This is a genomic window from Anaerovibrio lipolyticus LB2005 (assembly GCF_000621545.1).
In the GTDB taxonomy this organism is placed as follows: domain Bacteria; phylum Bacillota; class Negativicutes; order Selenomonadales; family Selenomonadaceae; genus Anaerovibrio; species Anaerovibrio lipolyticus_A.
In genome coordinates, this window is record NZ_JHYA01000004.1 from 57,672 (window position 1) to 115,342 (window position 57,671).

Sequence of the window (57,671 nt, forward strand, 5' to 3'; positions counted from 1 at the left end):
CTTGTGGATATTGGCGGTGGCAGTACGGAGCTGGTTTATTATGAAAATAACCAGATTACTCATAAAATAAGTCTGCATATTGGCTCCTTGGGATTGAAAAAGGAATGCTGTGCTTCCTTTATGCCAAATAGTGACGAAGTTGAAAAAATGTATACCAGATCCCAGGAAATAATAGACAGCGCCAGTGATTTTAAGGATATTAAATCAAAGGTAATCTGTGGCATTGGGGGGACATTTAAGGGAACCAGAGCACTTTACAATGCCCTTTATAGTACTGACAGGAGAAATAAGGAGATAGATACGGCCAAATTGTCTGACATGATAAGACGTTTTGTATCCACGGGAAAGCTGACGCAGGCCGAGTCCGTTATTCTCATGAAAAATATTCCTGACAGAATACATACCATTATTTCTGGTATGGTTATCGCAGATGTGATTGCCAAAAGGTTTGCCGCTGAAAAGGTTATTTACAGCGATTCAGGGGTTCGGGAGGGCTTTATCTATTCGGAAATCATAAAATGATAACTTGTTCAGAAATAATGACAAAACGAGGCTCCTTATTAGCCATAAATGCCTATTTATCAAAGGATTACAGGGATTTAATCTTTATATATTGGGCAAAATATGGTATAATAAGGAGCTAATTGATTTTGTATTAAACTTTTTGAGGTGAGATAGTGGAATTCGGCGAAGGTAAGATTTTACCGGTAAATCTGGAACAGGAGATGCGTAATTCTTATATTGATTACGCCATGAGTGTTATTGTTTCCAGAGCAATACCAGATGTTCGTGACGGTCTGAAGCCTGTACACAGACGTATTCTTTACGCTATGCAGGAAGCCGGCATGACTCCTGGAAAACCATATAAAAAATCCGCACGTATTGTAGGCGAAGTATTGGGTAAATATCACCCACATGGTGATAGCTCCGTATATGATGCTATTGTTCGTATGGCTCAGGACTTTTCCATGCGCTATATGCTGGCAGATGGTCATGGTAACTTTGGTTCCGTGGATGGCGACCCTGCTGCAGCAATGCGTTATACTGAGGTTCGTATGTCAAGAATTTCTGAGCTTATGCTTCAGGATATTGACAAGGAAACCGTTGATTTTACGCCTAACTATGATGAATCCTTAAAGGAACCAACTGTACTGCCATCAAAGTTCCCTGAGCTTTTGGTAAACGGTACATCCGGTATAGCTGTAGGTATGGCCACCAACATTCCTCCTCATAACATGAATGAGGTTATTGATGGTGTGCTGATGCTTATTGATAATCCTGATGCTACTGCTGAGGAGCTTATGACCGTTATTAAGGGACCAGATTTCCCTACTGGCGGTCTTATTATGGGTACTGCTGGCATTAAGAGTGCTTATTCCACCGGTCGTGGTCAGATTAAGATGCGTGCCAAGGCAAATATTGAGACCATGTCCAATGGCAAGCCTCGTATTATCGTTACTGAGCTTCCATATCAGGTGAATAAGGCACGTCTTATTGAAAAGATTGCTGAGCTGGTTCGTGAAAAGCAGATAGAAGGTATTACTGACCTTAGAGATGAATCTGACCGCAGCGGTATGCGTATCGTTATGGAGCTTCGCAAGGATATAAATCCTGATATTATGCTTAATCAGCTCTATAAGCATACCCAGATGCAGGAAACCTTCGGCGTTATAATGCTGGCTTTGGTGGAAAATCAGCCAAAGGTGCTGACCCTGAAGCAGGTTCTCCACTACTACATTAAGCATCAGGAAGATGTTATTACCAGACGTACCCGCTACGAGCTGGCTAAGGCCGAGGCAAGAGCCCACATTTTGGAGGGTTTGAATATTGCTCTGGACCACATTGATGCAGTAATTACCACCATTCGTGAGTCCCGTACTGCTGATATTGCCCGCACTGCCCTTATGGAAGGCTTCAGCCTCAGTGAAAAGCAGGCACAGGCTATCCTTGATCTGAGACTTCAGCGCCTCACCGGTCTGGAGCGTGAGAAGATTGAGGAAGAATACCAGGAAATTTTAAAGAGAATTGAATGGTTGAAGTCTGTATTGGCTGATGAGTGGAAAATTATGGAAATCATCAAGGAGGAGCTCACCGAGGTTAAGCGCAAGTTCGGTGATGAGCGTCGTACCAATATTACCCACGATATGAGTGAGATTGATATTGAGGATATGATTGCTGATGATGATGTGGTTATTTCCATTACCCACAGAAATTATATCAAGCGCATTAAGCTGGATACATATAGGAGACAGAATCGTGGCGGTACCGGTGTAAATGGTATGCCTACCAAGGAGGATGATTTCGTTGAAAATCTCCTGATTACCACCAACCATCACACCATCCTGTTCTATACCAACAAGGGCCGCGTATATTATCTCAAGGCTTATCAGATTGCAGAGGCCAGCCGCACCGCCAAGGGTACAGCTCTCATTAATCTGCTGAAGCTGGATAAGGACGAGAAGGTTAGTGCTGTTATTCAGGTAAGGGATTATGATCCTGATAAGTACCTCTTTATGGCCACCAAGATGGGTGTAGTTAAGCGTGTAAGCCTGTCTGACTTCAATACCTCCCGTAAGATTGGCGTTATTGCCATCAGCCTTCAGGAGGATGATGAGCTCATCGGTGTTAAGATTACCAATGGTCAGCAGAAGATTATGCTGGGTACCAAAAATGGTATGGCCATTGCCTTTGAGGAGGACCAGGTTCGCGTTATGGGCCGCGTAGCCAGAGGCGTAAAGGGTATCAGACTTACCCCTGGTGACGAGGTGGTGGCTATGGACAGCCTGAAGGAAGATGCTGACGTGCTTACCGTTACTGAGTGTGGTTTGGGCAAGCGTACTACCATTGACCAGTACACCGTTCAGCACCGCGGCGGTAAGGGCCTGATTAACCTTAAGGTTACTGAAAAGACCGGTAAGGTAATTGGCATGGCTGTGGTTCAGGAGGATCATGAGCTGCTTCTTATTACTGAGGGCGGTGTGGTTCTGAGAACATCCATCAGCGGTATCAGCCAGATTGGCCGCAACACCCAGGGTGTTATCATTATGAAGCCAAGTGAGGGAGATAAGGTTTCCTCCATGGCAACTCTGTTGCAGAAAAATGACTAGCATTTAATTAAATTAGGGGATGTCGCACTGAGAGAAATTAGTGACGATGTCCTCTTTTTTGGTGCAAAAAAATATGGGCGACTGCACTAGGCAATCGTCCATATTTTTTTTAAAGTTTAATTTGCGGTTTTTCCGGCACTAGGTACTGTAGGAGATGGAGTTGGCCCCTTGGTTTTTGGCTTGGTTTCCTGCACCACAGGCTCCTGCTTCATTGATGACTCCTCTTTTTCGTAAGGGTCCTTTCTCAGCTTTTCATCAGTGGACTCCCTCTTGGTAATTTGCTTTGCTCTTTCTATATCCTCAGTGTTCTCATGACGATATATTTCCCTTGCCTCCTCAGCATTGAGCTCCCGGGCATTGTTTGGAATGGATTCCTCATATTCACGGGTATCCTCTGCCAGATCATCTCTGAGATTCTTATCCAGGGTAGTATCAAGGGTATTGGCAACAGTAGTTCTCAGCTTGCCCAGATCAGGAATCCAGTAGCTTACACCATCTATATACATTGGCTTTCCAGGCAGCATTTCTGCCTGCAGCCCTGATTTTTGGGCATCCTTAAGGGAGGTGGCAAATTCAATAAGCTGCTTTACAGAAAGGTCTGTCTGTACCGAGCCCACCACTTCCTTGATAATAGACGGAATACGTGGAATAATAGCCGGGGATGTTACCTTATCCATTACGGCCTGCATGAATTTTTGCTGGCGTCTGATACGGCCAATATCACCCTCCTCATCACGGTAACGTACATAGGTAATGGCAGTATCGCCGTCCATGTGTTGTAATCCTGGCTGAAGGTCGATGAGAAGGCCACCATCATCATCCCATACATCCTCGTAGTACATTCGCTTTTCTACGTTTATATCCACGCCTCCTATGGCATCAATAATTTTCTTGAAGGATTTTATGTTAATCAGGATATGGTGCTCCATGTGAACACCAATTAGATCCTCCACAGTGTCCTGAGTCAGCTCATAGCCTCCATAGGCATAGGCTGCATTAATTTTATCAAAGCCATATCCCTTGATTTTTACACGGGTATCACGAGGAATAGACAGGAGAGCCGCCTTTTTCTTTTTAGGGTCCAATGTGGCTATCATCAGAGTATCTGAACGGCCCACATCACCTTCTCGCTCATCCACACCCATAATCATAACGATAATTTTATCCTTGGCCGTCATAAGATTTGTCTTTTCCGGCTTGGCAGGCTTATCAAAGAGAACGGATGAAGCAAACAGGGCTCCTGCCACTGCCGCAATTGCAAAGGCACATAGGAGCAGGAACATTGGCCAGAAATTGCTTTTCTTTTTCCGGCGTCGCTTAGAGCGGTAGATGGGTGGCTCTTGATTGTATTTATTATTTGGCAATATCTTCGCTTCCTTTTTTTATATGAAAGAATTGTATTTTAAAATTTAAACTGCCCAAATAGTATATTATTTTCAAATAACTTATGCAACTAATTGTGGATAATATTTCCGTTTTTTCAAGTATAATTTTGAAAAATGAAAAGGAGATGTAAAATATCCACAAGTTTTATTGGATATTTTTGAAAAAATGAACCTATATATTGTGTTTTTGATGGAAAAAGCCACTATATATTGAGTTATTCACAAAGTTATCCACTTTATCCACAGAAATAGAACACATATTATGTGTATAAATGATAATATCTGTGGATAATTATTTCAAACGGTCATAATGCTGTCTGGCCTTTTCATTATTAGGGTCAAGCTCTTTGGCTTTGCCAATATCCTGAAGGGCCTGGTTGATATTACCCATTTGTTCATAGGTAAGTCCCCGATAAAGGTAGGCCTCTGCAAAATCACTATCCATGCTGATTGCCTTTTCCAATGCTTCCATTGCTCTTTCGTATTCACCAGTTGCCAGATATATTTCACCTAAAAGACAATAGTCGTATTTCTTCGGTTTATTATTGGACATTTCCTTCTGTACATTGCTTAAGGCATCCTCATATTGCTCCATGGCCAGATAGGTTCTGGCTATATATCTATTTATACCAGGGAATTTAGGATTCAGGCGAAGAACCCTATTGTAGTTTTCCATGGCCTTATCATAATCATGGTATACATCGTTATAAAGCATACCCAGATTGCAATAGCCATAATCGTAGGAAGGGTCTATCTGTACAGAGGTTTCAAAGCATTCACGGGCCTTTTCATAGTTCATCAATACATCTTCATAAATTATTCCCAGATTGTTATATGCCTTGACATACCGAGGATCGTAGCTAAGAGCTTTTTGATAGCATTCAATGGCGTTAGAATAATCCTTGTTATTATCATAATCAAGGCCATCATTATATGCCAGCTTTGCCATTGCTGTATTATATGTAGATGAAGTATGTGGTTCATTTCTCATAAATTTGTCTCGAAGCTGCTTCATACGGAAGCGGATATTCTGCTTTTCTATTTCGCTGTAGGCCCGGGCATATTTATGCTTCAATTCATCCATTTCACGTATCAGACGGTTACGCTCCTCCCTTTGTCGACAGCTTTTCTGGATAGACTCAATAGAAGTGTGCTTAAAGTCGTTGGTGTCTACCACCGCAACAAGATGGCAATAATACATGGTACCATTTCCTCTGGTTGAGCTGGTAAATTGTGGCAATCCCTGAACTTTTATAACGCTGGCAGCATAGCTATGTAATTCAGAAAAGGTCAGCTGGTCAAAATACAATTCAGGTGAAGTGTCAACAAAAATAGCAGCCTGCTCGCTGGCAATTTGCAATGCCTCATACTTGGCACGTTCTTTGGCAAGTGCTTCATCTTCAAGCTCATTGTTTATCAGGAAGTAGGAGCCATCACCTTCTACCTGATGCCTCTCTGCAAATGCTGATGTGGAAAGAAATAATGGCAATAATAGGATTATTCCCATGATTAATATGTTTTTCTTGAGTGTGTTTAGGCTATTCATCTTCAGCACCTCTACTCCCTTATGATTATCTTGTGAAAATATCGTTATGTTATTTATATACATTAAGCTACATAAGTGTTATAAAAAACTCCCAGCTGGTGCCGGGAGTCATTTAAAAGCAAAATATTAAATTATAGCATTTTTCTTGCCAATTTCTTTTACTTGTTCAACGGTGAGCTTAGTGGCACGGGCAATCATTTCTATAGATAATTTTTCTTTGAGCAACTCTATTGCAACCTCAGCTCTACCTTCAGCTCTATTTCTCTCAATTACCTCACACATCTCGCTCACTCCTTCCTCAGTAGTCTTAAATCTACGTTTACGACTTGATGTAGCGGGGAAACGAATATCATCATACGCATTATCCTCTGTAAATATATTCATAAGTAATGCCACATTTGAGCCATCACTTGTTATCAACAATAAAAGTGGAAAGGCCAGCTGCTTCCCATCACTCCTGGTAGTGATGTCGATTAAACAGAGGGTTAAAAAGCCAGGCGCCAAGACTGCTTAGTAGCCCGTTCCGGTTCAGTTGATATGTATATCGTAGCAGATATTTTGGTTGATGGATAATTGATATGTTTAAAAAACAGACATTATAGCAAAATCTGACGTTCATACAGCCTTACCTTTTGTTTTTTCTTCAACGCGTTTGGTAGCCTTACAAATAAATTCTATGCAGGCCTTCAAAATAGTGTCATATTTTACCTCATCATATTTATTTCCGCCTTGCGTCCAGTGGTATAATAATAGCAGATATACATTTCAAGGAGTCAAGCGAATGCATACGAATAATTCCTTTAACGGGCTGGTGGAAAATACTCGCACCATTCATGAAGTCACCTCCGGCTGGGCCAAAAGTGCGGTCAACCAGTCCCTGACTGCCCGGAACTGGGCAATCGGTTTCTATATTGTGGAATATGAACAGAACGGCAATGACCGCGCAGAGTATGGTACCAAGCTATTGGAAAAGCTGGCGGCCCGCCTTTCCATCAAGGGCCTTGACCGCTCTATGCTCAATTTATGTCGCCTGTTTTACCTGCGCTATCCCCAGCTGGGCGAAGCGGTGACCAAGCGACTCATGCAGACCGGCGGGCTACAAACGCCTCTTTTGCCCAAAACAGCCACCCCGCAGATTTGTGAGTCAGTGAATCACAAATTCACCACGACCCCGGAAACGCTGCTCAGCCACCTGTCCTTTACCCATATTCGCGAGATTATGTCCCTTGAAGATGACTTCCAGCGGTTCTTCTACGAAACCGAATGCATCAAATGTGGCTGGAGCGTCCGGGAATTGCGGCGGCAGATTGCCACTAACCTCTATTTGCGTGCGGGAATCAGTCAAAAGCCGGAACTGCTGCTGACAAAAGGAACACAGGACTTAACCGTCAAAGAGCCTTTCGCTTTGGAATTTTTGGGTTTGGAGGCCAAAGAGGCCGTATCGGAATCGGACTTGGAAAATTCGCTGATTGCCCATCTGGAAGAATTCTTGCTGGAACTGGGCAAAGGCTTTTGTTTTGAAGCTCGGCAAAAGCGGATTATCATTGACGATAATTATTATTTCCCGGATTTGGTATTCTATAATCGCCTGCTTCATTGCCATGTCATCATTGAACTTAAAAATGACGAGTTCCGCCATGAATATCTTGGCCAGCTTAATGCTTATGTGGCCTATTACAAGGAAAATGAAATGACGCCGGGAGATAATCCGCCTATCGGCATCCTGCTCTGTACGAAAAAAGGCGCAAAAATGGTGGAATACGCCCTGTCTGGCATGGACAATCAGCTGTTTGTGTCCACCTATATGCTCCAGCTGCCCGATAAGGCCATGTTGGAAAAATTTCTGTTAAAAGAAATAAATACCGATTAATCTCGATGTTAATTTCAGATTGAGTATAAACATAGTTAGCAATCTGATTGTAATCCTTTCTATTATTTACACCAATAAAGAATGTTCCTTGTGAAGAATGTGAACAATGTGGCGAAATTGAAATATCTAACGAGGTCATGCAAAAACTGGATAAAATCATTGATACTGCCAAACAGCTTATGCAGGAAGTAGCTGTTATTGACTATAAAATGACTGCCTAATTCTAAAAGATTAAGGACCAGCTTGTAAGTTGGTCTTTTTTTATACGATTAGCGCAGTTATCCACATTTCTTGTGTTGATAGATGTTAATAACTGTGGATAACCTGTGGAAATTGTGTATAAACAGGGCTTTTGGGCTTTGGAAAAAATGAATTGATAAAATTATCCTTATCGAATAAAATATACCTAAGTAGTATCGGTATTATTACATTTGTAAAATATTAAGCAAAGGAGCCATGAAATATGTTAAATGAAGATATTTGCGACACTATGGTTAAGATGGCCAAGGATGCCCGCCAGAAAGCCTACAGCCCTTATTCTAACATTAAAGTTGGTGCTTGCATTTTAGCATCTGACGGCACTTTGTATGGAGCTTGCAATGTGGAAAACGGTTCCAGCAGCTTGTCTGTATGCGCTGAAAGGGCTGCGGTTTATAAGGCTATTTCCGATGGCAAGCAGGAGTTTGATGCAGTTGCCGTGGTGGCAGATACAGAGAATCCATTTGTGCCATGCGGTGGCTGTCTACAGGTTATGGCGGAATTCGATATTCCGGAGGTTGTTATGGCCAATCTGGATGGTGATATCCGCGTAATGAAGCTGGAGGAGCTGGCACCATTTGTTAAGTACATGGGTATCAACCATGTTAAGGGACGCTATGAATCCCATTTCAGTGTATTTGATGAGCTGGAATAAGCAGCTGAAATTTTAAAATTTGATATTAAAAATAAGGCTATGACCGCTTGGCATCATGTGATGCACCTGGTCACAGCCTTTTTGTTTGCTTTTAATGTATGGATTTTTTCTTGAAGCGGCCGCCTACTATGTCGTGAACGGGGTTTATGGTTATGAAGGCGTTTTCATCCTTGTCGATGGTAATATCCTTCAGCTTGTCCACCTCCAGGCGGGTCACTACGCAATAAATAACCTTTTTGGGATCCCCGGTGTAGGCCCCCATGCCCTTTATAAAGGTAACACCACGACCAAGGCGGTGCATCAGGGCATCGGCTATTTCATCGCTTTCCTCGGAGACAATCATTACAGCGTAGGATTCGTCCAGACCCTTGATTACCACATCAATCATCTTGGAAATAATGAAGTATGCCACCAGTGAATACATGGCCTTGTCCCAGCCAAATACGAAGCCGGCGGCACCAAGAATAAAGATGTTGAAGAACAGCACTACTTCTCCAACGGAGAAGGTAGTACGCTTGTCCATGATAATGGCCACGATTTCTGTACCATCCAGGGAGCCGCTGTTTCGGATTATCAGTCCCACACCAATACCGGCCACAATACCACCGAAGATGGCGGCTAAAAAGAAGTCATCCGTCACCTGGGGTACCGGCTTAAAATATTCAGTCCACAGAGATAACAACAAAATAGAAACTATAGTGGATATGGAAAAGGTTTTGCCGATGTGTTTATATCCCAAATATAGGAAGGGAATATTAATGACTACCAGGTACACACTGAAGCTGATTGGGGTAAGGGACGCAGCCATAATGGATATGCCTACCACACCACCATCAATGATATTGTTGGGAATAAGGAAGGTTTCCAGACCCACGGCATAGAGAAAGGCACCAAAGCACAGTATGAAAAATTTCTTAACATAGCTGCCAAGAGTTTTTCTTTTGCGCACGAATTCCTTTTTAACTTGTAAATCAATTATTGGTGAGTCTTCCTCTTTGATAGGGGCGTTTTCGTTTATTTTATTCTGGGAAGAAATCTCTGATTCAGATGCTTTAGAGGCATCTGCTTTATCTGAAATTTTGTCAATTATTTTCGGTTCTATATCACTGTTTTCTATATGCTCATTTTGGGTTTCATTCATATTTTTTCACCTCTAATATTTATTAAAGCACAAGAATATAGATGGCACAAGTAATCTTTAATATAGTAGCTAATAATAGAAATTCACTTTTTGAAAAAAGTTTCAGTAAATTTTAATTATTACTTGATTTTTACATTTGTAACATAGATAATGAAATTGTGTTTACAATTATGCGAACGATTTTTCTGGCATAATAGAAATTAGGGGGAAATAGGGGTATGACTCGTGACAGGGACAAGCTATCCATTAACGTGGCCAAGCTGTATTACCGCTCGGAATACAGTCAGCAACGGATAGCGGAGGAGCTGGGCATATCGAGGCCGTCGGTGTCGAGGCTGCTGCAATATGCCAAGGATAAGGGCTATGTTAAAATCCAAATTATGGACCCGGTGGAGGATATGTCCAATATGGAGCAGATGCTTGTGGAAAAGTATCATCTCCATGAGGTGCGTATAGCTTCTTCCACCATCAACGATGAAAATGAAATCAAGAAGTACATCGGTATCAAGGCAGCCGAGTATCTTGATTCCATTGTGCAGGATGGGGATATTATAGGCGTTGGTTGGGGGACCACTCTATATGATATGTCCTGTTCATTGTTGCCAAGGGTGCTGAAGGGCTCACAGATTGTGCAGCTGGAGGGTGGTGTGACCCATTCCAAGTGGCGCAACTACGCCAAAGATATTTTGGAGAATTTTTCCAATAATTACAGCACCATTGCCCAATATTTGCCGTTGCCGGTAGTGTTTGGCAGTCGTGAGGTAAAGGAAATGGTGGATCAGGACCGTCATATCAAGAGGGTTCTGGAAATGGGCTCTCATGCCAATATTGCCGTTTTTGGCGTTGGTACGGTTCGTCCAAATGCCTTGTTCTTCCGTCTGGGCTATACTGACCAGGAGGAACAGACAAGAATTCAGCAGATAGCTGTGGGGGATATTTGTTCCCGTTTCTTTGATGCAGATGGGCGTATCTGTAACAAGGAGCTGGATGCCCGTACCGTGGGTATCACCCTTGATGAGCTTAGGAATAAGGAGCACAGCATTATGATTGCCGGTGGTGAGGCAAAGGTGCCTGCCATCAGGGCAGCTTTAAAGGGTCATTATGCCAATGTGTTCATAACGGATCAGTTTACTGCCAAGGAGCTGCTGAAGGATTAATAACTGAATATGTGAGAAGAAAAAAACTCTTCCCGATGTGTCAATGGCGACACAGCTCACGGGGAGAGTTTTTGTTTTAGTTTATGCCCACCAGCTTGAGCAGGAACTGAGCGTTGGTGGTTTTACACGGGCCATCCTTCATAGTGTAATCAAAGAGAAGTTTATCTTCATGGAAATGCTCCTCAAAATGGTAATTGTTTACAGGCACCTGCTCTGATTTAATGTTGCACAGCTCAAAATCATGGGTGGAAACCAGGGTAATGAGATTAGTACGGCTGAGATGCTTCAGTGCAGCCTCTGCCCCTACGATTCTGTCAGCGGAGTTGGTACCCTTAAATATTTCGTCGATAACTGCAAGAACAGGGATACCCTTATTTGCAGTTTCAATCATATTTTTTATACGTATAAGCTCAGCATAGAAGGTGGATATGCCGCTGCTAAGATCATCATTAACCCTTATGGAGGTGAGAATATGTACAGGAGTCAGCTTAAAGCCCTTGCCACATACTGGTGCTCCTGCGTAGGCAAGAACACAGGAGCTGGCCAGAGTCCGCAGCCATGTGGTTTTACCGGACATATTGGAGCCGGTAATAATGTTTAGGGAAGGCTTTAAAGTAAGGGAATTTGGTACAGTCTCTCCATAAGGAATAAGGAGATGGCTAAGCTCATTTGCCTCTATATGGGGGTCGTTAGGGTTATCATTTACAAGCTCCGGCATAATGGCATCTGGTCTGATATGGCCGATAACGGACAGGCTTATGGCAGCTTCTGCCTCATACCAGATGTTCAGCCACGTTTCCAGCTTATGGCCATATTCCTTCTGCCAACTTATAAACATTCTTACCACGTGAAAATCCCATAAAACCAGGGCATTGAGTGCAAACAGCAAAATGAAATTATGGCGCACCTCTGCCATGGCACACAGCTTTCCCAGACTGCGGATAGGCTTTAGGGCCTCATCAATTTCTGCGGGATCAAGTCGTCCCATTTTTTCAGGCAGCATGGATTTCATGGTATATAGCAGCTGACAATAGGTAATTAATTCTTTATTAAGCTTATAAAGGGGTGTTATATGAACAGCATTTTTTCCCAGGGATGCTAAGGCAATACCAAGTTGTATGATAAATATTACTATGGACGCTTCCATGGGAATCAGATTCATCAGGCCAGCTCCAAGAAGTATAATGGCAGCCGCTGGCAGAATAAATATAAATTTATTAGTAAAGGAACCAGGGTCATGCTGTCTGTCCTTAAGGTAGTCCAAAAGGTTTTGGACACTGTGCTTTAAAGGAATCTGACGGCTGATGGCCTGTAGCTTAATGGAGTCCTCCACCCTGCTATTAAAGAAGGCAGTTTCATCCTGACGCAGCTTCAGTTCATTGGTGTTAATAGGATAAGGTACAAGACGGCTGGCCAGAAGGCGGCGGCCCTCAAGGGTACGGGCTGTATTAAGGTACTGGTAAATTGAAGCCTCGCCTAATATATTAAGGTCAATGTCCTGGGTAAGATTCCTATCAAGGAAATCCTCTCCCCTGTCTTCAAATTTTTTCCAGTCACCTGTAAAACGGCTAATATAATCATTAATAACGGCTTCCCGGTTTATCTCGTAATTAAGGTCATCGTGGAGGCGGCTATGGCCCCGTATTAAATAGAAGAAATAGGCAAAAATCAATATTCCAGCCAAAAGGGGCCAGGGTGAATTCATATCATATGCCACTGCCACCGTCACCAACAGTGCCAAAAAGGATAGGGTGCGCTTGGTGGTAAAAAGCTGGCTTTTCCTTTTGTATCCTTCTATAGTTGCCTGGGATTCCCGGCGTAGCTGTTCAAAATAAGACAAATCCATAGTTGGCCCTCCTTGCCAGTATTCACAAAACAAATTATACAATTTATGAGGTGAATTAACAAATTATCTTAAAATTTATCAGACAACCAGTCTTTTTTAGATAGACATATTAAAAAAAGTATGTATGGAGTATACAAAACAAAAAATACTTGCTATAATGAAAATGTGTAAAGCTGAAAATAGTGTGAATTTTCAGCGAATTTATATCATTTATCTCATTATGTTTATTATTAATGGAGGGATGAAAAATGTCAGAAGAAGAAGGTAAGAAATCTATTCTTGACAGTCTGGGCAAGTGGATTATTATTGCCACAATCCTGGGTGCTGTCGTAGGTCTGGTAATGGGGCCACCAGCCCACATGTTTGCTCCAGTGGGTGATTTGTTTATGTCACTCATCAAAATGGTAGTTGTACCTATGGTTTTCTTCTCATTAGTAGGAGGAGCTGCTTCATTGGGAAATTCCAAAGGTGCAGGCAAAATCGGTCTTATAACATTTATTTATTATGGCGTAACCACTGCCGTAGCTGTAGCATTGGGATTGTTCTTCAGTGAGATGTTCAAGCCAGGTGCTGGCATCAATATGGCAGCAATTTCTGAGGCAGCTATCGATATCGATATGTCCCAGAGCGGTCAGATTCCAGGCTTCTGGGAGACTGTAATCGGTTTCGTTCCAACTAATCCATTTGCTGCCCTGGTTCAGGGTAACATCCTCCAGACCATCGTATTTGCACTGTTTGTAGGCTTTGCCTTGGCTATGCTGGATGAGGATAAGAAGAAGTTCATGATGAACATCTTCAATTACTTTACCGAGATTTTCATTAAGATTATGACTGCCATTATGTGTGTGGCTCCTATCGGTGTATTTGCCCTGATGGCTGATGCCACTGGTACCTTTGGCTATGACGTATTGGTTAAGATTATTAATCTGATTGTTCTCTATGTAGTTGTACTGGCCATCGTTACCTATGTAATGATTGGTGGTTCTGTAGCTCTCTTCTCCAAGAAGGTTGGCTATGTTCAGTTCTTCAAGAGCATGTGGAAGTGCCAGGTATTTGCCTTCTCCACTGCTTCTTCCATGGCTACCTTGCCATTGAACATGAAGACCAACGAGGAAGAATTTGGCCTTGATAAAGGTACTGTTTCCTTTGCCCTGCCACTGGGTGCTACCATTAATATGAATGGTAATGCGGCATACTATGCAATGGCAGCCACCTTTATTGCCCAGATGTTTGGTATGGAGCTGAGCTTTGGACAGTATATTGCCATTATTATTACTTCCACCTTGGGTGCTGTTGGTCAGGCCGGTGTGCCTGGTCCTACCCTGTTGGTAGTTGCTGTATTGGTAGCTGCTGGTATTCCTATCGAGGCTTTGCCAATTCTCTTTGGTGTAGATCGTATCTTCGATATGCTTCGTACTGCTGTTAACATCACTGGTGATGCAGCCTGTGCATGTATCGTTGATCGTTTCCGTGAGGAATAAGTTCAATAAGCTAGGAGATATTTTAGAGTGTCGTCTTTTGACGGCACTCTTTTATTTTTTTGTACAACACGTTATAATGTGTTAGATAAAAATAAAAGGTGGTAGAATCCATGGCTCTTAGTCAGGAAGTTAAGGAAAAGCTCCAGAAGCGTATAGACGAATTGAAGAAGCGTATGCAGTATGATGCCAATGATCTGGATTATGAGACTCATCTGCACCAGGTGCGGGAGCTTCAGAAGCTCATTAATAATAGTAAATAGGGCTGGGAATATCCGGAAATAGCTGAGAAAGTATAATGGACGGCTGGGGAAGATATATGCGGACATATTTTACCTTGGTACTTAGTGAATTCAAGCCTATGGCGCCGAATGAGCTTAGTACCATTAGGTAAACTAGAGAGCGCGAGCGTTCCGCATATACTTTCACAGCCAATACATGTATATAGAATTTCATTAATGAGGTGAGAAATATGAAAAACACTACTTTGAATATGATTGATGATTTAGTTAAACGCTATCCTGCATTGGCGGTGTGCCGCAGCTCCATTCAGGAGGCTGTGGAGTCCATTTGTGCGTCTTACAGCAAGGGTGGCAAGGTGATTGCCTGTGGTAACGGTGGCAGTGCCTCTGATGCGGAGCATATTGTGGGTGAGCTGATGAAGGGATTTATTTTGAAGCGCCCAATTGATGATGAGCTATATGGCAAGATGAAGGAAGTATGTCCAAATGAGGCGGATTATTTACGGGATAATCTCCAGGGGGCTTTGCCAGCTATTTCCCTTATGAATGCAGTGGCCCTGAACAGTGCCTTTGCCAACGACCAGGCTCCGGATTTGGCCATGGCCCAGCAGGTGTTGGGACTGGGAACTAAGGAGGATATCCTTATTGGCATCAGTACCTCCGGCAATTCCACCAATGTGATTTACGCGGTGCAAATGGCCAAGGTAAAGGGCATAAAGACCATCGGCCTCCTTGGTGGTCGTGAGTGCAAGCTGAAGGGCCTTTGTGATATTGCCATCTGCGTTCCTGAAATGGAAACCTACAAGATTCAGGAGCTTCATTTGCCTGTTTACCACGCTTTGTGTATGGCAGTGGAAAATGAATTCTTTTTAAATTAATTTACAGCATAAAAAATACGCCCCTATTCATGGAAAATAACCATGAATAGGGGCGTGTTTGCTATATTTTGCTATATCTTAAAACAAGACTCCACTGTATTGGAGGAAAATACGGAAACCATCTGTTTGAAGTGTTGGAACAAAGTCTACAACATTTCTCGCAAAGAATGCCTCGACATTATCGGAATAATCCCTTTCTGTCCAGTCTACAAAACCATCACCAAAATTTCCTTTTTGGCCAGAAATATTCACAAGATGAGCCAGTGGCCGTCCATTAGACGGATCCTTAACAAATATTAAAGAATAGTCATGCTTCTTTGTTTTGTTGTCATATATGTAAAAAGTATTTGTGTCAAAATCAAAGTCGAAGCAAATATAATGATATTTCTCCGTCGGACTTTCAGTAACTATTATGTATGTCCCATAATCGGTCACATTGTTTCTTTGCAGTTGGTTACGTGTATAATCTATGTTTTCTGGCATTTCAAGTTTCCACTCTTTATACGAACAATAATAAATAACATTATTGCTCCAATATGCTGCTGCATCTGCAACAGTTTTAGAATGTTGGAAGCGGTCAGGATGTAATGATTCCCAAAGCTCATCACGGAGATTGTGACGTGATGAAGGATTCTGCGCAATGGCATCACACTCGCTGTTGCAGGCATAGGTAGTTCTACGCACTGGTGCAGCCGCTATCTGAGGCTCATTTACAGCAACAGCAGCTGCTGCGGCAGCCTCTTCAGCCTCTACTTCTGCCTTCAGCTGTTCATACTGCTGCTGGTACACACCATTTTCATAATTATTACGAACTTCCTGAGGAATTACCTCCTGGTAGAACTCCTCACCTTCATCGTATTTGATTTTTTCAGTATCGATGATAATGGCGTTTGCAGAGTCAAATACTGTCCTCTTTGGGAACTGGGATGCATTATTACATACATATACAGCATCGTTGAGCTTCTTTAAAGTGTCTTTGTACTTGTTCAGCTTCTGCTTATGTGCTAACAGATTCTTTGCAACTATCTGACTTTGCTGGTTCGTAAATTCTGTTTTGTCATCAATTATTTCATTATCATATTTCTTGGCTTGTTTATAATCAGCAGTGCTTTTATCTTTATTGCCCAGAGCTTCATAACACTTGCTGCGATAGAAGTAGGCATGGGCAAATTTATCATCGAGCTTTATAGCCGCATTAAAATCAGCAATAGCCTTGTCATATTGGCCTAATTCATAATAAATACTGCCACGGGTATCCAGTATATAAGCATTATTTTTATCCTTAAATACCGCCCATTCAGCATCCTCCAGTGCCTTATCATTTTGTCCTAACAGATAATACCACCATGCCCGCGTATTATAAACATCACCTGAAGGGTTTATCTCAATCAACTTGCCAGCCCATTCAATAGCTGCATCAAAGTCGCCTGATTTCCAGGCAGACTCTGCCAAATTATGAAGCACTCCCTGAGACTGGCAACCCTTATCGTAGGCTTGTTTCAAGGAATTGTACTCTGTTTTCCAATCCTCATCCTTTTGGGCTGCAATGGCCTTGGAAATTTCATTACCGTATTTTGCGCTAGCTAACTGGTTGTCCGTGAGCACTTCCTCACAAAGATTAGGGAAGGAATCTCTTATGGCCTTATAGGCATATTGAGACTCGCCTCCGATGTCCTTTAAATAACTCATGTCATACCAGCCTTTATCCGCATACGGCTGGCTTTCGCCCCAATACAGCATTTTGTCGTTTAGTGGGTCAAACCAGGCATAATATGGTCCACTCTGAGTTACATAGGGAATGCCATAGGGAAGCATCTGCTCAAGATGTCTGGTATATGAGCATTCGATAAAAGAATAACCATAGTACTCAACTTTTTTTACGCTAGGCATATTCAATCTGTAATACCCATGATCTATATAGGCAATAATTGGATTATCTGTATTCTCGGCATAACAGGTGCCAACTAACAGTAGCAGAACTGCCCAAAGTCCCGCCAAAATTTTTCTTAATTTCATTTTCCATCCTCCTTAGACACCGACCAGATAACAGCATCAAACTATCACCTGGTCGTTCATTTTAATACCTCCATGTATTACACTTTTCCATGTTCACAAGTATAGCACCTATGTCCCCATCCAGCAAGACATAGGTACTATGTCAATTCATTTTTAATACAACTCTTAAAGGGGTTTAATATTAATTTTATCAACATTTAATACTATTTTAATTATGAAATCTGATATACTAAGGTTATAGTTGGTAATAGAAAGGAAGTTTTTGATTTTGGCTCAAATTAATGATTTAAAAGAAACATCATCTATAAATGGCAGTAAATGGGCACATCTCTTAGCGGGGATTGCGTGTGGGGTATTATTCTTTGCTGCATTCTTCTATCTTTTAGCTCCAAACTTCTTCAGTACAGGTTTTTCCATCAGAACACTTATAGCTCTTGGTGTAGTTATGGGAGTAGGCGTCATTGCAAATCAGCAACTGAATTTATTTAATAGAAGCTCTATGATAGAGCATAGCTATAAAGTAACAAACAAGGTTTTGTCTGGATTGCCTGACTACTATACTGTTTATAATAATGTATGCATCGGTGAGGCAAAAATGGACCATGTTGTGGTTGGAAATAATGGCGTATTTATTGTATTAGACAGAAGCGTAAAAGGCGTAGTCCATTGTAATGAAGATGAAAAGCGTTGGACAATAGACAAGACAGGCAGACAGGGTGGTAGCTATACTTCATCCATGGGAAATCCATTAAAACAACTAAAATGGCAAATACATACATTGGCTAAGTATCTAAAAGACAATGGTATTAATATTTGGATTGATGGTTGTGTATTCTTCTCTAACGCGGATTCGGATTTAGTTAACAAGCCTTCTGGATGCTTTGACTCTGATAGAGAGGTTGTGTCCTTCATTATGAATTATTCTCCGAAGAAAAACATTAATCCACAGATGATTAATAGAGTAAAAGACCATTTAGCAGTATAAAAAGTACATATGAAAAAGCCCCTGCTTTGAGCGTTCTGTCTTGGCTTTGCCAAGGATTCAGCTCCAGAGCAGGGGCATTTTTTATTTATTTACCAGCTGGCTCCTGTCTGCCAGAAGGATGGCTTCAACATAACCAGGAACAGGAATATTTCCAGACGGCCTACAACCATAAGACCGCAACAGATGTATTTTGTCAAATCATTCAAGGTGCTGAAGTCGTTGGCAGCACCAAAGGCCACGCCTGCATTTCCTATGGCGGAAAAGCCCAGTACAATGGCATCCATAATAGGCAGTCCCTCAATGGTAAATACCAGGGCACCCATAAGGGCCAAAAATACATAGAGGAAGAAGAAGCGTCCCACTCTGTTAACCACAATATCCAGCCGTTCCACCGTATCGTATTTCATGTGAATTATCTGATTTGGGTGGAGCTTCTCCTGAATAATATAATGAATCATCTTAAACAGCAGCAGGAATCTGGCTACCTTCATTCCGCCGGAGGTGGATCCGGCACAGCCTCCTGTAATCATTACTATCAGCAGGCAGTATTTGGAAAAAGCGGGCCATGAGTCAAAGTCACTGTTGGAAAAGCCCGTGGTGCTGATGGTGGCCGCAGTCTGGAAGGAAGCATAACGAAAGGCCTCAAATAGATTCATATCCATGGCAGCGAACAGATTGGTGGTAATAGCCAGGGATAATAAGCCAAAGAGGGCCATATAGGCGATGAATTCCCCGTCCTTTAAAATCTTGTGATAACCCTGCTTCCAGGCAATCAGATAAAGGGAGAAGTTGCCTCCTCCCAGCAGCATGGCAATGGTAAGCACCACCTCTGCCGGCAAATTATCAAAGTAACCGATGCTTTCATTTCTGGTGGAAAAACCACCAGTGGCAATGGCAGACATGGCATTATTTACGGCGTCGGAAAAGCTGAAGCCGCATAACAGCAGCAGCGCAATAATCAAAAAGGTGAGGAATATATACACTATTAGCAGGGCATGGGCGGTATCCTTAAACCTTGGTAGTGGTCTGGTTTCCGTTGGTCCCGTGGTTTCCACCTCAAACATTTTCAGGCTCTTGGTGCCTGTCTGGGGAACGATGGCAATAAAAATAACGATGATTCCCAAGCCTCCCAGCCAGTGGGTAAGACTGCGCCATAGCATAATACTGGTGGGCAGCCCCGGAATATCCCTTACCACAGAGGCACCACTACCGGTAATTCCTGATACACCCTCGAAAAGACAATCCACAAAGGGCATATAGTGTCCCGTCAGAAAAGGCAATGAAGCAATTATGGAGGCAAAGAGCCAGCTAAGGCCAGTAATGGCAATTCCCTCACGGATACTAATGTCATTGGTGGTTATCTTTCCACGGTTACTGAAAAATACCGCCAAGGAGAGACTGCATAATATGGCAGCCAAAAAATCCAGCTCATTATTTTCATTAAGCTGTATTGCCATAAAAAATGGAATCAGCAGGGTGACAGACATGGCAACCATCAGGCGGCTAAGCATATAATATATCACCGGATAATTCATGTTGCACCCCCCTACCAGTGTTTATGCAGCAGCTGCTGGCGGCTGCCAAAAATAAGAATTAAAAAGGCAAAAATATCCAGCTTGCCCAGAACCATCAAAAAGCAGCAAAATAGCTTTACGATAACCGGCAGTGCCAATATTTCACTGTGGCTGGTATGAAACAGCATAATGGGTCCTGTACTTGTGATGCAGGCTATGGCAATATCCATGGATTGCTGCATATCCAGTCCCGCTGCGGAAATTACCAGAATGGAAATGGCAATGGTAATAAATACGATAAAGAAAAAGCCTAAAATTCTGTTTATTACCTTTGAAGGCACGATTTCGCCATCGATTTTCATGGTCATAATAATATCGGGGTGAATGGTTCTGGTCATTTCGTTGGCACAGGATTTAAAGAGAATCATAAGTCTGAGAATCTTGAAGCCTCCTGCCAGGGAACCAATACAGCCACCGATGGAAGCCACCACGATAAGCAGCATTTTGTCGAAGTCTGTCCACGTCAGTACCTCAAAGGGCGGGGCTCCGGTGGTGCCGGCATACAGGGCCACGGAGAAAAAGCCATAAAGCAGACTGTCAGACAGATTGTAGTAATTATTGTGATATAGATGTAAGCCACAAATCAGACCGATTACCAGGATAATCAGCACGAAGATATGAAACTCCGTATTGCGGATAGTTTTTTTCAGCATGGAATACTGGCGGCGTTTAATAGCCTGCCAATATATAATTACATTACCTCCAGCGGCTATAAGGCCTACTATGGCAGCTGAGGCAAACCATACATTATTGTATAAGTAGGCATCAGAAAAATAACAGCCACCAGTGGAAATGGTGACCATGGCAAAATTAATGGCATCGTAGGTGCCAAGCCCCGCAATGCTGAAGAAGAATACGCCAATAATGGTTAATAGGGCGTAGAGAATGGAGAGACGGCGGGTGTTTTTCCGCAGTCTGTTGATGGTTACTACGCCGGTTTTCAGGGCCACCGGCATGGCAAAGCTAATGCCAAACATTCCAGTAATGGCAGGCAGTACAGTGGCAATAAACATGAGAATCATGCCACCACCCATCCATTGGGTCATGCTGCGCCACAGAATAAGGGCAGGATCCTGAAGGGAAAGAATATTGGTATAGCCGGTGGTGGTAAAGCCGGATACGCTTTCCACGAAGGCGTCTATTGGTCCCAAATAATGGCTGAAATAATAGGGAAGACCGCCGAAAAAGCCTATGGTGACCCAAATTGCGCACAAAAAGATAGCACCGCCGTACACAGACAGTGATTCCGGCGGATTAGTGGATTTTTTTATCAGCAATATTGCCATCAGCAGGGTAATACATATAGATTGTCCAAATACTCCCGTCATAAAGTTATGATGGAGATATATGCTGTAGGCAAAGGGAATGGCCATACAGGCTGAGCAAAGGAGCAATGCCCTGCCCATAAGATAAGGAATCAGTTTATCCATCGTTTATCCTTAGTTGTAAAAAAATTTTAAGACCTTGGTGGTTTCCTGTTTTTCAGTAATGATAATGGCTCTGCCACCGGCAGCCAGCACAGTATTACCATTAGGAATCTCCACCACATCGTCCTTTACAAAGGCACATACCAGACAGGACTTTGGCAGCTTGGCATTCATGAGCTTTTTATTGCAGACGCTGCAGCCATCCTGGATGGTTACCTCCGTAACCTCAGCTCTAGCGTCCTGTAATAGGGACACTGCGGAATTGCCCCGGACGAAGGCCAGCACCTCATTGGTGGCCAGCACTCTGGAGGAAAGGGAAATATCCACACCCAGCTCTGCCAAAATTGATTTATAGTCGGTTTTAGCCTGGCGGATAATGGTCTTTTTGACTCCGTGATGCTTGCCCAAAAGGGCCAACAGGAAATTAAGCTTATCATCATCTGTAAGGCAGATAAGGGCGTCAGCCTCGTTGATACCCTCCTCCAGCATTTTGTTGATATCTGCTGCATCAGCCCAGATGGCCTTGCCGTGGTATTTAAACATGGAGGCTACAAGACGGCACCGTTCTTTGTTGGTATCGAAAATTTTTACCTTTACATGCTGCTTGTCCAGCATGGTGGCCACGAAGCGTCCCATACGGCCTGCACCTACGATGGTGACCTTGCTCAGCTTTGAGTTGTTGCGCTCCACCAGATTTTTACTGAAATTATCAATATCCTGGGTCAAACCAATAAAGTAGGCATTATCTCCAGGCTGGAAGGAATCATCGCCATGGGGCAGAATCATGCGCTGACCACGGAAAATCATGGCAGCCATAATGGTGGTTGGCATATCCAAATCCTTCATTTTTATATTGGCCAAAGGTGATTTCTTCTTGATTTTGGTTTCAAAAAGACGGACCTGACCGTCGGCGAAGTCCTCAATGTTAAGGGCTGCCGGTACCATGAGAATACGATTTATTTCCATGGCCATAATCAGCTCAGGGTTCAGCATAAGGTCTATATCAAAGTTGGATTTAAGGTATTCCTTGGCTTCGGAAATGAACTGCATATCCCTTATACGGGCAATGGTGCGCTTAATGCCATGCTTTTTGGCAAGAATACAGGACACCATATTTACCTCATCGGTGGCAGTAACAGCTATAAGGACATCAGCACCACGAATGTCATCATTATTCATGGTAATAGGGCTGGAGCCGTTGGCTTCAATGGCCAGAACATCCAGACTGGCCTGAACATTTTGCAGGCGGGATGCATTGTTATCCACCACAATTACGTCATATTCTTCCTGGGAAAGGCGTTCAGCAATGGAATAGCCCAGCTTTCCCGCGCCAACTACAACGATTCGCACGATGGAACCTCCTATAAAATCTAACAATATTTCAAGCTATATCATACTCTATTTTGACAAAAAAAACCATCATTATGGATTATGATAAAAAGTTATATGTTAATATGAAAATAAATGTTAGCCATAATATGGAAAAGTGCTGTATAATATAAAGTAGACATAATATGATAACTTATTGGTAATGAAAGGGGTGAGGCTATGATAAAGGAACAGCGGGGAGCGGTAATTATTCTTTTTGCGGTGCTGATTCCATTTTTGATGTGCTTCGCCGGCTTGGTGGTGGATTTGGGAAATTTATATGCCCACTATTCCAAACTGCAAAATGCAGCAGATGCTGCGGCTCTGGCTGGAGGAAGTGCCTATGCGGAAAGTGGTGGCGATCTGGATAGAGCAAATGAGTTTGCCCAGAATTATGTGACTCAAAACGATCCAAAGGCATCCTTCAAATCACCGCCTAAAATAGAAGAGAAGAACAGAAAATTCTATTATGTGGTGGTTCTCAAGGAAAGAGTTCCTCTGTATTTTTTGCGTTATTTTCCGCAAATTGGGTCTGATACGGAAATAAGTGCCGCTGCCTGCGCCCAGATTTCTGTACAACGGCAGGCTTCGGGAAATAACAGCGGTGGCTTTGTCCTGTTTGATAATCTGTTTACTGCCAAGCAGGGCTTTGATTCGGTTAATTCCATTCAAAATCCTGATAATCATGATATTGCCCAAAATAAAAATAACTGCTCCACCTATCATGGAAACATTGTTATTGGTGACGAAAGTGCCTTTAATGAGGCTTCAAAGAATGTCTATTTGCAGCCAGAGGCCTTTGGTACCGACGGTAATAGTCAAACTACTGTAAATGAAGCTACAAGACAGGGGTACATCAATATTCCGGAATATAATGGCAGTCTGGAGGTAACAGATTATTATCGTGACACAGTGCAGCAGCTGATGACTGCGGCTTCTACCTATAAGATTACGAACCAAAACAAGAACTATCTAGATAGCAGTTCTTTAGATCAGCTAAGCAGCCAAGGGGTGGATGTGATTTATTCTAATATTCCCAACTTGGATATAGGTCTCACCAAGGCCATAATTGGTGATACAAATAAACCGCTATATATTATTTGCGATAACATTAACAATTTTAATACCTCTGCCGATATGACCGGAGGTAGGCCAATAGTGCTTATATATAATGGGTCAGGGAGTTTTGCAATGAATTGTAATGACGGTACTTTTATGGGGGATATTTACGCCCCCTTTGGATCTGTCTTTATTAATGATAATCATCATCTTTTCTATGGCAGTATCGTGGCGGGTAATAGGATTCAGTTGCAAAGTCAGGGATATTATATTCAAAGGAACTACACTGCTACAGGCAGTGGGGGCAGCGGTTCCGGCTCCGGGGGGGCTGGATCTGGAGCTGGTGTCAGCTACAGAGTAAATCTTGTAAATATAAGTGAAGTGCTCTAAATAAAAGGAAGAAAAAAAGAACCGGATTCTCCGGATACTTAATGTATCACGAGGATTCCGGTTCTATTTTTATGTTGGTAAGTGCCTCAGGGGTAAGACGGCTTAATGTTCCTGCAGGAAGCTCGATGGCTCCCTTGGCCCCCGGAGCAACACATATTCCCGTCCAGGGCTTTAGGTTTGTGGCCACCTTCACCACATTATATTCCTCATCGTAAAAGATTACGTCAATGGGAAAACGCATAAACATCATGTGAATGCTGTTGCATGGGGCCAGCAATAGTCCCGTATTAGGCTCCAGCCTGAATCGCCCCATAAGCCCCAAAAATCTTTTTAAAAAGTTATCTGCCACCGTAAGCCTAAATTTTTCCTCAGGGTCACAGTTCATGGTTAAAATCATCATTTCACAGTCCTCCGGTATTAGAAATGCTTAATCATATTCAGTATAATTGGCACCAATATTACCACGAACAGGGCCGGGAATATAAACATTACTAAAGGAAAGAGTATCTTTATGGGAGCCTTCAGGGCTTCCTCCTTGATGGATTGACGCCGCCGTTCCCTCATATTGTCAGCCTGAATAGTAAGGGTATTGCTGATACTGGTACCAAGGCGCTCTGCCTGTACTATGGAGGATACGAATAAGGATAGCTCTGGCACCTCACAGCGGTTGGCCATACTCTTAAGGGCCATACGTCTGGCTACGCCCATGCTCATATCGTCCAAGGCTTCCCTTAATTCGTCAATGAGAGGACCATGGGTGCGCTGGACTATTTTTTTTACGGCCGCATCAAAGGTGAGACCTGCCTGTACGCTGACACACATCAAATCCAAAACCTCCGGCAGCTGTTTTACTATTTTGGCCTGCCGCTTGGTGATTAGTGAATTAAGTATCATCAATGGCAACGAACCACCCACAATAAAACCCAATCCCAGCCAAAGGGCAGTCTGTATAAGAGGCAGACTGTGATAGCTGGCATATCTGTAGGCAAAGTAGAGGGCAAAGCATACAAAGATGGCCCAAATAATGGAAAAGCCACCTACAGACAGCTTTTGCTTAAGACCGGCCACCGTCAGCTTGTGTTGAATAGTGCCCGTAAGTGAAGATGGGGTCAGCTCAAAGAAATTATGTTCCAGCATGTCCGTCAAGGGTTTAATTACTCTGTTGTAGAAGGAAAGGTCCTCCTTTTCCTGTTCCCTGTTTATGGGCAGAGTGTTCATTAAGCGGCTGGCATCCACTGTGTTCAGTTCATTAATGGAGTTAAGACGCTTTTGATATGTGGATTGTGGCACCACATATTTTTGGATGAACCCAAAGCAAAGGAAAAATATTAATAAAGCCACGGACATGGAAAAAAGAAGGGCTAAAAACATCAATACATTCCCCCCTCATCTCCCATATTCTGGAACATTTCATCAGGTAGCTCAACACCGTTGGCTTGGAATTTATCCAAAAAGCCAGGCAGCAGTCCCGTAGCCACAAAGCGTCCCGTAGCTTTGCCGGTTTCGTCCATACCCGTCATCTGGTAATAGAACAGATCCTGGGTAGTAATGGTATCACCCTCTAAATGCTGAACCTCAGTTATATGGGTAATCTTGCGGCTGCCATCCTTTATGCGGGACTGATGGAGTATCAGGTCAATGGCAGAGGAAATCTGCTCTCTAATGGCCTTTACAGGCAAATCAAAGCCAGACATGAGCACCATGGTTTCCAAACGGCTGAGAGCATCTCTTGGGCTGTTGGCATGGGCGGTGGTAAGGGAACCATCATGGCCCGTATTCATAGCCTGCAGCATATCCAGAGCCTCACCGGAGCGCACCTCTCCCACTACAATGCGGTCAGGACGCATACGCAAGGCGTTTCTTACAAGATCGCGAATGGTAATCTGCCCCTTGCCTTCGATATTGGCAGGGCGGGATTCCAGAATTACCACATGGGGCTGCTGTAACCGTAGCTCTGCCGCATCCTCAATGGTGACGATGCGTTCATTGCTTGGGATAAAGGAAGACAGGGCATTGAGGGTGGTGGTTTTACCAGAGCCGGTACCACCTGTTACCAGTATATTAATTTTGGCCGCCACACAGGCCTGCAGAAATTTGGCCATCCTGCGGTCCAAGGTACCAAAATTAATGAGATTATCAAAGGTCAACGGCTTTTTGGAAAACTTACGGATGGTTACCACCGGTCCCACCAAGGAAAGTGGAGGGATAATAATATTGACGCGGGAACCATCACTAAGACGGGCATCCACCAATGGGGAGGCCTCATCAATGCGGCGTCCCAGTGGGGAAATAATCCGCTCGATTATATTCATCAGGTGTTCATTATCGTGGAAGGTAATATCTGTCAGCATCAGCTTGCCCATACGCTCCACAAATATTTTCCGGGGACCGTTTACCATTACCTCTGTGATGGAATCATCCTTTAAGAGGCCCTCAATAGGCCCCAGTCCCAGCATTTCATCCCTAAGGTCACTGATGACTCTGCTCCGCTCACCCCTAGGAATGGCAAAGGGATTTTCATCCAGTACCTTTTGGACATAGGAATCTATGATGTGCTCGATTTCCAGCACATCCTGATTTTTAGTGGATAAAATCCGCTGCTCCTCCGGAGTCATTTCTTCCACTATGCGATGATGTATTTTTAATTTAATTTCCTGAAAGGAATTGTCCACCTGATCCACGGAAAGGGAGGCAAAGATTCTCACCTGTACATTCCGCTGATTGGGGCGGCCTAATCTTTCCAAAAGTGACAAGGTAACTTCACTCCACTTCAAATCACCACAAAAACTGCCCGTTAATTCCCACTGGAGTTAAGGCCAGGAGGGCAGTACATGGTATATACTATATTGACCCCCTTTTTGCTAGGGGAGATTTTACTAAAGTTTTTCATAATTCTTCCAAAGTAGGAACTGGAGGAATAATCCATATGGGAGGTTACCACAACATCCATTCCTTTTTGGGAGGTATTGTCTATATTCTTATATTCAACCTTTAAATACTTAGTATCATTAGGTTTCCATATAAATATATCACTGATAAATGTTAGGTCTTTGGTTTCTCGTTCAATGAATTGTTGTACTTTTGCCTGATCCTGAACTATGGATGCCTCATGGGCAATGCTTCTGGTGGTATTACTTACGGTAAGATAATCCGCAAAAGCAAAGCCAAAGTAAAATAATCCCACCATAAGCAAAAGAAATAGAGGCAGAACGAATGCAAATTCCACAATGGCTTGTGCTTTTTGGAATCTCATAATTCTGCCTCCTCAGTTTTAATTTTTCTTTTAAAGATTTCCGAATGCAGTCACTTCAACTAGCGTTCCTCCGCTGATGTAGCTTCTAATACATCCAGAGGAATTAGCTAGCTTCATTGACACTGGTGCCACTCTGATCTTTTGTTTTATTAAGCTGCTGTGTAACGGACGAAAAAGTATTTTTGATTGCCTGTCCTAAACCGTTATCACTCTGAAGTGCAACAGCTGCAATACCAACTACAAATGCCAGAATGAGCGCATACTCCACCATACCCTGAGCCTTCTGTTCCAAATAACGCATAACCTTCATAGTAAGCTCCTCCTTTCAAGATAAACCAATGTTGCTACAATTGTCATAAAATAATTAACAAATAATAGCTATGAAATAATAATACACGTTTTCCCTAAAAAAGTCACGGGGGAAATGAATTATTATTTACTTATGTATCGATATTTACGATCCGTTTAATAACTATAAAACCAATAATTTCTAAAAAAATTGCAATTCCTATGGCAATGTGGCCGATTTCCTCCTCAAATAAAGGATTTAAATAGCTGGGATTAACGGCATTTATAAACACCGCCAGGGCAATGGGCAACAGGGCCAGAATAATTCCCGACATTCTTCCTTGGGAGGTAAGGGTTTTTATTTCCCGACGCATTCTTAGCCGGGCATTAATGGTATTACTGATGCTGTCCAGTATCTGGGACAAATTACCTCCCACCTGACGCTGAATCAGCACGGCGGTTATTACCAGATCAAAGTCCTTGCTCTTGACTCGTGAGCTCATATTTTCCAGGGCTGTTTCCAGAGGTACTCTGAGATTAGTTTCCCGCATGAGCTTTTCTACTTCCCGGCTGGCCGGGGCATCCATTTCTCTGGCCACATGCTCCATGGCCTGCATAAAGCTAAAGCCAGCCCGCATGGCATCTGCAATCATCTTCAGCATATCGCTGAGCTGGTTGGTAAAGGCAGCCTGTCGCCTTTGAATGTGTAAATTAAGTACAGTCCATCCCAGCAGGGCACCAAAAATAAAGCCAAAAAACACACTGACTATTTGGTGGGTATAGGCGAGGAACCCTAGGGCACCTAATATGCCCAAGCTAGTCAGAACAAGCTGAAATTCCGGTCCTGTAAGGGGCCAGTCAGCCTGCTGCATCTTCAGCTCAAAAGAATTGCTTCTCTTAAAGGGCTCCAGCATTTCACCTCCACGGTGAAACAGGTCCTTTATAAAATCCCCCAGAGTTTTTTTCCTGCCAGAAGCTGTATGGCCTGCTTGGTAGTCGGCAAAATAAGCGATACGCTTTTTGATATTTTGTTTTTCGCTGTTCTTGCGGCCCAGAAAAAACATAAATACACTAAAAACTATAAGGGCAGCAAGAAGGGCCATCATTAGCTTAAAAATCATCGTCGTTATCCTGCTTTTCCTTGGTGATTCTCCCCGCCAGATAGTTAATTCGCTGACTGAGAGGGCTGTTTGGTTTTAAATCAAGAGCCATACGGCCGTCATCGGCGGCGGTGGCCACATCCAGATAGGCATTAGGAATAATACCAACCACCGGATAGCCGATTAATTCCTCCATTTGTTGCTTGGAAGTAATAGTACAAGGCTCTACACGAGTAAGAATAATCTTCACCCTTTCCTTGTAATCAGGCCAGGTGGTAAAAATATCCAGAGAACGCTGAATATGTTGCACCTCGAACCCACTGCCATTCAGCATGGTAACAATGTAGGTGGTATCAGACATTTCCGCTGCTGCAATGGAGGTGGGATTAAAGCCTGCCGGAACATCAATGAGCACGTACTGGAACATGGTTCTGGCCATATTTATAATAGTTTCCAAAGAGTGTATGCTCACCTTGTCAATAAGGCTTGGCTCCTTGGTACCACAAAGGATAGAAACGTTCTTGTCCACGGGCACAAAGTAGGAATTAAGGGACACCGGAGAAAGGAAATCCGTATCTCTGGCAGCCTCCACAATGGTGCTTTGTGGCTTTAGGTTGAAAAAGAAGGCCATATCCCCAAATTGTAGGTCGGCGTCAATAATGCCCACACTGGCATTGGTTTTTCTGGAGATGGCCATGGCCAGATTGGCAATAAGGGTGGTCTTGCCACTTTTTCCCTTAGGGCTGAAGAAGGTCATAACCTTGGCTTCCTTCCCTCCGGCTGCCGGCTTGCTGAAGGCAAAGATGGCATCCAGCAGCTCCTCAGAGGAAAAAGGCTTTACCAAGAAGCACTTGGCTCCTGCATTTACATAGAGGCTGGAGCTTTCAGCGGACCATTTTTCACCGGTGCATATTATATCCGCATGGGGATACACCCGATGAAACTCCTCCAACAGACTCATAATATTAGGATTATCTGCATCCAGCAGAATAATATTGGGGGTAAATACCATGCCCTGGCCCAGAGCATCCTTGGCATCCCTAAAACGGGCCACCAGGGTGACGGTTTCTGTTTCCCGAATTATGTTGGAAAGCTGCTCCAAATAAAGGCGGTTGCCCTCCACCAGCATGACGTTGTTGTTAATCATTGAGAAGGCACCTCCTACCTAAATATCTTGGACAGCCACGAGTTCTTCTTTTGAGTTTCTGTGGTCTGGTAGCCCTTATTGGTATATCTTGCCACCAAAGCACGGAGCTCCTGGGTCAGCTCGCTGTCCTGACCGTTTAATACCAGGGGAATTCCACTGGCAATGGATTCACTGGCGGAAATGAAATCATTGTGGAGAATGTGATAGAAATCCTCACCCAGTATGCTTACCACATCCTTCAGCTGAATATGGGTCTTGGAATCACTGCGGTTCAGCACCAGACGAATCTTGTTGGAATCATAGTTCAGTGTACGGAGGGTTTCATTACCTATCTTCATATTTTTTATGGTTGGTATGAAATCCACAATTCCCAGGAAGGTAACGATGGTACTAATATCCAAAAGGGCCAGATTCAGCACGCTGAACATGGATGTGGTGTCCACGATAATATAGTCATATTGCATCCGCAGATTCTTCAGCACATCAATGATGGTTTCGGGACTAAGATTGTAGGCCTCCTCCAGCTTGTTGGGATTTGGAATCACCTGAAAGGCTACCCCTTCGTAGGCGTAGGTGGTGAGCATAGGCATCAGAGAGCTGCCTGAATCCGCCTTTATCCTGTCACAAAGGTCCGTAATGGTATATTCAGGGTTAAGGCGCAGATAATTTCTGATGTCTCCAAATTGAAGGTCAAAATCTGCCAGGCACACACTATAGCCCTCTCTGGCCAGCTCTGAGGCCATATTGATACTTATGAGGGTTTTTCCCACAGCCGAGGCTGTACTAAAAAAGGTTATAATGACACCGTTAATTTGTTCTTCAGCCATACGCTCATCTCCGAAAAAACTGCATCATAATTATTTTTCTTCATAGTTGTTCTTTACGATATCCAAATCATTTGGACTTACTTCCTTCATGGTGGCATACTCCTGCTTGGCCTGCTCCACTGCATTGGCAAATGGCTGGGAAACCTTTAATGGATCATCACTGTTCACGATGGTAGGAGTGATAAGGATAACCAGCTCATGACGGTCTCTGGAGGTGCTGGTGTATTTGAAGAATTCACCAATGATAGGAATGGAACTGAGAAGTGGAATCTTGTTTACATTCTTGCTTTCACTGTTGTTCATAAGGCCGCCAATGGACATGGTCTCACCATCAGGAATAGTAATAACGGTGGAAGCCTTACGGGAAAGGAGGGCAGGAATGGTGCCCGCACTGGTGGTTACAGCATTGCTGTTATCCAGGGAACTGATTTCTGCATTTATCCCTGTAGTAATATTGTTGTCCGGGGTGGCAGTAGGCTTGATATGGAGCTTAATGCCGTATTCACGCCAGGTGATGGAAACATCACCGTTTTTGTTGGAAGTAGGCAATGGAATCTCGCCACCTATGAGAATTTCGGCTTCCTCACCGCTCATGGTGGTAACATTCGGTCTGGAAAGAATCCTGGCCTTTCCCTGTTTTATAAGAAGACCGAGCTTAAAATTAATGTTGTTGTATACATGGGGGCCAAACTGCTTGAAATCCTGACCGCCATAGAAGCTGCCAAAGGATATTCCGCTGAAATCCCCGGCTTCAGTCCTGACAGTACCGCTGGAGCCTGTCATAACGCCCAAATCCTTGGCGTCAGCGTTGGAAATATCAATTACCATGGCTGCCAGATTAATCTGGGTAGGGTTGTCCATTTCCAGCATATTGATGACGTTTTCAGGATTGCTTACGAACATAACGGCTACGCTGTGGGCCTGCTGCTTTTCATATTGGTTTTTAACCTTTCCCTTCAGGAGAATTCTGTCCCCCACCTTTTCCACAGTGATTCCGGGAATGTTTATGGCCTGCTTGATGGCATTTGAGGTGCCGGAGTCCTTGTTGGAAACATTTACTATAAAATCCTGCTGCATACCATCATCGGTCCATACTGTAAGGCTGGTGGAACCAGGAGATACGCCGATAATATTAAGGGTTCTGTTGTTGATAACATTTACATCCGCAATGGCGGGATTTGCAATGGCTACCCTGATAATGTCAGCATAGCTGGAGGCATTAAAAAGGGTAGATTGATTTATCTCCAGATAGAGAGGCTGAACGTAGGCTGCTGCCACAGAGGTGGACAGAAAAAGCATAAATGCGGTCAGCATGGTGGCTATATGAAGTTGCCAATTATGTATAGTATTTTTCATTTTTAGGCTCCCTCTCTGGTAACTTTGGTACCGCGAATAACTTCAACTGAACCATAGGATTGGGCTGGTGCCGGTGCTGCTGCCCCGTTGGATACAGGCTGACTGCCACCTGTCGGCATAGGCTGTCCTCCCTGTGGTGTAGCCCCCTTATTAGTTACCTTGGAATATTCCGTGTTAGTAGTAAATGTATCTCTAGGCTTATAAGGTCTCAGTACCAGATATACGGTGCCGGACTGGGCTGCTGCGATAAGCTCCATGGCATCCCTAGGTGATACTGCCAAAGTAGCGGTGGCTACGCCTGAGGAAGCGGTATTACTAGGTGCAGGCTGGTTGTTGCCCAGAACACTGCCGTTATTATTGTTATTACTATTATTATTTTTGTCCCCCTCGCCACTGGCTGGTGTATTTACCACAACATTTCGCTGACTGTACATCGGTGTTTTGTTTATGGCCAAAAGCAGGATATTTTGCAAAATAATGTTGGAGGTAATGCGGTTATCACTGTTACTGCCGGATACCACCAACACATCCACATAATCTCCTGGCTTGGCGAAGCCGGAAATGCCGGTAACATCGTTAATGCCTATGGATATGGCCCGACAATCCGGTGGAATGGTGCCGGTGAAGCCAGCCATCTTTATATCCATCAATACCTTTCTGTCGGTAACGATATCATCGCGCATAATCTGGAATTTAGCAGGCTTGCCTACAATATCCTTTACATCGGTAATGGCATCATCTGGCACAAATTCCACGGGAATTTCCTTTGTAGTGAGCATATTTGATTGAATAAGGGTCCGGGGGGCAATATCTGTGGCCGCCACAATGACTGTGGCCTTTTCCCCGTTATAGGCGGGCACCGGTGTTTCTGGTTTTTGCTCCAGATAAATAAATAACAGGATGCCAAATAACAAGCTGGCAATGGCGGCGAAAATTATCCAATATTTGTAGCTGATTTTTTCAGCCATTTCAGAAAATTGTTTTTTAAATTCTGGTTTCATTTTTATGCCTGTCCTTATTTAAAAATTGTTTTATTGTATTTAATATTCTAAAATAAGCTATAGATATATTATAACGCAATTGTTCAAATTTTTCTTTAAAATTTGTTAGCAAAAGAAAAATATTATCATGGTTTGCAAAAAAATATTTTAAGCAGGTGATTATGGTGTTGAGTCACATTTTTTTAAATAACATTTTGATTATTTCCCTAATGTTAATTCTAGGTTATTTTGGTAGCCGTGGTCTGCTGACCTGGTCCGAATATCTAAGCTGGGAATACGAGAATGAATTGGATACCTTCATTCCCGTCACAAGGCCAGTAACAGAAAATAAATGGCTTATGCTCATAGCAGCCATAGTGCCTTTGATATGTGTTGCCATAGCTTGTCACTTATATGGGATTCAGTACCCTATTATTCTATATGTATTTGCTGTTTCCCTTTTTATGGTGCAATTTTCTTTAACAGATTTTTTGTGGCAGGTGATTTTTGATAAACAGCTGGCCCTGTTTGCCATTCTGGGCATCAGCAGATTACTGGTAACAGGTGATGGTCTGGTGGACTGCCTTGTGGCATCAGTGACAGGCTTCGTGGCATTTTTCCTGCTGGCGGTAATTACCCGGGGAGGCTTCGGCGGCGGTGATGTGAAGCTCATAGGTGCCATGGGACTGTGGCTTGGTTCGGATCTTCTTCTTACCACTGTGATAGTGGGCTCAATTCTTGGAGGAATTGTGGCCCTGCTGCTGTTAATTACCAAAAAAAGAGGCCGCAGGGAATATTATCCCTACGGACCCTATTTTGCCATCACTGGCATGATATTGTTTTTGTTGACACTTAACTGATCATTTGTTGAATGCTTATTGGGCTGCTTTAAGAAAAGAGGGGGGTGGACAGATAGCGGTCACCGGTATCTGGCAGGAGAACCACAATGTTCTTGCCCTTGTTCTCAGGCTTCTTGGCCTGCTGAACTGCTGCAGCCAGAGCTGCACCGGAGGAAATACCGATGAGAATACCCTCACTCTGGGAGAACTGACGGCCAAACTTAAATGCATCCTCGTTTTCAATAGGAGCGATTTCATCGTAAATCTTGGTATTAAGGGTATCTGGAACAAATCCTGCGCCAATGCCCTGGATCTTGTGAGGGCCTGCAGTGCCCTTGCTGAGAACAGGAGAAGTAGCAGGCTCCACAGCCACTACCTTCACATCTGCCTTCTGGGACTTCAGATACTCACCTACACCGGTAAGGGTACCACCAGTACCAACGCCGGCAATAAAGATATCTACATTACCATCGGTATCATTCCAAATTTCTGGGCCGGTGGTCTTTTTATGTGCTTCTGGGTTAGCAGAGTTGGTGAACTGGGATGGGATAAAGGAATGTGGGGTGCTCTTTGCCAGCTCCTCAGCCTTTTCAATGGCACCCTTCATACCCTTGGCACCATCTGTGAGGACAATCTCTGCACCATAGGCCTTTAAGAGATTGCGGCGCTCTACGCTCATGGTTTCCGGCATGGTGAGGATGGCCTTGTAGCCACGGGCTGCAGCGAAGCTGGCCAAGCCGATTCCAGTGTTGCCACTGGTAGGCTCGATGATAACGGAGTCAGGGGTGAGCTTGCCCTCTGCCTCGGCCTGTTCAATCATAGCCTTGGCGATGCGGTCCTTAACACTGCCTGCTGGATTGAAATACTCCAGCTTCACAAGAATATTAGCCTCAAGGTCATTGGCCTTGGCGAAATTGTTTGCCTTTAAAAGAGGGGTACCACCGATAAGTTCAGTAACACTGTTGTAGATTCTAGCCATAATAAACGCCTCCTAAAATATCATTTATTAGTTCGTTGGTGAAAACATATATGTTTAGTATGTTTGTATTTTAATACCTACCATTTTGGTTGTCAATAGACTTTTTATTATTTTTAAAAAATTTTTGGACACAAAAAAGCCCGATTATCCATGGAGATAAATGATATGGATAAATCAGGCTTTAAATTTGAACGATAAACTATGTCATTACTGCATCTTGGACAAGTCGTTGAATCTGGTAAATTCCTTTTTGAAGAACATCTTAACCGTATCCACCGGGCCGTTACGATGCTTGGCTACAATAACTTCCGTAATGTTTTTGTTCACTGTTTCCGGATCATAGTAATCCTCGCGGTAAAGGAACATTACGATATCCGCATCCTGCTCCAGGGAACCGGATTCACGGAGGTCACTGAGCATAGGACGCTTTATCTGACGGCTTTCCACGCTTCGGGAAAGCTGGGAAAGGGCAATGACGGGAACATTCAGCTCACGGGCCACTGCCTTTAGGGAACGGGAAATTTCGGATATTTCCTGCTGACGGTTATCTGTGGCCCCCTTGCCGGTGCGTCCCTGCATCAGCTGGAGATAGTCGATGATAATCAGATCCAGTCCCTTTTCTGCTTTCAGACGGCGGGCCTTGGACCGCAGCTCCATTACGGTGATACCAGCGGTATCATCAATATACAAAGGCGCCTCTGCTACTTTGTTGGCCACGTTTACCAGCTTACTCCAGTCAGTTTTGTCCAGTTCTCCTTTACGGAGCTTTTGGGAGTCAATACCACCCTCGGAGCACAGCATACGCTGAACCAGCTGCTGCTTGGACATTTCCAGGGAGAAGAAGGCCACGTTCTTGTGTTCCTTTAGGGCCACATGGGCGCCTATGTTAAGAGTGAAGGCGGTCTTACCCATACTTGGGCGGGCAGCCACCAAAATAAGGTCAGAGGCCTGAAGGCCGGAGGTGAGCTTGTCCAAATCCGTAAAGCCGCAGGGAATACCAGTAAGTCCCCCCTTGCTTTCGTAGAGCACATTGATTTTGTCAAAGGTCTCCATTACGATGTCCCGCATTGGGGTAAAGGCACTGACATTTTGGCGGTTGGCCACCTCCATAATCATCTTTTCCGACTTATCAATAACGTCAGCCACATCGTCGGAGGACTCGTAGGCCATGCTCGCAATGTCTGTGGCGGTATTTATCAGGTGTCTCAAATCAGACTTTTCACGCACTATCTTGGCATGATAGGTAACATTGGCTGCCGTTGGAACAGTATTGGCCAAGGCAGTAATAAAGGTAACGCCACCCACCTTTTCCATAAGATTCTCATTGTTGAGATAATCGGAAACGGTGACGATGTCCGCCGGCTCGTTTTTGTTAAAGAGAGTCAGCATAGCTTCATATACGATTTTGTGGGCATCACGGTAGAAATCCTCAGGTCTTAAAATCTGGGAAACTTCGGCGATGGCCTCTTTTTTTATTAGCATGGCTCCCAAAACAGCCTGTTCAGCATCTATGTTTTGAGGCGGAACTCTATCAATCATTGGCATCTGCTAATCCTCCGATTTTTCTGGCTCTGGAGCCAGAAGTAAATCAAATGCTTCCTTGGCAGTGGAAACGGGGTGAATATCCAGTCCCAGATGCTGCTTTGGAATATCCTTGCTGTTTTCCTTTGGAATAATCAGGGTCTTTATACCCGCCTGTTTGGCGCCATAAGCCTTTTCGAAGACGCCACCCACAGGACGGACGCGCCCCTGAAGAGAAATTTCTCCTGTCACTGCCACATCCTGACGGATAGGACGCTTGGTGATGGCAGATAAAATAGCGGTTAGAATGGCGGTTCCGGCACTTGGGCCGTCAATATTGCCTCCCCCAATAACGTTAATGTGAATGTCGTAATCATGAATATCCTTACCCGTAATCATGCGCACCACGGAGGCCGCGTTAAATACTGAGTCTTTGGCCATACTGCCGGCGGTTTCATTAAAGCGTACTGTCCCCTTGCCCTTTTCACGGGCTTCAAAGGCAATGGCCTCGATTTCAATAACGGATCCCAGAAAGCCTGCTACTCCTAAACCGAAAATATGGCCGACCTCCAGACGGTCTGACGCCTTTTTGGTTACATAAGGACTTAGGCGGCTCACCTGGGCCACCCTGTAAATGTCCGCCTTTTCAATGGAAACTGTGGCGTCAGCCTCCTGGTCCAACTCCTGCTGGGCATTACGCTCTAAAGCAAGACTGTAGGCATCGGCCAAAATATTGATGGCTTTACGGCCTTCGATGGTATATTCACTTATAAGCTCTGCCACCCCATCCCCTAAATCTGCGGAGAGCTTTTTGGCGGCATTTCGTACGATTTCCTGAATATTGGCAGGAGTCAGTGGCTCGAAATATATTTCCGCACATCTGGAACGTAGAGCCGGATTGATGTGTGATGCTTCTCTGGTAGTGGCACCAATGAGTACGAAGTCAGCCGGAGCCCCCTCCTCAAATAATTTTTTGATATAAGGAGGAATCTTCTCGTCAGCCGGATCATAATAGGCGGATTCAAAGAAGGCCCGCTTATCCTCAAGAACCTTAAGGAGCTTGTTTTGGAGCATAACATCCATTTCGCCGATTTCGTCAATAAAGAGAATACCACCATGGGCATCGGTAACCAGTCCGGGCTTTGGCTCCGGAATACCAGTATCAGCTAAATCCCTACGGGCCCCCTGGTAAATAGGGTCATGGACAGAGCCCAGCAACGGGTTGGTCATGTCCCGGGGATCCCAGCGTAAGGTCGTACCATCTGTTTCAATGAAAGGTGCATCATCAGCAAAGGGAGATAGCTTCCGCCTTTTAGCTTCCTCCAGCACCAGACGGGCGGCAGTGGTTTTGCCCACTCCCGGTGGCCCGTACAGGATAAGATGCTGTGGATATGGGGAACTGAGCTTGGCCAGCAAGGAGTCCACAGCCCTTTTCTGGCCTACAATTTCATCTGTGGAGGATGGTCGTAAAAGCTCCATAACAGACTGGGTCAGACTAACCTTCTCCAGCTCCTCCAAATGCTCCCGCTTCTTCTGCTCCAGAGGAGATTCCACATTCTTTTTCTCCTCTTTGAGAATCTGCATTTTTATGTCCTTAACGTAATCCTGATGATTTTCCTCAAGGCGCTCTGCCACCTTCTTCTCCAAATCATCCTCCACCGAGCGGCGGGCCAGAATATCGGAGAACTGCTCCGTAAGCTGCTCCAATATGTTCAGCAGCTCATCATCCTTGGGTACCTCCTTGATGGTGGGATTTTCGTTAATAATTCTCTGTAAAGCAAGTACACGCTCACCTCTTTTAGGTGAGCGCACGTACTGTAAAGCATCCATTTTGCCTGCCTTGATAACCAGCTTGTCGGAGCCGTAATAGTCCACAAGCAGATTAAACAGGGCATCTATTTTTCTGTCCACCTCATCCCGGGGACCCATTTCAGCCTCCAGAGCTGCCTTGGCAGAATCCAGATTGGCATCCCGGTCCTGGGTTTTGAGATTTAACAATTTTGAAAAGAAATTTTTCATGAATAAAACCTATTAACCCTGTACGACTTCTACCTTAATGGTGGAGGTGATTTCTGGGTGTACCTTAATGATTGCCTCATAGGTGCCTACGCCGGAAATTTCAGTCTTGAGGGAAATCTTACGCTTATCAATATCAATGTTGTGCTTTTTTTTCAATACCTCGGCAATGTCCTTGCCACCAACGGAGCCAAAGAGACGACCGTTTTCACCGATTTTTACAGGAATGGTAACGCTGACCTGGGAAAGCTGGGCAGCCATGAGCTTGGCCTCATCAGTGTCCTGGGCCTTCTTGCGGGCAGCGGAGCCAGCCTGGGCCTTGGCAACATTTATATTGTTGGAGGTTGCTTCCACAGCCACCTTCTTTGGCAGCAGAAAATTGCGGCCGTAGCCGTCGGAAACCTCTACGATATCACCTTTTTTACCTACGTTCTTAACGTCCTTCTGCAGTATTACTTTCATTGCTATCAAACTCCTCTATAAAGCTATTTGTATATTCCAATACTTGGTTATAAACATCATCCACAGTGCCGTCCTTCAGCTGGGTTCCAGCCACATTCTGATGGCCGCCGCCACCAAAGTTTTCCATGATAAGCTGAACATTTATATCCCCTGCGGAGCGGGCACTGACACCTACAGTATTCTGAGTCAGCTGGAATACCACTATGCTGACCCGGACCCCTTCGATTCTCAGCATGGAGTCCGCCACCTGAGCTGCCACCACCTGAATATTAGGCATGACTTCAGGACATTTTGTAATAATAAGGCCATTTGGCAGCATATTGGCTGTGGACTTGGCCTTGGCCTCTGCCACCTCAGTGGCAAAGTCAGTTCTAAAGAGCTGGCGGACAGCCACCAGATCAGCACCCCAACGGCGAAGATATGCTGCCGCTTCAAAGGTGCGCACACCCACCTGAACAGCAAAGTTCTTTGTATCCACCAAAATACCGCAGTACAGGGCAATGGCCTCTATGCGGCTGATTTTCAGCTCATCACCAAAGTACATAAGCAGCTCTGTAACCAACTCACTGGTGGAGCTGGTGGCAGTTTCAGTGTAGGCAATTTTTGTATTTTTGATGCAGTTTTCACTGCGGCGATGATGGTCGATTACCACCACCTGCTCAATGCGATCCAGCATTTCCGGGGCGGCAGTGAGATGAGGAATAAAGGTATCCACCACGAAGAGTACAGGATTCTGGGCAGTAATGTTTACCACCTTGTCGTTAGGAATAAAGAGTCCTGCATATTCCTCACGGGAGGACAGCAAATCGATAATCTTATCAATGCCCTCGTTCATGTCGCTGAGGATAATGTGAACTGGCTTTTCAAGGATTTTGGCCATGCGGGCCACACCCATGGCAGCACCAAGAGCATCGAAGTCCTCGTTGTGATGGCCCATGATAAATATCTCATCGGCAGTCTGCATGAGGGCTTTAATGTTGGAGGCCATAACTCTGGCCTTAACCCGGTTCTGCTTTTCCAGTGCCTTGGTTTTTCCACCAAAGAAGCTGGTCTGGCCGTTCATCATAATAGCTGCCTGGTCACCGCCACGGCTCAGTGCCAAATCCAGCATAGCCTGGGCTTGCTGGCCCAGCTCAATGTAGGTCTGACGGTCAGCCACGGAAATACCCATACTCAAGGTAATTGGCAGCTTGCTGGTGGTGTTAAAGAGATTGTGAATCTTGTCTAAAATATCAAACTTTTCACCTATGGCCATATCCAGATTGCGGCGCTCAATAACCGCAATATACATATCGTTGCTGATACGACGGGTATAGCCCTCAAGGTGTGTGGTCCATTCATCAATCATCTTGTTGGCCTCAAATATGAGACTGTTTTTCTCCGCATCATTCAGGCCCTTCAGTACGTCATTGTAGTTATCAATCTGAATGTACATGAGGACTGAGCGGCTGTTGGCGTGAATACGCTTCAGCAGCTGAAAAGGAGTGTCATCAATAACATAAAGGGCCATAAGTCCACAGGAGTCATCCTTGGTGGCGATAGGCACATATTTTACTTTGTAATGGACATTTTCATGGATAAATACAGTTTCCCCGTTTTTACCCCAGATAGAATTCAAATCCAGCTCCGGCCAAAAGGCATCATCGCCCTTGCTGATGGACATACCATATTCCGGAATAACCCTGATGTGCTTTTCCAGCTCCTTGTTAAACCACTGGAGTCGTCCGCTTTTATCTGTGATGACAATCATCTGTGGCAGATTATCCAGGGCGTAGTTGGAAGCATCATTAACATTGCTGATTACAGTATGGCAATAGTGGGCAAATTCCTCACTTCGATAGCGACACCGTTCATAGCCGAAGAACAAGGTGGCGCACCATACCATCAGTGATGCTGCACCGATATACCAGTTGTATAAAAACAGTACAACCACCAACAAAAGGGCAGCCAAATGTATAATGGCAATATCAATCCAGGCATTTAGATTTCTAGGCATTTTAATAAACCTCTGTTTCTAATTAATTGCGTCTTGCAGAAAAACGCTTGCGATAATCAAAAATCATATCAAACAGGCCCACAAATGCTAACAGCTGAGCCAACAGTCCGTTAATAAATATGAAGCCAATGATAATCCAGAACATCCATCTGGAGATTTTGTTCCTAAGTAGGTTGCTCAGTATGGCCACTCCTTGAACAAAACCAGTACAGGTGGTGAGGAAAAATGCATTGTAGGAAATCTGAGTCAATAATGAGATATTGCGGGATTCCCCCCAGTAAATTCCCACCAGAGAAAAACCAAAGAGATAAAATAGGGCTACAGGCAAACGCCACTGATCAAGCGGTGGCAGTTCTGGGAGATTGTAGCCTAAACGGGTCAGCACTTTGCGTCCCATAACATAGTTAATGAGGGTGGTAACAAGGCCGGAGCAGATTATTATCAGTGGCATGAGCATCCCCACCAGCTTAAAGGCCTGGCCGAAGTTGTCTTTCATCTCGGCCACCTTGTCAGCTGGTACTCCCATGGCTTCATAAGCTGAAATAGAAGAATTGAAGGTATCCTCCATCATCTCCAGCTCCATGTTGAATGGATTAATACCCGTAACGGCCAAAAACAGTCCCAAGGCCAACAGCATGGAAATTACAGCTGTTACCAGGGATATGAGCAGGTTCTGACCAGCGGGCAGAGACCTTCTGAAGCCATATCCAAGGGCAATAGCTGGTGGGGCAAAGCCCAATACCAGTCTGATAGCCGACATTGGTTCAATCAGTATGGTCATAATAATTCCAGCGGCCAATACACTCAGCAGGGCCCACTTTAGGCCGTGCCGTACCTCCAGAATCAGAATGGGCAAAGGCCAAATTAAAATAGCCACTTCACCCAACAGGGGGATATAGACTCCCACTAAGGCTACTATAACAGTGATAGCCACCAACAGGCTGCTTTCTGTCATAGATTTTATTTTTATATCTGCCATGCTTTAATTCTCCTTAAATAGTAACGCGAGATGGAGACTACCCCGCATTAATACATCATTATATCATTTTATAAAAAAACATGCCACCTGTGTACTGTTTGTGGTACTAAGTCTTCAATTGCGTTATAACTCGGTGAAAAATGTTCTCACCGAGTTGAAACGCTAGTAGGAGGATTTTTCTTTTATTTAAAAAGAAAAATTTGAACAATTGCGTTATAATACTAGATGTAGAAAAAAATACCCTGGAGGTGTTCAATATGGACGAAAAAATGTTGTTAAAGCTGCAAAATGGCAGCGATATACGCGGTGTTGCCATGGAAGGTGTTGAAGGCGAGGAGGTCACCCTTACTCATGACGCTGCCAATGTTATTGGTGCAGCCTTTGTTAATTTTTTGGCAGAGAAAATCGGTAAGCCAGCCAATAAGCTGAAGATTGCCGTTGGCCATGACTCCCGTCTTAGTGCTGAGAGCCTGAAGGAAGCAGCAATACAGGGGGCTATGAACTTGGGGGCACGGGTTTTTGACTGTGGTCTTTCCTCCACCCCTGCCATGTTTATGTCTATTGTTTTTGAAGACACCCAGATGGACGGCGCCATCATGATCACCGCCAGTCATTTGCCATATAACCGTAATGGTTTGAAATTCTTTACGGCTGAAGGCGGCTTGGAGAAAGCTGATATTAAGGCAATTCTCAAGGGGGCAGCCAAGCTGGAGCCTGCGGATTATGATATCAGTGACGTGGAGACTTTGGAGCTTATTGATCTTTACTCTGAATATTTGTGTGACAAAATCAGAGTAGGGGCCAATCTGGAGGAGAACTACATGCAGCCTCTCTCTGGTATGAAGATTGTGGTGGATGCAGGCAATGGAGCTGGTGGCTTCTTTGCGGACAAGGTATTAAAGCCATTGGGGGCAGATACCACCGGCAGTAAGTATCTTGATCCTGACGGACGGTTCCCTAATCATGTTCCTAACCCTGAGAACAAGGATGCCATGGCTTCTATTAAAAAGATTGTTAATGATTCCAATGCAGATTTGGGGCTTATTTTTGATACTGATGTGGACCGTATGGGGGCAGTGCTGCCAGATGGAAAGGTTATCAGCCGCAACGCCCTTATCGCCATGATGGCGTCAATTTTGGCTCCGGATTATCCGGGCAGTACCATTGTTACAGATTCTGTAACCTCTGATGAGCTCACGGAATTTTTGGAGGGAACCCTTCATTTGAAGCACCATCGCTTTAAGAGAGGCTACAAGAATGTTATTAATGAATGTATCCGCCTTAACGAGGAAGGCACTGCATCCCCATTGGCCATTGAGACCTCTGGTCATGGTGCCCTGCAGGAAAACTACTATTTGGATGATGGTGCATATCTGGCTGTTAAGCTGATTATAGCCGCTGCCAAGGCTAAACGCGAGGACAAGACTCTTGCCAGCCTTATTGAGGAGCTGGGTTACCCGGCAGAGGCCAGAGAGTATCGGTTATACATCCGTGGGCTGGAGGATTACAAGACATACGGCAGAGGTGTGCTGGAGGAGTTTAAGGAGCTGGCTGAGGCCCGTGGAATTCAGGTAGCATCACCTTCCTATGAGGGAGTTCGTCTGGTATTCCCTGGTGAAGGCTGGATTCTTCTTCGCCTTTCCCTCCACGATCCAAATATGCCAATGAATATAGAGGGCAAGCATGCCGGGGACTGCGATAAGCTCACCAGCATTGCCAAGGAGCTGGTATCCGGCTTCGTTCATCTTGATGACAGTGTGATGTATTAAGGCCTTGTATACATGGCGGAGCGGTTGACAGTGCCTTCTGTGTAATGCTATGATGTATGCGGATAACAATGGGGTGAACAATGTTTTCCCCGCCTGGGTTACCCAGGCAATAGAAGCTGTTTTCTTTTTAAGGAGGAATTGCATCAATGATCGAACGGTATACCAACCCTGAAATGGGTAATATCTGGACTCTGCAGCATGAGTTTGAGGTTATGCTGGATGTGGAAATCGCCGCTTGCGAAGCTATGGCAGAGCTGGGGGAGATTCCAAAGGAGGCTGCCAAGAACATTCGTGAAAAGGCCCATTTCGAGCTGGATCGAGTAAAGGAAATTGAGAAGGAAACCAACCATGATATTATTGCTTTCCTGACCAATGTGGCTGAGTATGTAGGCGATGATTCCAAGTATATTCACAAGGGATTGACTTCCAGTGATGTTAAGGATACTGCCCTTGGCATTATGATGAAGAAATCCGCCGAGCTGATTATTGATGATTTGAAAAAATTCCGTGAGGTACTGAAGCGCCGCGCAGCTGAGTTCAAGCACACAGTTTGTATCGGCCGTACCCATGGCATTCACGCAGAGCCAATGACCTTTGGTTTGAAGCTGGCTCTCTGGATGAATGAGATTGACCGTGACATTGAGCGCGTGGAGCATGCCAAGAAGATTGTTTCCGTTGGTAAGCTCTCCGGTGCTGTTGGTACTTATTCCAACATTAATCCAAAGATTGAAGAGCTGGTTTGTCAAAAGCTGGGTATTACTCCTGCTCCTTTGGCTACTCAGGTTATTCAGCGTGACCGTCATGCCGAGTACATGACTACTCTCGCTATCGTAGCAAGCTCCTTCGAAAAGTTCGCTACTGAGATTCGTAACCTCCAGCGCACCGATATCCGTGAGGCTGAGGAATATTTCAGCCCAGGTCAGAAGGGTTCTTCTGCTATGCCTCATAAGCGTAATCCTATTACCTGTGAGCGTATTGCTGGTATGGCCCGTCTGGTTCGCGGTAATGCTCTGGCATCCATGGAAAATATTGCTCTCTGGCATGAGAGAGATATTTCCCACTCCTCCGTAGAACGTGTTATCCTGCCAGATTCTACTATTAATGTAGATTACTGCATAAAGAAGTTTACCAACATCATTGACAAGCTGCTGGTATATCCAGATGCTATGATGGAGAACTTAAATAAGACCGGCGGTCTGATTTTCTCCCAGCGCATTCTTATTGCCCTGGTATCCAAGGGCGTTCTTCGCGAGGACGCTTACAAGTGGGTACAGCGTAATGCCATGAAGAGATGGCTGGAGAAGGAAGACTTTAAGACCAATATCAGCAAGGATGAGGATGTAGTTAAGTACCTGTCTCAGGATGAGATTGATGAGTGCTTTAAGGTAGATTATTTCCTACGTCACGTTGACATGATTATGGCTCGCTTCGGACTGTAATAAATTGATTTTTGGAATTTGTTAATAAAGGGGGGCCGCCAAGCGGTCCCCTATACTTTTTTATAAATGTATCGGGATGCTCCCGATACTGTTTTTGAGGGGAGAGACCTTTATGGCTTCAGTAGTAATCCTTGGAACCCAGTGGGGTGACGAAGGCAAGGGCAAAATCGTTGATTATTTGGCACAGCAGGCAGAGGTGGTTGTCCGTTCCCAGGGCGGCAGCAATGCAGGTCATACTGTGGCTGTTGATGGTGTAGAATATAAGCTCCGCCTTATGCCATCTGGTATTTTGTTTAAGGGTACCTTAAATGTGGTGGGTAACGGCGTTGCCTTTAATCCAAAGGTTATGCTTCAGGAAATGGATGGCATGATTGAAAAGGGCATTGATGTTAGTGGTATCCGTATCAGCAACCGTGCCCATGTGGTAATGCCATATCACTGTGAAATGGATGGCTATCTGGAGGAGATGAAGGGTGCCAACAAGGTTGGTACCACCAAGAACGGCATTGGTCCATGCTATGTTGACCGTGACGACCGTATTGGTATCCGCGTATGCGACTTCATTGACAAGGAAGAGTTCAGAAAGCGTCTGAAGGAAAATCTTGAAATCAAGAATAAGCAGGTTGTGGGCATGTATGGCAAGGAGCCATTTGACTACGAGGCTATCCTTAAGGAATATGAGGGCTATGCTGATCGTCTTCGTCCTTATGTATGCGATACTATTGCTCTTCTCCACGATGAAATCAGGGCTGGCAAGAAGATTCTCTTCGAGGGTGCTCAGGCTACCATGCTGGATATTGATTATGGTACTTACCCTTATGTAACATCTTCCCATCCTGTATCCGGTGGTGTGTGCGTTGGTGCTGGTGTGGCTCCACGGGACATTGACAAGGTTGTGGGTGTAGTAAAGGCCTATTGTACCCGCGTTGGTGAGGGTCCATTCCCTACTGAGCAGCTTAACGAAATCGGTGATAAAATCCGTGATGCAGGCCATGAGTACGGTACAGTTACCGGCCGTCCACGTCGTACAGGCTGGCTTGATGCTTGCGTAGTCCGCTATGCTGGTATGCTTTCCGGAATTGACTATATGGCCATTACCCGTCTGGATATTTTGGATATTATGCCAGAAATCAAGATGTGTGTAGGCTATAAGTACAAGGGGGAGTTGCTTAATGAGATTCCGGCTTCCCTTAAGGTGCTGGCCGAGGTTGAGCCTGTTTACGAGACCTTCGAGGGCTGGCAGACTGATATCAGCGGCATCAGAAAGTATGAGGATCTTCCAGAAAAGGCCCGTATTTATCTGGAGCGCATGGCTGAGGTTACTGGTATTAAGCTGGGCATCGTATCCGTTGGTCCTAACCGTGATCAGACCATCATCATCGCTGATGATTTATTTAAATAAGACAAAAATACAGTAGGAAGAGGTCCACATGAGGACATCTTCCTACGTTTTTCTAATGTATACACATAGGAGCTGGACTGGAAATGCAGTCCAGTTTTTTTGCTATGAAATCTTAGAGAATCGAATCTGAAAGATGAAGATGAACTTAGATTTCGTGTAAGGGCTGATGAAAGCCCTTATGCTTTCATCTTGCTTTATGTTATAATAAAAAGTGTGTTGTTTTTTGTGCCGTGAGCACATTTTTTTCAAGGAGAGTTGCACTATGCTTGAGCTAAAGGATTTAACCTATCAGGTTGAAGAAAACAATGAGATTAAGACGATTATTGACCATCTTGACCTCAACATAGATGATGGCAAATTTGTGGTTATTACCGGGCCTAATGGTGGTGGTAAATCCACCCTTGCCAAGCTGATTATGGGGGTTAAGGAGCTTACCTCCGGCAAGATGATTTTTGACGGCGAAGATATTACAGAGTGCTCCATTACTGACCGTGCCCGTAAGGGAATTAGCTTTGCCTTCCAGCAGCCAGTTCATTTTAAGGGTATCAAGGTACTGGATTTGCTTCGCCTGGCCACCGGAAAAAATATTTCCGTAAATACGGCTTGCGAATATCTGTCCAAGGTGGGCCTCTGTGCCAAGGAGTATATTGACCGTGAGGTTAATTCATCCCTTTCCGGCGGTGAGCTGAAGCGCATTGAAATTGCTACTGTATTGGCCCGTGGCACTAAGTTCTCCATTTTCGATGAGCCGGAGGCTGGTATTGATATCTGGAGCTTCCAGAACCTTATCCAGGTTTTTGAAAATATCAGAAAGACAGTGAAGGGCACTGTGCTTATTATTTCCCATCAGGAGAGAATACTTAATATTGCTGATGAAATCATTGTTATTGAGGACGGCAAGGTGAAGAAGCACGGTCCAAAGGATGAGGTATTGCCAGAGCTTTTGGGCACTGCTGATGCGGTAAACAGGGCTTGCAGCAAGATGAGTTAAGGAGGCATTTTAAATGTTAGATAATATTCAGAAGCAGCTGCTGAAGGAAGTGGCTGACCTTTATAAGATGCCAAAGGGTGCTTACAATATCCGTGCCAACGGTGAGAAGGCAGCCCGTAATACTACGGAAAATATAGATATCGTTACCAAGGAGGATAAGCCTGGTATCGATATTATCATTAAGGATGGCACTAAAAACGAGAGCGTTCACATCCCTGTCGTTCTCAGTGAGAGTGGTATCAAGGAAACTGTATATAATGATTTCTATATTGGTGAGGACTGTGATGTGGTTATCGTTGCTGGCTGTGGTATCAGCAATTGCGGCAGTCATGATTCGGAGCATGATGGTGTTCACCGCTTCTTTGTGGGCAAAAATTCCAAAATTCGTTATGTGGAAAAGCATTACGGTGAAGGGGATGGCAGTGGTAAGCGCATTTTAAATCCTGTAACTGAGGTTTATCAGAAGGAAAACAGCTATGTGGATATGGAAATGGTGCAGATTAAGGGCGTGGACAGCACTCATCGGGTTACCAAGGCGGAGCTGGCTGAAGGGGCTACCATGATCGTTCACGAGCGCCTTATGACCCATGGTGAGCAGAAGGCCACCAGCGTTTACGAGGTGGAGCTTAACGGGGAAGGCTCCAGCACTGATGTTATTTCCCGTTCTGTGGCCAAGGATAATTCTGAGCAGATTTTCGAGGCGGCTATTATTGGTAACACCGTCTGCAACGGCCATGCGGAATGTGATGCTATTATTATGGACAATGCCCATGTGGTGGCAGTGCCAAAGCTGGATGCCAGAAACGTGGATGCTGCCCTTATACATGAGGCAGCCATCGGCAAAATCGCCGGTGAACAGCTCATTAAGCTCATGTCTCTGGGACTTACCGAGGCAGAGGCCGAGGAGCAGATTATCGGTGGCTTCTTAAGATAATACAGAAAGGGACTGCAATAGCGGTCCCTTTTTAGTCAAGTAAGAGGATAAATGGAGGCTGGGTATGAAACATCTGAATTATTTGCAGTATATGGGCAGGCTTATGTTATGTGTGGCATTTGTTTTGGTCTTGGCTGGCTTTACCAATGGCTGTAAGGCCCAGGAGGGGCAGGAAATTCATCATCGCATTACTCACTACAGGCCTGTAAGCAGCTGGGAAGGGCTGGAGGACACGGATAAGGTGACCATTATGGGAGCGCCTTCCATAAGTCAGGAGCAGATGGTCCAATATATTCTCTCCCGCAATTCCAATCCAAAGCTGAACTGTACATTGGAAGAATTGGTGGCCTACTATTATGAGGAGGCTGGCTCTGAAGGGGTCCGTCCTGATATTGCATTGTGTCAGGCATTGAAGGAAACAGGCTTTTTTAAATATGGCAATGATGTGAAGGCAATGCAGAACAACTATTGCGGCTTGGGGGCCCTTGGCAACAACGTGCCGGGATATAGTTTTTATTCTCCACAGCGGGGGGTTCGGGCCCATATCCAGCATTTGTTGGCCTATAGCACTACCCGTATGCCAAATAAGGAGCTTGTAGACCCGCGTTTCATGGTTTTGGTGGAAAAATATCCACAATATCGGGGCGCAGCTAAGTATTGGCCAGATTTAAACGGACGTTGGGCAGTGCCGGGAACCACCTATGGTCAGGATATATTAAGGCTGTGGCGGGAAGCAAAGCATTTTCAGGAGCTGGAAAAGGGCTTAAACAAGGCTCTGGATACAGCCCAGCGCCAGGCGAATAGTGTGGAGGCCTGGGAACGAGTTTATAGTTTGGCTTACGGTGATGTCAATTATGATATAGCTATCTTAAGCATTGACAATATCCTTAAGCTGGATAAGAAGAATGTTGATGCTTATGTTAAGCGGGCCAATATTTATCGGGAGTGGGGCTACAATGAAAAGGCTCTGGCAGATTATGATTCTGCCCTTTCTCTGGATAAGAATAATTATACTGCCCTGTCTGGCAGGGCGTACCTATATGCGTCCATTCAGGAGAATAAGAAGGCCTTGGCGGATTATGATACTCTGCTTGATATTAATCCGGCTGATACAGTAGCCCTTTATAATCATGGCTGCCTTTTGGCTGATGAGGGATATTACAATGAGGCCATGGAGGATTTGACCATGGTGCTGACTCTTGAACCGGACAATGAAATTGCTCAGCAGGCTGTAGATGACTTAAGGGCTTATTTAAAAAAATAAATAACTAGGATTTACATCCTTGATCCCGTCTTTATTTTGAAGGCGGGATTTTTCTGTGGCATTATTTCCTTTTTATTTCCGACAAATTTGGTAGGAATTATTGACATTGAGAAAAAAACACCCTATTATAAAAGCGTGAATTAATTCCGAGTGAATTAGTAAGAATAAAATGTGTTTATAAATATGTGTGTTATATGAGGAGAGACTACCATGGAAAAATTGCTTAATATCAAGAATTTGCAGGTAACTGTGGCTGATAAGGAAGCCGAAGATACCAGCAAGGAAATCCTCAAGGGTATAGACCTGCAGGTAAATAAAGGTGAGATTCACGTTGTACTGGGGCCAAATGGCTCCGGCAAATCAACCCTGATGAATGCCATTATGGGGCATCCAAAGTATGAAATTGCCGGCGGAAGTCTGGAATTTGAGGGAGAGGATCTTACTGAGCTTAAGACCTTTGAACGGGCCCGTAAGGGAATTTTTCTGTCCTTCCAGACTCCGGAGGAAATACCCGGCATTACAGTGGAGAATATGATTCGTACAGCCAAGCAGGCTGTAACCGGTGAAAACATCAAGGTGGTTAAGTTCCGCAAGGAATTGAAGGCTGCCATGAAGGAGCTGCAGATGGATGAATCTTATGCCCAGCGTTATATGAATGTGGGCTTTTCCGGCGGTGAGAAGAAGCGCAACGAGATTCTGCAAATGCTGATGCTTCAGCCAAAGCTGGCCCTTTTGGATGAAACGGATTCCGGCCTTGATGTGGATGCGATTCAGATTGTATCCAACGGCGTCAAAAAATTTCATAATGAGGATAATGCCTGCCTCATCATTACTCATAACACCCGCATATTGAAGCAGCTGAATGTGGACAAGGTTCACGTTCTGATGCAGGGAAAAATTGTAGCTGAGGGTGGCCCGGAGCTTATTGAGAAAATAGACAAAGAGGGCTTTGGTTTTTTGCAGGGAGCTGAGTAAATATGGCACAGGAAAAGACTTATATAGAGGATATTGAGCGTACCCTCTATGATATAAAAAATGTAGATAAATCAAAATATAAATCCCAGTCAGGTCTTACGGAGGACATCATCCGAGATATATCCGCCAGAAAAAATGATCCTGATTGGATGCTGGAGTTTCGTTTAAAATCTCTGGAGGTGTATAATCAGCTGTCCCTGCCAAATTGGGGCCCGGATCTTTCAGAGCTGAACATGGATGAAATCGTCACCTATGTACAGCCAGATGCCAAAATGACTGGCAGCTGGGATGAGGTGCCTGAGGACATAAAGGAAACCTTTGACCGTCTTGGCATTCCGGAGGCGGAGCAGACATCATTGGCGGGAGTTGGTGCCCAGTATGATTCTGAGGTGGTATATCACAGTATTCAGGAGGATCTGGTTAAGCAGGGGGTTATCTATACAGATATGGAAACCGCCCTTCATGAGCACGAGGAAATCGTAAGGGACCATTTTATGAAGCTGGTACCTCCAAAGGATCATAAATTTGCGGCCCTTCATGGTGCTGTATGGTCTGGCGGTTCCTTTGTGTATGTGCCGGAGGGAGTTCATGTGGAAATTCCTCTTCAGTCCTATTTTCGTTTAAATGCCGCAGGAGCAGGGCAGTTTGAGCACACCCTTATTATTGTGGAAAAGAACGCCAGCCTCCATTTTATTGAGGGCTGCAGCGCTCCCAAATATAATGTAACCAATTTGCATGCCGGCTGTGTGGAGCTGTTTGTCAATGACGGGGCAAGACTTCGCTATTCCACCATTGAAAACTGGTCCAGAAATATGATGAACCTGAACACCAAGCGGGCTGTGGTAGGAAAGGACGGCGTTATTGAATGGGTGTCCGGTTCCTTCGGCTCCCATGTATCCATGCTGTATCCATGCAGCGTGCTGAAGGGGGAAAATGCCAAGTGTGAATTTACTGGTGTTACCTTTGCCTCCAAGGGGCAGAATCTGGATACAGGAGCCAGTGTTATTCATTGCGCACCTCATACTTCAGCCAACATTAGCACTCGTACAATTTCCAAGGCCGGGGGCAAGGCCACCTACAGAAGTGCTGTGAAGGTTACGAAAAATGCTCCCTATGCCAAGTGCTCTGTAAATTGTGAGTCCCTGATGCTGGATGATATTTCCCGTTCCGATACCCTGCCAACCATGGATATTGAGGGTGACGAGGCGGATATCGGTCATGAGGCTACCATTGGCCGCATCAGCGATGAGGCAATTTTCTATCTAATGAGTCGGGGAGTCAGTGAGGATGAGGCCCGTTCCATGATAGTCAGGGGCTTTGTGGAGCCAATTGCCAAGGAGCTGCCGCTGGAATATGCGGTGGAAATGAACAATCTGGTTAATATTGAGCTGGAAGGCACCATGGGTTAAGGGAGGCGTTTGGAATGAATAAAGAAATTTTTAGTGAGATTCCTATGCGGACCTGGAACTGGCTGGGTGTCAATGAAGCCGTTGTGGATAAGGACCTGCTGGTGGAATCCCAAAATTTGGATATAAAAATTGAGGCTGATCATCAGGAAAAAATGCTCGTGGAATATCGTAAGGAATCCTACGGTATTGTAAATATAAATATCGGTGAAAATGCATCACTGAAGCTGACTCAGCTGCAGCTGATGCCACAGGACTGTGATCATGTGAATGAGATAAATGTTGTTCTTGAGAAAAAGGCAAGACTACAGCTGGTGGCTGTGGAAACTGGGGCAAAGTCCTTTGCCTCCAAGGTTAACATTATTCTCAAGGGTGATAAATCCCAGGCGGATGTGTCCTTGCTTTATTTTGGTGACGGAGACCGCAGTCTGGATATGAATTATGTATTGGAATTCCAGGGCCGTAAAACCGTGGGCAATTTGGAGGTTTATGGTGGCCTTATGGGGGAGAGCCAAAAGATTTTTAGGGGAACCTTAGATTTTAAGCAGGGTTCCAAGCAGGCCAAGGGCTATGAAAAGGAAAATGTGGTGGTGCTCTCCTCTGGGGTACGGAACCGCTCAGTACCAATTATGCTTTCAGGAGAGGATGATGTGGTGGGAAACCATGCTGTATCCTCCGGCAAGATTAATGAGGATAAGCTACACTACCTTATGAGTCGTGGGCTAAGTCCGGCAGAGGCCCGTAAGCTGGTGCTGGAGGCTGCCTTTAATCCAGTGCTGGAATTAATTGATGATGAAGCACTTCGGCAGGAGATTGATTCTTATATAAAGGAGCGTCTTGAAAATGAATAATACCGTAAAATTTAAAGCAGACTTTCCTTTATTAGGCAAGCCAATGGGAAATAATCCCCTGGTATATCTTGATAATGGGGCCACCACTCAGAAGCCCCTGGAGGTAATCAAGGCTATTACGGAGTATTATGACAGCTTTAATGCCAATCCCCATCGGGGGGCCTATGAGCTGAGCATTAAGGCCACGGACATCTATGAAAATGCCCGTATCAAGACCCAAAAATTCATTAATGCCAAATACTCCCATGAGATTATTTTTACCAAAAATGCCACAGAATCCTTAAATTTGGTGGCCTACAGCTATGGCCTTTCCCATGTGGGGGCGGGAGATGAGGTGCTTATTGCCATTTCCGAGCATCACAGTAATCTGGTTCCTTGGCAGTATGTGTGCCAAATGAAGGGTGCCACCTTAAAATATATTTATCTCGAGGAGGATCATAATCTTTCCCAAAGGGATATTGAGGAAAAGATTACCGAAAAAACTAAGGTAGTGGCCGTGGCCCAGGTGTCAAATGTGCTGGGGCTTATTAACCCCGTAAAGGAAATCGTTGCCAGAGCTCATGAGGAAGGGGCAGTAGTGGTTGTTGACGGCTCTCAGAGCGTACCTCACATGGCTGTGGATGTACAGGATATGGACGCGGATTTCTTCGTATTTTCCGGCCACAAAATGCTTTCTCCTATGGGAATTGGAGTCCTCTATGGTAAAGAGAAGCTGCTGAATGATATGCCGCCTTTCCTGATGGGAGGGGACATGATAGATTATGTGGAGGAGCAGCATACGGATTATGCTCCCCTGCCTGCCAAATTTGAGGCGGGTACCCAGAATGTTGGTGGGGCAGCTGGTCTTTCTGCTGCCATTGATTACCTTAATAGGGTGGGGTTTGAGTATATCGAAAAGCAGGAAAAGGAGCTTACGGAATACGCTATCAGTCGCATGAAGGAAATGGATTACATTGAGCTTTATGGCTGTGACAGTTCCCGGGATAATAAAACTGGTATTGTTACCTTCAATGTTAAGGATGTACATCCCCATGATGTATCCACCATTATGGATGCCCATGGAGTGGCTATCAGGGCAGGCCATCATTGTGCCCAGCCTCTGATGATTTACTTGAAGCAGAATGCCACCTGCCGGGCTAGCTTTTACTTCTACAACAGCAAGGAAGATGTGGATAAATTTATCGAAGCATTATCAAAGGTGAGAGGAGTGTTGGGCCTTGGAGCTTGACAGTATTTATACAGAGCTGATTTCGGAGCATAGTCGCTCCACAGAGCATAAACATCATTTGGAATGTCCTAATATGTCTTTAAAGGGCAGAAACCCCAGCTGCGGTGACGAAATAACCTTGGAGCTGCAGGTGGAGGATGGTTATATAAAGGATGCCTCCTTTGTGGGAATTGGTTGTGCAATTTCCCAGGCCTCTACCTCCATTATGATTGACCTTATAAAGGGTGAATCCGTGGCTAAGGCCAGACATTTGGCCAATCTTTTTCTGCGCATGATTAAGCGGGAGGAGCTGACAGAGGATGAGGAGGAGGAGCTGGATGAAGCCTTCGCCCTGAAGAATATCTCCAATATGCCCGCCAGGGTGAAATGTGCGGTGCTTTCCTGGCATACACTGGAGGAGGCGTTCAAAGAGGCTGAGGGAATACAGTAAATTCAGTTGTTGATGATAAATATAAATAGCGAGGGCATTGCCTCTAGCATGAATCCGTCACTAAAATTTTTTCTTGTTCTCATATAGTGGAAAAAATTACAACTCGCATCGTCCTTTAAGGACTCGCTCAAACAAGTAATTTTTTCCACTAATATATAGGTAAAACAAGAAAAAGATTTCTTTACGTTCCGGCTTCAACTGCTATCGGCAATTGCCCTCGCTTATTTTTTGCTATCGGCAATGGCCCTCGCCTTTTCTTTTTGATTGTTATATAACTGACTACGTTATTATTTGCTTTCTGCCAGCAGCTTTCCGATGACGAAGAAGCTGCCGCTGGCCTTGCAAAACAGCTTTCCATCCTCATTTTTCAGCTCGCATTCGCACATCATGGTGCGGGAGCCGTTGTGTACCACATGGCCGGTGGCAATGAGCTTTTCACCTAAAGGCACGCCCTTTATAAAGCTCATGTTAAAGGACAGGGTTACTACCTTTTTATTGTGGGAAAGGCAGGCGGCACCCATAGCAGTATCAGCCAGACTCATTAAGGCGCCACCGTGGGACATTTCATAGAAATTGGTGTGCTTGCGGTCAATTTTCATTTCCAGGGTAACGGAGCCCTCCTCCACATTGTCCACCCAAATGTGTAACAGCTCCACATAAGGATTTTCCTTGTAAAAAAGTCGCAGATGCTTGGTTAGTCGGTTTACAATACTGTCTGTCATTTTAATACCTCGCTAAATTTTTCTTATGTCATCTATGGTATAATTACATATTATAGATTAATTATACATCTCATGAACTAATTATACGCCAACTGGCTGGAAAAGGAAAAAGTAGATGAAGTATAAGTATTATTTTTTTGATTTTGATTATACCCTGGTAAATTCTGAAAAGGGTATTGTGGAATGCTTCTTGCGGACCTTGGAGGAATTTAACATACCTGCAAAGCCCTGGGATGAAATTAAGCTGACCATTGGTATGCCCATGATGGATGCCATTACCCAGGTTACGGGATTAACTGATGAGGGGGAGAAATATAAATTCCTTTTGTCATATAAAAAATATGCGGCGGAATTAATGACTCCCAATACCCATTTCTTCCCAGACGCCATTGCCACCTTGAAAAAGCTGAAGGCAGCAGGCTGTACGGTGGCTATTATTTCCACTAAAACCCGTCATCGCATAGAAGAAAAATTTCAGCAGGATGGCCAAACTCATCTTATTGATTTTATTATTGGCAGCGAGGACACCACTGCCAGCAAACCGGATCCTCAGGGCATCAATATGGCTCTTAAGCGCACCGGAGCAGACACAAAGGAAGTGCTTTATGTGGGGGACAGTCTTTATGATGCCGGGGCGGCGAAAAATGCCGGGGTGGATTTTGCCGCTGTTCTTACGGGTAACACAAAAGGAGAAGAATTTGCCTCTTATCCTTCAGTGCAGATAATAAATAGTTTAAGTGAGTTGCAGTGATTTTCTATTTTTCCATGAAATGGGAGATAAAAATATGACTTCAAAAATAAACAGGCGGTCATTTTTAAAGGTCTTTTTTACAGGCATTGTGTCAGCGATAATGGGGAAATTCAATAAATCCTCTGCTGCAGCGGCAGGCACGGATATTTATATGCCCCGCCAGATTGTAACAAAGGACAGCACCACTTCCAGAACCATTATGTGGCATTCCCGCACCCCACATAATTCCTTGCGGGTAAATGTAAGGGACAGTGGAGGAAATGTAACCTCTTATATGGGAAGCGGCGGCCCTTTTCAGGATGATGGGGACAGCTTCTATATAAATAAGGTTTTGGTTAATCGACTTCAGCCCCAAAGTAAGTACACATACCAGATTGTGCAGGACGGGGCCACAACCCCTTGGTATCCACTGGAAACAGCTGGCAGTAATGCCATGGAGGCCTTGATTTTCCCTGATTCCCAATGCTCTGATGGCTACGAAACCTGGAGAAAAGTGGCTTCAGGGGCCTTTAATGCCCACCCTAATATTAATATGTTCATAAATATGGGGGATCTGGTGGATAATGGTGAGGCGGCCTATCAGTGGCGCCAGTGGTTCAACGCCATCAGTGCCTATATGCCTTCCAAAATATTTGTGCCACTTATGGGCAATCACGAGACTTATAATCTTAACTGGAAATGCCGTATTCCCCATGCCTTTTTGAATTTCTTTTCGGTGCCGGACAATGGAAGCAATGCCTTTCAGCGGTATTATTATTCCTTTGATTATGGCCCGGTGCATTTTATTGTGCTGAATACCCAGTTTGAGGAGCTGGACCCTATAAAGCCAGGGCTGATGGAAGAACAGCTTCAGTGGCTGGTCCAGGATGTGGCGGCTTCAGATAAAACGTGGAAGGTGGTGCTGATGCACAAGGATATTATTAATTATGATAATCTTGACAGCAGTGAGCCTCTGGCAGATATAGATGAAGTGGGGAAGCGGTTTATGCCATATTTTGATGCGCTGGGAATACATCTGGTTTTTACAGCCCATCAGCATACCTATAGGCGTCACGGTCATATATATAATTTTGAGCCCTCTGATCGGGGACCGGTGTATATTGATACCGGGGTGGCGGGAAATTGTCGCTACAGTGTACCCCGTACTAAGAGATTTGATAAAATTATGTTGCCTCAGCCGGAAACGGATAATTATCTGACAATTAATGCCAGCAATAAGGACATAACAGTACAATGTTTTCTCCCTGATGGACAGTTGGGGGATTCTTTTGTATTGACTAATAGTAAACAAAAGTAACTAATTTTAAACTTTAGGGTAGTAAAAAGTCCTATTTTTTTTGAAAAATATTGTTTTTATTACTTGACATGGGTATTTGAGAGCCGT

The 57,671-nt window shown here is 44.5% G+C and carries 51 protein-coding genes (1 of these 51 only partly in view); 25 read left to right on the forward strand and 26 right to left on the reverse strand.

Annotated elements, in window-relative coordinates:
- Together T355_RS0104645 and gyrA are read left to right on the forward strand one after the other, a co-directional pair.
- Positions 1 to 522: the 3' portion of an exopolyphosphatase gene (locus T355_RS0104645; RefSeq protein ID WP_027396736.1), read on the forward strand. 384 nt of this gene lie to the left of the window's left edge; only the last 522 of its 906 coding nucleotides appear in the window; its start codon lies beyond the left edge, outside the window; the stop codon is at positions 520 to 522.
- Positions 523 to 677: 155 nt separating this feature from the next.
- Positions 678 to 3,107, forward strand: a complete 2,430-nt coding sequence (gene gyrA, locus T355_RS0104650; protein ID WP_027396737.1) for a DNA gyrase subunit A — start codon at positions 678 to 680, stop codon at positions 3,105 to 3,107.
- Between the two features lie 116 nt (positions 3,108 to 3,223).
- Here the strand turns inward: gyrA and T355_RS0104655 are convergent, their stop codons facing one another.
- From T355_RS0104655 to T355_RS13560, 3 genes are all read right to left on the reverse strand, one after another.
- Positions 3,224 to 4,390: an LCP family protein gene (locus tag T355_RS0104655; RefSeq protein ID WP_081777621.1), complete on the reverse strand. Its 1,167-nt coding sequence runs from the start codon at positions 4,388 to 4,390 to the stop codon at positions 3,224 to 3,226.
- A gap of 394 nt (positions 4,391 to 4,784) precedes the next feature.
- Positions 4,785 to 6,038 carry a tetratricopeptide repeat protein gene (locus T355_RS0104660; RefSeq protein WP_027396739.1) on the reverse strand — a complete coding sequence of 418 codons (1,254 nt, stop codon included), beginning with the start codon at positions 6,036 to 6,038 and terminating at the stop codon, positions 4,785 to 4,787.
- 126 nt (positions 6,039 to 6,164) lie between these two features.
- The gene (locus T355_RS13560) at positions 6,165 to 6,422 is read right to left on the reverse strand and encodes a hypothetical protein (protein WP_037329854.1); all 258 of its coding nucleotides are present in this window, start codon (positions 6,420 to 6,422) and stop codon (positions 6,165 to 6,167) included.
- Positions 6,423 to 6,819: 397 nt separating this feature from the next.
- Here T355_RS13560 and T355_RS0104670 point away from each other — a divergent pair, with 397 nt between their 5' ends.
- From T355_RS0104670 to cdd, 3 genes are all read left to right on the forward strand, one after another.
- Complete coding sequence (locus T355_RS0104670) at positions 6,820 to 7,908, forward strand: PDDEXK nuclease domain-containing protein (protein ID WP_037329855.1); 1,089 nt, start codon at positions 6,820 to 6,822, stop codon at positions 7,906 to 7,908.
- Between the two features lie 74 nt (positions 7,909 to 7,982).
- The gene (locus T355_RS15595) at positions 7,983 to 8,129 is read left to right on the forward strand and encodes a YgiT-type zinc finger protein (protein ID WP_081777617.1); all 147 of its coding nucleotides are present in this window, start codon (positions 7,983 to 7,985) and stop codon (positions 8,127 to 8,129) included.
- 242 nt (positions 8,130 to 8,371) lie between these two features.
- Positions 8,372 to 8,821, forward strand: coding sequence for a cytidine deaminase (gene cdd, locus T355_RS13565; RefSeq protein WP_051555374.1), 450 nt, complete (start codon positions 8,372 to 8,374; stop codon positions 8,819 to 8,821).
- Between the two features lie 91 nt (positions 8,822 to 8,912).
- Here the strand turns inward: cdd and T355_RS0104685 are convergent, their stop codons facing one another.
- Positions 8,913 to 9,962, reverse strand: a complete 1,050-nt coding sequence (locus tag T355_RS0104685; protein WP_081777618.1) for a YitT family protein — start codon at positions 9,960 to 9,962, stop codon at positions 8,913 to 8,915.
- Positions 9,963 to 10,180: 218 nt separating this feature from the next.
- On the opposite strand from T355_RS0104685, the gene T355_RS0104690 reads away from it, so the two are divergent.
- Entirely contained in the window at positions 10,181 to 11,119 is a 939-nt protein-coding gene (locus T355_RS0104690; RefSeq protein ID WP_027396742.1) for a sugar-binding transcriptional regulator, read from the forward strand.
- A gap of 76 nt (positions 11,120 to 11,195) precedes the next feature.
- Here T355_RS0104690 and T355_RS0104695 read toward each other — a convergent pair whose 3' ends face one another.
- Positions 11,196 to 12,965 carry a MutS-related protein gene (locus T355_RS0104695; RefSeq protein ID WP_027396743.1) on the reverse strand — a complete coding sequence of 590 codons (1,770 nt, stop codon included), beginning with the start codon at positions 12,963 to 12,965 and terminating at the stop codon, positions 11,196 to 11,198.
- Positions 12,966 to 13,213: 248 nt separating this feature from the next.
- Between T355_RS0104695 and T355_RS0104700 the strand changes: the two genes are divergently transcribed.
- The 3 genes from T355_RS0104700 (at position 13,214) to T355_RS0104710 (ending at position 15,563) form a co-directional block, all read left to right on the forward strand.
- Complete coding sequence (locus tag T355_RS0104700) at positions 13,214 to 14,446, forward strand: dicarboxylate/amino acid:cation symporter (protein WP_027396744.1); 1,233 nt, start codon at positions 13,214 to 13,216, stop codon at positions 14,444 to 14,446.
- Between the two features lie 110 nt (positions 14,447 to 14,556).
- Positions 14,557 to 14,706: a hypothetical protein gene (locus T355_RS0104705; RefSeq protein WP_027396745.1), complete on the forward strand. Its 150-nt coding sequence runs from the start codon at positions 14,557 to 14,559 to the stop codon at positions 14,704 to 14,706.
- Between the two features lie 209 nt (positions 14,707 to 14,915).
- On the forward strand, positions 14,916 to 15,563 hold the full coding sequence (locus tag T355_RS0104710; RefSeq protein WP_027396746.1) for a D-sedoheptulose-7-phosphate isomerase: 648 nt from the start codon (positions 14,916 to 14,918) through the stop codon (positions 15,561 to 15,563).
- A gap of 78 nt (positions 15,564 to 15,641) precedes the next feature.
- Here the strand turns inward: T355_RS0104710 and T355_RS0104715 are convergent, their stop codons facing one another.
- Complete coding sequence (locus T355_RS0104715; protein WP_027396747.1) at positions 15,642 to 17,579, reverse strand: tetratricopeptide repeat protein; 1,938 nt, start codon at positions 17,577 to 17,579, stop codon at positions 15,642 to 15,644.
- A 268-nt stretch (positions 17,580 to 17,847) separates the two neighbouring features.
- Between T355_RS0104715 and T355_RS13570 the strand changes: the two genes are divergently transcribed.
- Positions 17,848 to 18,564, forward strand: a complete 717-nt coding sequence (locus T355_RS13570) for a nuclease-related domain-containing protein (protein ID WP_051555375.1) — start codon at positions 17,848 to 17,850, stop codon at positions 18,562 to 18,564.
- A gap of 89 nt (positions 18,565 to 18,653) precedes the next feature.
- Here T355_RS13570 and T355_RS0104725 read toward each other — a convergent pair whose 3' ends face one another.
- The 3 genes from T355_RS0104725 to trkA are packed head-to-tail and all read right to left on the reverse strand — an operon-like array spanning position 18,654 to position 22,915.
- Positions 18,654 to 20,099: a TrkH family potassium uptake protein gene (locus T355_RS0104725; RefSeq protein WP_027396748.1), complete on the reverse strand. Its 1,446-nt coding sequence runs from the start codon at positions 20,097 to 20,099 to the stop codon at positions 18,654 to 18,656.
- A gap of 11 nt (positions 20,100 to 20,110) precedes the next feature.
- A complete protein-coding gene (locus tag T355_RS0104730) occupies positions 20,111 to 21,568 on the reverse strand; it encodes a TrkH family potassium uptake protein (RefSeq protein ID WP_027396749.1) in 1,458 nt (485 codons plus the stop codon).
- A 9-nt stretch (positions 21,569 to 21,577) separates the two neighbouring features.
- A complete protein-coding gene (trkA, locus tag T355_RS0104735; RefSeq protein ID WP_027396750.1) occupies positions 21,578 to 22,915 on the reverse strand; it encodes a Trk system potassium transporter TrkA in 1,338 nt (445 codons plus the stop codon).
- A 198-nt stretch (positions 22,916 to 23,113) separates the two neighbouring features.
- Between trkA and T355_RS0104740 the strand changes: the two genes are divergently transcribed.
- Entirely contained in the window at positions 23,114 to 24,382 is a 1,269-nt protein-coding gene (locus T355_RS0104740; protein WP_027396751.1) for a pilus assembly protein TadG-related protein, read from the forward strand.
- Between the two features lie 46 nt (positions 24,383 to 24,428).
- On the opposite strand, the gene T355_RS13575 is transcribed toward T355_RS0104740, so the two are convergent.
- From T355_RS13575 to cpaB, 10 genes are all read right to left on the reverse strand, one after another.
- Positions 24,429 to 24,782, reverse strand: coding sequence for a DUF192 domain-containing protein (locus T355_RS13575; RefSeq protein WP_051555376.1), 354 nt, complete (start codon positions 24,780 to 24,782; stop codon positions 24,429 to 24,431).
- 17 nt (positions 24,783 to 24,799) lie between these two features.
- Positions 24,800 to 25,753: a type II secretion system F family protein gene (locus tag T355_RS0104750; protein WP_037329856.1), complete on the reverse strand. Its 954-nt coding sequence runs from the start codon at positions 25,751 to 25,753 to the stop codon at positions 24,800 to 24,802.
- The gene (locus tag T355_RS0104755) at positions 25,753 to 27,135 is read right to left on the reverse strand and encodes a CpaF family protein (protein WP_027396753.1); all 1,383 of its coding nucleotides are present in this window, start codon (positions 27,133 to 27,135) and stop codon (positions 25,753 to 25,755) included. Before T355_RS0104755 ends, T355_RS0104750 begins: the two co-directional genes overlap by 1 nt.
- A 41-nt stretch (positions 27,136 to 27,176) precedes the next feature.
- Positions 27,177 to 27,635: a TadE family protein gene (locus tag T355_RS13580; protein WP_037329857.1), complete on the reverse strand. Its 459-nt coding sequence runs from the start codon at positions 27,633 to 27,635 to the stop codon at positions 27,177 to 27,179.
- Positions 27,636 to 27,738: 103 nt separating this feature from the next.
- Complete coding sequence (locus T355_RS15460; RefSeq protein ID WP_037329858.1) at positions 27,739 to 27,945, reverse strand: Flp family type IVb pilin; 207 nt, start codon at positions 27,943 to 27,945, stop codon at positions 27,739 to 27,741.
- 130 nt (positions 27,946 to 28,075) lie between these two features.
- Positions 28,076 to 29,044, reverse strand: coding sequence for a type II secretion system F family protein (locus tag T355_RS0104770; protein ID WP_037329859.1), 969 nt, complete (start codon positions 29,042 to 29,044; stop codon positions 28,076 to 28,078).
- Positions 29,034 to 30,170, reverse strand: a complete 1,137-nt coding sequence (locus T355_RS13590; protein WP_051555377.1) for a response regulator — start codon at positions 30,168 to 30,170, stop codon at positions 29,034 to 29,036. Before T355_RS13590 ends, T355_RS0104770 begins: the two co-directional genes overlap by 11 nt.
- A gap of 14 nt (positions 30,171 to 30,184) precedes the next feature.
- Complete coding sequence (locus T355_RS0104780) at positions 30,185 to 30,997, reverse strand: AAA family ATPase (protein WP_027396755.1); 813 nt, start codon at positions 30,995 to 30,997, stop codon at positions 30,185 to 30,187.
- A 30-nt stretch (positions 30,998 to 31,027) separates the two neighbouring features.
- Complete coding sequence (locus T355_RS13595; RefSeq protein WP_051555378.1) at positions 31,028 to 32,353, reverse strand: type II and III secretion system protein family protein; 1,326 nt, start codon at positions 32,351 to 32,353, stop codon at positions 31,028 to 31,030.
- 2 nt (positions 32,354 to 32,355) lie between these two features.
- Positions 32,356 to 33,354, reverse strand: a complete 999-nt coding sequence (gene cpaB, locus T355_RS13600) for a Flp pilus assembly protein CpaB (RefSeq protein WP_051555379.1) — start codon at positions 33,352 to 33,354, stop codon at positions 32,356 to 32,358.
- A gap of 209 nt (positions 33,355 to 33,563) precedes the next feature.
- Between cpaB and T355_RS13605 the strand changes: the two genes are divergently transcribed.
- Complete coding sequence (locus tag T355_RS13605) at positions 33,564 to 34,193, forward strand: prepilin peptidase (RefSeq protein ID WP_197019554.1); 630 nt, start codon at positions 33,564 to 33,566, stop codon at positions 34,191 to 34,193.
- A 28-nt stretch (positions 34,194 to 34,221) separates the two neighbouring features.
- On the opposite strand, the gene cysK is transcribed toward T355_RS13605, so the two are convergent.
- The 6 genes from cysK to T355_RS0104825 all read right to left on the reverse strand — a co-directional run bounded on the left by cysK (position 34,222) and on the right by T355_RS0104825 (position 42,125).
- Positions 34,222 to 35,151, reverse strand: coding sequence for a cysteine synthase A (gene cysK / locus T355_RS0104800; protein ID WP_027396756.1), 930 nt, complete (start codon positions 35,149 to 35,151; stop codon positions 34,222 to 34,224).
- Between the two features lie 207 nt (positions 35,152 to 35,358).
- Complete coding sequence (gene dnaB, locus T355_RS15240) at positions 35,359 to 36,690, reverse strand: replicative DNA helicase (RefSeq protein ID WP_027396757.1); 1,332 nt, start codon at positions 36,688 to 36,690, stop codon at positions 35,359 to 35,361.
- 9 nt (positions 36,691 to 36,699) lie between these two features.
- Complete coding sequence (lonC, locus tag T355_RS15245) at positions 36,700 to 38,691, reverse strand: Lon family ATP-dependent protease (protein WP_037329860.1); 1,992 nt, start codon at positions 38,689 to 38,691, stop codon at positions 36,700 to 36,702.
- 12 nt (positions 38,692 to 38,703) lie between these two features.
- Positions 38,704 to 39,150 (reverse strand): 50S ribosomal protein L9, encoded by a 447-nt coding sequence (gene rplI, locus T355_RS0104815; RefSeq protein ID WP_027396758.1) that lies wholly within the window; start codon positions 39,148 to 39,150, stop codon positions 38,704 to 38,706.
- On the reverse strand, positions 39,122 to 41,146 hold the full coding sequence (locus T355_RS0104820) for a DHH family phosphoesterase (protein WP_027396759.1): 2,025 nt from the start codon (positions 41,144 to 41,146) through the stop codon (positions 39,122 to 39,124). The genes rplI and T355_RS0104820 overlap by 29 nt, the downstream gene beginning before the upstream one ends.
- Positions 41,147 to 41,168: 22 nt before the next feature.
- Complete coding sequence (locus T355_RS0104825) at positions 41,169 to 42,125, reverse strand: YybS family protein (RefSeq protein WP_027396760.1); 957 nt, start codon at positions 42,123 to 42,125, stop codon at positions 41,169 to 41,171.
- 257 nt (positions 42,126 to 42,382) lie between these two features.
- Between T355_RS0104825 and T355_RS0104830 the strand changes: the two genes are divergently transcribed.
- The 11 genes from T355_RS0104830 (at position 42,383) to sufU (ending at position 54,814) form a co-directional block, all read left to right on the forward strand.
- Positions 42,383 to 43,894, forward strand: a complete 1,512-nt coding sequence (locus T355_RS0104830; protein ID WP_027396761.1) for a phosphoglucomutase — start codon at positions 42,383 to 42,385, stop codon at positions 43,892 to 43,894.
- Between the two features lie 146 nt (positions 43,895 to 44,040).
- The gene (gene purB / locus T355_RS0104835; protein ID WP_027396762.1) at positions 44,041 to 45,333 is read left to right on the forward strand and encodes an adenylosuccinate lyase; all 1,293 of its coding nucleotides are present in this window, start codon (positions 44,041 to 44,043) and stop codon (positions 45,331 to 45,333) included.
- Between the two features lie 112 nt (positions 45,334 to 45,445).
- On the forward strand, positions 45,446 to 46,735 hold the full coding sequence (locus T355_RS0104840; protein ID WP_027396763.1) for an adenylosuccinate synthase: 1,290 nt from the start codon (positions 45,446 to 45,448) through the stop codon (positions 46,733 to 46,735).
- A gap of 262 nt (positions 46,736 to 46,997) precedes the next feature.
- Positions 46,998 to 47,726, forward strand: a complete 729-nt coding sequence (locus T355_RS0104845) for an ABC transporter ATP-binding protein (protein WP_027396764.1) — start codon at positions 46,998 to 47,000, stop codon at positions 47,724 to 47,726.
- A 13-nt stretch (positions 47,727 to 47,739) separates the two neighbouring features.
- Positions 47,740 to 48,660, forward strand: coding sequence for a SufB/SufD family protein (locus T355_RS0104850; protein WP_027396765.1), 921 nt, complete (start codon positions 47,740 to 47,742; stop codon positions 48,658 to 48,660).
- Between the two features lie 64 nt (positions 48,661 to 48,724).
- Positions 48,725 to 49,924: a glucosaminidase domain-containing protein gene (locus tag T355_RS14675; RefSeq protein WP_051555381.1), complete on the forward strand. Its 1,200-nt coding sequence runs from the start codon at positions 48,725 to 48,727 to the stop codon at positions 49,922 to 49,924.
- Between the two features lie 210 nt (positions 49,925 to 50,134).
- Positions 50,135 to 50,899 carry a Fe-S cluster assembly ATPase SufC gene (sufC, locus tag T355_RS0104860; RefSeq protein ID WP_081777619.1) on the forward strand — a complete coding sequence of 255 codons (765 nt, stop codon included), beginning with the start codon at positions 50,135 to 50,137 and terminating at the stop codon, positions 50,897 to 50,899.
- Positions 50,900 to 50,901: 2 nt separating this feature from the next.
- Positions 50,902 to 52,308 carry a Fe-S cluster assembly protein SufB gene (sufB, locus tag T355_RS0104865; protein ID WP_027396767.1) on the forward strand — a complete coding sequence of 469 codons (1,407 nt, stop codon included), beginning with the start codon at positions 50,902 to 50,904 and terminating at the stop codon, positions 52,306 to 52,308.
- A gap of 14 nt (positions 52,309 to 52,322) precedes the next feature.
- The gene (locus T355_RS0104870; RefSeq protein WP_027396768.1) at positions 52,323 to 53,156 is read left to right on the forward strand and encodes a SufB/SufD family protein; all 834 of its coding nucleotides are present in this window, start codon (positions 52,323 to 52,325) and stop codon (positions 53,154 to 53,156) included.
- Positions 53,149 to 54,384 (forward strand): cysteine desulfurase, encoded by a 1,236-nt coding sequence (locus tag T355_RS0104875; RefSeq protein WP_027396769.1) that lies wholly within the window; start codon positions 53,149 to 53,151, stop codon positions 54,382 to 54,384. Before T355_RS0104870 ends, T355_RS0104875 begins: the two co-directional genes overlap by 8 nt.
- The gene (gene sufU, locus T355_RS0104880) at positions 54,374 to 54,814 is read left to right on the forward strand and encodes a Fe-S cluster assembly sulfur transfer protein SufU (protein WP_027396770.1); all 441 of its coding nucleotides are present in this window, start codon (positions 54,374 to 54,376) and stop codon (positions 54,812 to 54,814) included. The genes T355_RS0104875 and sufU overlap by 11 nt, the downstream gene beginning before the upstream one ends.
- 287 nt (positions 54,815 to 55,101) lie before the next feature.
- On the opposite strand, the gene T355_RS0104885 is transcribed toward sufU, so the two are convergent.
- Positions 55,102 to 55,536: a PaaI family thioesterase gene (locus T355_RS0104885; RefSeq protein ID WP_027396771.1), complete on the reverse strand. Its 435-nt coding sequence runs from the start codon at positions 55,534 to 55,536 to the stop codon at positions 55,102 to 55,104.
- A gap of 115 nt (positions 55,537 to 55,651) precedes the next feature.
- Here T355_RS0104885 and T355_RS0104890 point away from each other — a divergent pair, with 115 nt between their 5' ends.
- Entirely contained in the window at positions 55,652 to 56,287 is a 636-nt protein-coding gene (locus T355_RS0104890) for an HAD family hydrolase (protein ID WP_027396772.1), read from the forward strand.
- A 34-nt stretch (positions 56,288 to 56,321) separates the two neighbouring features.
- Positions 56,322 to 57,584 carry a purple acid phosphatase family protein gene (locus T355_RS0104895; protein WP_037329862.1) on the forward strand — a complete coding sequence of 421 codons (1,263 nt, stop codon included), beginning with the start codon at positions 56,322 to 56,324 and terminating at the stop codon, positions 57,582 to 57,584.
- Positions 57,585 to 57,671: the final 87 nt, after the last annotated feature.

Bases quoted from the DNA above. Each gene is read 5' to 3' on its own strand.
- T355_RS0104655 (WP_081777621.1), bottom strand. From the start codon at position 4,390: ATGTTCCTGCTCCTATGTGCCTTTGCAATTGCGGCAGTGGCAGGAGCC.
- T355_RS0104660 (WP_027396739.1), bottom strand. From the start codon at position 6,038: ATGAATAGCCTAAACACACTCAAGAAAAACATATTAATCATGGGAATA.
- T355_RS13560 (WP_037329854.1), bottom strand. From the start codon at position 6,422: ATGAATATATTTACAGAGGATAATGCGTATGATGATATTCGTTTCCCC.
- T355_RS0104670 (WP_037329855.1), top strand. From the start codon at position 6,820: ATGCATACGAATAATTCCTTTAACGGGCTGGTGGAAAATACTCGCACC.
- cdd (WP_051555374.1), top strand. From the start codon at position 8,372: ATGTTAAATGAAGATATTTGCGACACTATGGTTAAGATGGCCAAGGAT.
- T355_RS0104685 (WP_081777618.1), bottom strand. From the start codon at position 9,962: ATGAATGAAACCCAAAATGAGCATATAGAAAACAGTGATATAGAACCG.
- T355_RS0104690 (WP_027396742.1), top strand. From the start codon at position 10,181: ATGACTCGTGACAGGGACAAGCTATCCATTAACGTGGCCAAGCTGTAT.
- T355_RS0104695 (WP_027396743.1), bottom strand. From the start codon at position 12,965: ATGGATTTGTCTTATTTTGAACAGCTACGCCGGGAATCCCAGGCAACT.
- T355_RS0104700 (WP_027396744.1), top strand. From the start codon at position 13,214: ATGTCAGAAGAAGAAGGTAAGAAATCTATTCTTGACAGTCTGGGCAAG.
- T355_RS0104705 (WP_027396745.1), top strand. From the start codon at position 14,557: ATGGCTCTTAGTCAGGAAGTTAAGGAAAAGCTCCAGAAGCGTATAGAC.
- T355_RS0104710 (WP_027396746.1), top strand. From the start codon at position 14,916: ATGAAAAACACTACTTTGAATATGATTGATGATTTAGTTAAACGCTAT.
- T355_RS0104715 (WP_027396747.1), bottom strand. From the start codon at position 17,579: ATGAAATTAAGAAAAATTTTGGCGGGACTTTGGGCAGTTCTGCTACTG.
- T355_RS0104725 (WP_027396748.1), bottom strand. From the start codon at position 20,099: ATGAATTATCCGGTGATATATTATATGCTTAGCCGCCTGATGGTTGCC.
- T355_RS0104730 (WP_027396749.1), bottom strand. From the start codon at position 21,568: ATGGATAAACTGATTCCTTATCTTATGGGCAGGGCATTGCTCCTTTGC.
- T355_RS0104740 (WP_027396751.1), top strand. From the start codon at position 23,114: ATGATAAAGGAACAGCGGGGAGCGGTAATTATTCTTTTTGCGGTGCTG.
- T355_RS13575 (WP_051555376.1), bottom strand. From the start codon at position 24,782: ATGATGATTTTAACCATGAACTGTGACCCTGAGGAAAAATTTAGGCTT.
- T355_RS0104750 (WP_037329856.1), bottom strand. From the start codon at position 25,753: ATGTTTTTAGCCCTTCTTTTTTCCATGTCCGTGGCTTTATTAATATTT.
- T355_RS13580 (WP_037329857.1), bottom strand. From the start codon at position 27,635: ATGAGATTCCAAAAAGCACAAGCCATTGTGGAATTTGCATTCGTTCTG.
- T355_RS15460 (WP_037329858.1), bottom strand. From the start codon at position 27,945: ATGAAGGTTATGCGTTATTTGGAACAGAAGGCTCAGGGTATGGTGGAG.
- T355_RS0104770 (WP_037329859.1), bottom strand. From the start codon at position 29,044: ATGATTTTTAAGCTAATGATGGCCCTTCTTGCTGCCCTTATAGTTTTT.
- T355_RS13590 (WP_051555377.1), bottom strand. From the start codon at position 30,170: ATGATTAACAACAACGTCATGCTGGTGGAGGGCAACCGCCTTTATTTG.
- T355_RS0104780 (WP_027396755.1), bottom strand. From the start codon at position 30,997: ATGGCTGAAGAACAAATTAACGGTGTCATTATAACCTTTTTTAGTACA.
- T355_RS13595 (WP_051555378.1), bottom strand. From the start codon at position 32,353: ATGAAAAATACTATACATAATTGGCAACTTCATATAGCCACCATGCTG.
- cpaB (WP_051555379.1), bottom strand. From the start codon at position 33,354: ATGAAACCAGAATTTAAAAAACAATTTTCTGAAATGGCTGAAAAAATC.
- T355_RS13605 (WP_197019554.1), top strand. From the start codon at position 33,564: ATGTTAATTCTAGGTTATTTTGGTAGCCGTGGTCTGCTGACCTGGTCC.
- cysK (WP_027396756.1), bottom strand. From the start codon at position 35,151: ATGGCTAGAATCTACAACAGTGTTACTGAACTTATCGGTGGTACCCCT.
- dnaB (WP_027396757.1), bottom strand. From the start codon at position 36,690: ATGATTGATAGAGTTCCGCCTCAAAACATAGATGCTGAACAGGCTGTT.
- lonC (WP_037329860.1), bottom strand. From the start codon at position 38,691: ATGAAAAATTTCTTTTCAAAATTGTTAAATCTCAAAACCCAGGACCGG.
- rplI (WP_027396758.1), bottom strand. From the start codon at position 39,150: ATGAAAGTAATACTGCAGAAGGACGTTAAGAACGTAGGTAAAAAAGGT.
- T355_RS0104820 (WP_027396759.1), bottom strand. From the start codon at position 41,146: ATGCCTAGAAATCTAAATGCCTGGATTGATATTGCCATTATACATTTG.
- T355_RS0104825 (WP_027396760.1), bottom strand. From the start codon at position 42,125: ATGGCAGATATAAAAATAAAATCTATGACAGAAAGCAGCCTGTTGGTG.
- T355_RS0104830 (WP_027396761.1), top strand. From the start codon at position 42,383: ATGGACGAAAAAATGTTGTTAAAGCTGCAAAATGGCAGCGATATACGC.
- purB (WP_027396762.1), top strand. From the start codon at position 44,041: ATGATCGAACGGTATACCAACCCTGAAATGGGTAATATCTGGACTCTG.
- T355_RS0104840 (WP_027396763.1), top strand. From the start codon at position 45,446: ATGGCTTCAGTAGTAATCCTTGGAACCCAGTGGGGTGACGAAGGCAAG.
- T355_RS0104845 (WP_027396764.1), top strand. From the start codon at position 46,998: ATGCTTGAGCTAAAGGATTTAACCTATCAGGTTGAAGAAAACAATGAG.
- T355_RS0104850 (WP_027396765.1), top strand. From the start codon at position 47,740: ATGTTAGATAATATTCAGAAGCAGCTGCTGAAGGAAGTGGCTGACCTT.
- T355_RS14675 (WP_051555381.1), top strand. From the start codon at position 48,725: ATGAAACATCTGAATTATTTGCAGTATATGGGCAGGCTTATGTTATGT.
- sufC (WP_081777619.1), top strand. From the start codon at position 50,135: ATGGAAAAATTGCTTAATATCAAGAATTTGCAGGTAACTGTGGCTGAT.
- sufB (WP_027396767.1), top strand. From the start codon at position 50,902: ATGGCACAGGAAAAGACTTATATAGAGGATATTGAGCGTACCCTCTAT.
- T355_RS0104870 (WP_027396768.1), top strand. From the start codon at position 52,323: ATGAATAAAGAAATTTTTAGTGAGATTCCTATGCGGACCTGGAACTGG.
- T355_RS0104875 (WP_027396769.1), top strand. From the start codon at position 53,149: ATGAATAATACCGTAAAATTTAAAGCAGACTTTCCTTTATTAGGCAAG.
- T355_RS0104885 (WP_027396771.1), bottom strand. From the start codon at position 55,536: ATGACAGACAGTATTGTAAACCGACTAACCAAGCATCTGCGACTTTTT.
- T355_RS0104890 (WP_027396772.1), top strand. From the start codon at position 55,652: ATGAAGTATAAGTATTATTTTTTTGATTTTGATTATACCCTGGTAAAT.
- T355_RS0104895 (WP_037329862.1), top strand. From the start codon at position 56,322: ATGACTTCAAAAATAAACAGGCGGTCATTTTTAAAGGTCTTTTTTACA.